Origin of the sequence: Butyricicoccus pullicaecorum DSM 23266 (assembly GCF_900167005.1) — a bacterium.
GTDB classification, from domain to species: Bacteria; Bacillota; Clostridia; order Oscillospirales; family Butyricicoccaceae; genus Butyricicoccus; species Butyricicoccus pullicaecorum.
In genome coordinates, this window is sequence record NZ_FUXW01000004.1 from 57672 (window position 1) to 115342 (window position 57671).

Below are 57671 nucleotides of genomic sequence, written 5' to 3' on the forward strand. Positions count from 1 at the left end.
CGGCAAGCGCTTCCCCGCTGATCTTGACGAGGACGCGTTTATACTTGGGAGTATCCATGTTCTTTCCTCCTGTTGAGATACAAACGATTGTGAGTTTATTTTACATGATTATGTCCGCTTTTGCAACATGCCGCACGATAGTTTTCACACTTTTGAAACAGTTGCACGTGCCGTACCCGGCACAAAGCGCAAGAAAATTTTTCTTGACACTTTCGTGCTTTAGCGTTATACTGCATTTGTCGTTCGGACATCACAAGGCCGTACGAAGGGGCACACCACCTCGGGTGTGAACTTTCGTGCGGCCTTTTTTGTGTTTTCCATGCATTTTGAGCTTCAAAGGAGGACGTTTCTATGGTGCAAATCAACGGAAAGCCGACCCCGGATGCGGCTGGGCTGACAGTCGCAGCCTATCTGGCACAGGCCGGCTACCAGCCTGCCTTTCTCGCGGTCGAGAAAGACGGTGTGATCGTGCCGCGCGCGCAGTACGATACCACGGTCTTGCAGGACGGCGATGTGGTCGAAATCGTACAGTTTGTCGGTGGCGGCTGATGACCATTACGGTAAACGGCAAGACCGTACACACGGATACCCGCTCGCTGCACGCACTCATTCCCGACCATACAGGCCGTGTGGTCATTCTCAACGGCTTTCAGACCGGTGACGATCTGCCCTTAGCCGACGGTGACTGTGTGACCGTGATCGAAAAAGGTGTTTTTCCGCCGCAAGATGTGCTGGAAGCCATGATGGCTGCCCGTCACAGTCCGGGTGTGTTCCAAAAAGTCAAGCATGCTCGCGTGGCAATTGCCGGTCTGGGCGGTCTGGGGTCGCATATTGCCTTCGCGCTGGCGCGTACCGGTGTTGGGCACCTGCACCTAGTCGATTTTGACACGGTCGAACCCAGCAACTTAAACCGTCAGTGCTACCGCATTCGCGATCTGGGCAAACCCAAAACCCAGGCGCTTGCCGCGCAGCTGGCCGACGTGAACCCTTATCTGACCATTACGACCGACTGCGTGCGTGTGACAGCCGACAATGCCGCCGCACTGTTTGCGGATGATCCCTTCGTCTGTGAGGCCTTCGACGCACCCGATGCCAAGGCCACGCTGATCGACGCAGTCCTGTCCCACTGTCCAAACAGCATCGTCGTCGCAGCCAGCGGCATGGCGGGTTATGACTCGTGCAACGACATTCGCACCCGCCGTATCACCGACCGGCTCTACCTGTGCGGAGACGGTCAAACCGCTGCCTGTCCCGGCTATGGACTGATGGCACCGCGTGTCTCGGTCTGTGCCGGTCACCAGGCAAACATGATTTTACGTCTGATTCTGGGGCTGGATATGCCCTGATCTTCCATTTTTCATCAAAAGGAGTCTTTTACCATGTATAATGCAAGCAATGATCCCTTCACCCTGGGTGGTCACACCTTTACCTCCCGTTTTATCATCGGTTCGGGCAAGATCTCTATGGACTTCACCCCGGTCGTCGTGGAAAACAGCGGTGCGCAGATCGTCACCCTCGCGCTGCGCCGTGCCAATCAGGCAGGCGGTGAGAACATCCTCGAGTACATTCCCAAGGGTGTGACCCTGCTGCCCAATACCTCGGGCGCGCGCAACGCCGACGAGGCCGTCCGCATCGCCCGTCTGGCACGCGAGATCGGCTGCGGCGACTTCATCAAGATCGAGGTCATCCGCGATTCCAAGTATCTGCTGCCCGACAACACCGAGACCATCCGCGCCACCGAACAGCTGGCCAAGGAAGGGTTTATCGTAATGCCCTACATGTATCCCGACCTGAACGTCGCCCGTGATCTGCAAAACGCTGGTGCGGCAGCCATCATGCCGCTCGCTGCCCCCATCGGCTCCAACAAGGGTCTGTGCACCAAGGAGTTTATCCAGATTCTGGTCGACGAGATTGACCTGCCCATCATCGTGGACGCTGGCATCGGCAAGCCGAGCCAAGCATGCGAGGCCATGGAAATGGGCTGCGCCGCAGTCATGGCCAATACTGCGATTGCCACCGCAGGTGATGTTGCCGGTATGGCACGCGCGTTCGGTCAGGCCATTGAGGCTGGCCGTGCGGCTTATCTGTCCGGTTTGGGTCGTGTGCTCGAGCGCGGCGGCTCGGCTTCCAGTCCGCTCACCGGCTTCCTGCGAGACTAAAGGCGGAGGGAATCGACGATGAGAAAAGTTTTTGACCACATGTCCTATCTGCCCGACATGGAGCAGATCGACTCTCCGGTGATGGACGAGGTGCTGTCGGCCGTCCGCGCCTATGACTACAACCAATACACAGCACAGGACGTGCGCGCGGCACTCAGCCAGCGCGTCATCGACCCGGCAGCTTTCGCCGTCCTGCTCTCCCCTGCCGCGCAGCCCTTCCTCGAGGAAATGGCCGCCCGCGCAACCCAGGAGACTCGCGCCCGCTTTGGCAATACTATCTGCATGTTTACCCCGCTCTACATTGCAAATTACTGTGAAAATGAGTGCGTGTACTGCGGATTCAACTGCAAAAACCGCATTCACCGCGGCAAACTGACCCTAGAAGAGATCGAACGCGAAATGCAGGCCATCGCAAACACCGGTTTAAAAGAGATTTTGCTGCTGACCGGTGAATCACGCGGCATGTCGCCGGTCGACTACATTGGCGAGGCGGTCAAGATCGCCCGCCGCTACTTCTCCACCATCGGCATCGAGATTTATCCGCTCAACTCGGACGAGTACCGCTATTTGCAGCAGTGCGGCGCGGACTTTGTATCGGTCTATCAGGAGACCTACAACCCGGATAAGTACGAGACACAGCATCTGTCCGGTCCCAAGCGCTCTTTCCCCTACCGCTTCAACGCACAGGAACGCGCTCTCATGGGCGGTATGCGCGGCGTTGGCTTCGGTGCGCTGCTCGGTCTGGATGACTTCCGAAAAGACGCACTCGCCACCGGTCTGCACGCCTACTACATCCAGCGTCGGTATCCGCACGCGGAGATCTCCTTCTCCTGCCCGCGTCTGCGTCCGATCATCAACGACGCAACAGTCAACCCGCACGATGTACACGAGACCCAGCTCTTGCAGGTGCTGCTCGCCTACCGTCTGTTCATGCCCTGCGCTGGTATCACCATTTCCACCCGCGAGCGCGCTGGATTCCGCGATCACATCATCGGCATGGCGGCAACCAAGATTTCTGCCGGTGTCAAGGTCGGCGTCGGCGGTCACGAGGAGGAAGCCAAGGGCGACGAGCAGTTCGAAATTTCTGACCCGCGGTCGGTCGACGAGGTGCGCAACATGATTCGCGGTCGCGGCTTGCAGCCGGTCTTTACCGATTATGTCTATGTTTGATCGTGTGCTCGCGGTCACGAACCGCAAACTATGTCAGGGCGATTTTCTGGCCCAGATCGAACACATTGCCGCTGCGCATCCGGCAGGTCTTGTCCTGCGCGAAAAGGATTTGGACGAAAGTGCCTATCGTGTATTGGCAGGTGATGTGCTGCGCATCTGCGACGCGCACAGTGTCCCGTGCATGCTGCACCGTTTTGACGCGGTCGCTCGTGCGTTGGGCTGTCCACGCATTCATCTGCCCCTGCCCTATCTGCGCGAACACCCACAGGCGGCACAGGGATTCGAGACGGTCGGGGTATCGGTGCACAGCACAGACGAGGCAAAAGAGGCGGTTCAGCTGGGTGCAACCTATCTGACCGCCGGTCATGTCTTTCTGACCGACTGCAAAAAAGGTGTCCCGGCACGCGGTCTGGATTTTCTGCGTGCAGTCTGCGATGCAGTGTCCGTCCCGGTCTATGCCATCGGCGGTATCACCCCGCAGAACGCGCCCGACTGCCTGGCCGCCGGTGCGTCAGGCGTTGCCGTCATGTCGGGCGTTATGAATCGACTGTCTGACTGGAACATTTGATTGCAAAAGTGCCCTTCCTTATCGTATAATAGTCCTGACCGGAATTTACCCACGCAGGACAGCGAAAGGAGGCCGACCCTTGCCCGATTCCAACATCACCAAGCGTGCGCTGGCGCAGGCGCTCAAGACACTGATGTCCCGCACGCCGTTTGCCAAGATCAGCGTCGGCGATATCTGCACGGCCTGCGGCATGAGCCGCAAGAGCTTCTATTATCATTTTAAAGACAAGTACGATCTGGTAAACTGGATTTTTTACTCAGAATTCATCAATGAAGTCCAAACCGACGATTATCAGAACGCATGGGAGTTTCTCGAGGATATCTGTGCGTATTTTTACCGGGAACGGGTCTTTTACCGCAATGCCATGAACATTTACGGTCAAAATTCCTTTCGCGAGTATTTTTCCGAGGTCATGGAGCCGTTTATCCAGAGCTTTCTGACCATGGTGCTGCACAACGAAAATGATTCCGAGTTTTCCCAGATTTTCCTGACCGATGCCTTTCTGGCTTCGCTCGTGCGCTGGCTCAGTCACTCGGACACCATGCCGCCCGAGCAGTATCTGTCCAACTTAAAGCAGCTTTTGATCGATCTGTCCCGCCGAATTCTGCTCGATTTCGATGCAGCCGCACCCGATACAGGCAATCTGTCTGCGCCAACCGAAAATCACTGATTTGGGCAAAAAAATCAGGCCACTCCAACCGGAGTGGCCTTTTTGTATGCTCAGGAAAAGATTTTTTGCTGAATCATCCGGAAATCAGCCTGCGCTGCAATCGGAATCAATCGGAATTGCTGATCCATACGCATGTGACCGATCATCTCTGCAATTTCCTCTGCCTGTCCGCAGTGCTCTTCCCGTAAGATGGCAAAATAGCCGTGTGCGTCGGTCAGTCCATCCAGCCATGCACGCGCATGGCTCACCGTCTCATCCAACGGACAGCGGCGGTATACACCGTACAGGCACTTGTGCTGCCGCAGCAAGTCCAGCGCGGTCTGTGTTTTGGGCTGTCCGTCCTCGACCGCGATGGCAAGCGTATTGCAGTCGGCCAGCGCCGGGACGACCGCAGGAGTCAGCAATCCGGGCGGTACATAAAACAGGAACGCACCGTCGCTGACCCCGATCGTCAGCACCAGCGCCTGCTGGAATCCGGCCAGGTTCTTGACGTCTCCAATCAGCATGCGCACACCCTTGCGCCGCATGGCTTTCCATTGTTCCCGCAAGGCACGCAGATCGTCTGAGCCGTCCAGCGTCAAGCGTATGGCCCACAGAAGGGGTTCTTCATTTGCGCGCAGCGTCTGCACGCCCACCGTCCAGCAATCCCAACCCAGTGCAACGCTGAACTTCTGCAAAGTCTGGCGGTCGATTTCACGCACCGCACGGGACAGCAGATCATAACACGGACTATCCGGCTTTTTGAGCATATCCTGTACCAGAGAAAAAATCATCTGACGGGTGTCGCTGTGTGACATATCACGTCCCAGATCGATCATCCGGCGCAAGCCGCGCTTGGGATCGGTTTCGATTTCCCGGATGGCACGTCCGACAACCGACAGCGCCAGCATGCGTTTGACCGACAGATTCTGCATCTCGCCCGCTCCTCTCTGTTTGTAGTCTTTTCCTTATTGTACCGCGAAACGAGGCGCGTGCAAAGGGACAAAAACCGCCTTATGTCCAGAAATTTTCAATCCTTGTTCAGGCGCACCGTGACAAGATCAATGGCACGCTCACGGTCGCCGCCGATACACAGCAGACTCATCACCCGATTGCCCCGGCGCGCGATCAGCGCGACATAGTCTCCCTCTCCCATCTGATCGCAATAGAACTGGTCGAACTGCGGATTTTCCTGCATATCCTCATCGGCGTTCAGACCGATAGTCTGGTCTGCAATCGCTTCGGTGACCGCTTCGGCGGGCATCCAGTCATACAGCTCGTAGTATTCTACCGCCAGCAGGATATCCAGTTCATCTTCTCCCTGCTCAATAGTCTCACGCTGATTATAATACCGACGGGTAAAGCCAATCGGAAAGTATACCCATTCGGATGTGTCTACTTCCTGCCCTTCAATTTCAGCCAGGTACACAATGGGAAGACCAGACTCTCGCACAAGGCGTTCGGAATTTTCATCCATCCACCAAGCCCCTGCAAACAGCAAAATGACGCACAGGCACCACGCTGTCACGCCGGCAATCCGGCGCCGGCGCGGCGCACGCCATCCCGTTCGCTCCTGTTCCAGCCGTCCGTCCGCAATCAGACGACTCAGACGTGCAATTCGCCTGCCGCGCAGAATGAGTTGAATCAGGCAGATTGCAAAGGTCAAGATCCATAATGTCGCACTCACGCGTCCCTGTGCCAGTCGAATCCAACTGCCCCAAAAGCCATAGCGATTGCATTCATAGCCCATAATGGCTAGAATCATCGCTAGCCACGCAACCATAATCACCGTATTGATGCGTAGCCAGCGTTTTTCCCGCCGCAGCATCTCCCGATAGGTGTCGGCCTCAATCTCGTGATCGGTATGAAATTCGGGTACGTCCGGGTCATCCGCACGAAACAGATACTGTCCCGGCGCCATGCAGTGCAGGTACTCCCAACCACATTCCTGATAGAAGTCTTTCTGCATATAAGTCAGGTCGTCAATCTCTTCCTGCTCACTCTGCACGTTCTCCACCCGGTAACGGGTATTTTGCGGCGCTGCCGCGTCAAACAGTCCAAAGCCGCAGCAGATTTTGCGCAGCCGCCAGCCGCGCTGGGCCATGTACTCCAGATACCCTTCCAGTGCACCGGGCCGAATGCTGTCAAAATACAGCGGCCGTATGGTTCGTTTCATCTGTCATCCCCTCTTTTCCAAGGTGTCAAAGCCCGCTCGGCGGCAGGTGTTTTATAAATAGGACGCGAGGTCTATAAACGACTGCACCAGCGGCTGCAATACAAGAATGCAATACAGAATAAAGCTGGCAAAGACAAGATACTGTGCGCGGATGCCCAGTCGATACCGGCGGCTGCTGGCCGGGGCTTTCTCTCCGCGTCCCAGCATGCGCAGATACCGGCAGGTCGACTCATAGCGCACGATTGCACCGCAAACGACAAGCACGGTCAGCACGGTGAAACCCACCACGCGCCACGCGAGATCGGGCATAGACATGGCCTCCAGGCCGAACCAGTCCAGCATCCATCCCAAAAATATGGACAATAGCGCCGCCATCAAAAAGGAGTTCCGCGCCGCTTGCTTCACATGCCGGTACATATTGGCCTCGCTCTCGGCATCGGTATGAATTTCCGGGATATCCGTATCCTCGGGTGCACGGAAAATCTGCACTTCTCGGTTGGTCTCGGTCACATACTCCCAACCACAATCGTCGTACAGTGCCAGCAGTTCCTCGTCCGGATGCCGGATGTATTCCACGCGATAGCGCATGCGCCGCGGCTCTGCCTGCTCAAAATACAGAAACCAGCCGGTCGCCTTGGTAAGACGCAAGCCGTCGGCTTCCATCTCGGTCAGGTAGGCTTCCAGGCCACGCGGCTCCCATATTTCGGTTGAAATCAGTTTTCGAATCAACATGTTCGCTCTCCCCTCTCGGTCAGCGTCCAAAGGTCTCGTAAAATAATGCTTCGGCCTTATCCGGGTGCTCTCCCCAGTATGTCATATCCACAACCACCCGTCCCTGACATGCGGTCAGAAAGAGTGTTTCAGCTCTCTGGTAACGATACAGGACATCAAATGCGTCGGTCTGGACGGGCTTGGACTCGTCCACACGAATTGATTTTGCCAGTGCCGGCGCCGTGACCGGAATCCGAGCGTCATAGTAAGATAACTCCAGTCGTGCGCCGTCCGGTGCATCACTCTCCCAGAGATACAGCACGCGACTGAGCGGTTCATGCGTATAAATATCGCCCGTGCTCTGCCCATCGGCTGCACCGTCCGGCTCAATATCCTGCAAGGTAAAATAAGGCAGGTCGTATGCATCCACCTGTGCGGCCATTTGTGTGGTTGGTACCCACACCTGATTTTCTGGCTTGTAGTGCACGATTCCCGCCAGATTGATCACCTGTGCGCCAATGACAATCAGCCAAGCTGCGCGTTCCATCCAGCTGCCCACTCGGTACATGGTGCTGCTGCGCCGTTTGGCTCTGCCCCGGCGCAGATTTTTCCAATACTGCCACGCACGGAACGACTGAAATACGCTGTACCCGGTAAGCAGTACCAGCATCACCATCTCTACCAGCATCCACCGGTATCGGGGCATAAACAGAATGCCGATGATTCGCCATAATGCTCCGAATGCGAATGCCAGCAGCAAGATATTCATCCGTGCAGTTCTAATCATGGTGCGGCGGATGCACCGATAGTGCTGGGCTTCGATCTCGCCATCGGTATGCAGTTCGGGTACGTCGGTGCTGGCCGGTGCGCGGAAGACATGAGCACTGCACTTGACCATCGTGACGTACTCCCAGCCGCAGTCGGCATACAGCGTAACCAAATCTTCGGGCAGCTCGTCTTTCCAATACGCAATGCGGTAGCGCATCTCGCGCGGCTCGCCTCTCTCGAACGTGAGCAGCCGCCAGCCTGCGTATTGCAGGCGCAAGCCTTTGCGCTCCATCTCTTCAAAATAGGTTTCCGCACCGCACGGGTCGTAAATCTCATTGGAAATGATTCGTTTGGTCAACATGATCTTCGCCCCCTTATCGGTCAGCGTCCAAAGGTCTCGTAAAATAAGGCTTCGGCCTTGTCCGGGTTGTTTCCGGTATAACTCATGTCGATGACCTTCCGTCCCAGTCGTGCCGTCATGCGCAGATAGTTTTCTTCCGCATCGCGGTACAGGGTATCAAAGCGGTCGGTTTCGGTCCGTTCCATATCATCCGACCGGATAGACGCCAACAACGCACGGTCGAGCAGCGGCAGTGACACCTCATAATAATCCAGCCTGAGCCGCTGTTCCTCATTGGCATAGGGCGTCATGGTATACCAGCTATATTGCGTACGGGTGAGCGGCTGGTGCAGGTACACACCGCTCAGCTGCTCCCAAGTCTCGCCGTCCGGTCTGCCGAGGTCTTCCAATGTGAAATAGGGCAAATCTTTTGCGTCCAGCTGTTCGCTCATCTGCGTGAGCGGGACAAAGTTTGCCGGGTCATGAACCGATTGCCAGAACAAATTTGCAAACTGTGCGCCCAATGCACCCAAATACACTACGACACCCAAAATCGCAAGCCAACATCCCATGCGGTACAAGCGGCGACTGTTGGTATGTTCGGTTTTTCCCATGTTCTTCCAGTACCGTCTTGCGTGAACGACCTGAAAAACGGTGTACACGCATGCAAGAATCAGGGCGGCCGTGGTAATGGTCAGCCACCAGCTGCCTTTTGGGTCAAAATAAGCCTCTATGCCAGCCCATATACACAGTCCGGTGATAACGGCAAGCACAACGACGGCCAGCACTAGATTGAGCCATACTGCCGTGCGCATATACCGGCGATATTGATCGCGGCGCTGTTCCCAGTCATATGGTTCGGGCAGCGGTGTGCCAGCTGGTGCGCGGAAAATATAGACGTGGCGCGGGATCTCTGCGACGTACTCCCAGCCGCAGTCCTTGTACTGCGCGATCAGTTCGTCCGGCAACTCGTCCTGCCAGTACTCCACCCGGTAACGCATATCCTGTGGTTCGGTGCGCTTGAAGTAAAACAGGAGCTTGCCTGCCGCGTCCAGATGGTATCCCTTGCGCTCCATCTCTTCCAGGTACGCTTCGGTCCCGCGCGGCTCATAAATTTCAGTGGAAATCATACGGATGGCTCTCATAACAGCTTGCCTCCTTCCCCTAAGAACGGCTGGATGTCCTGTGTCATGCGGCATAGTCGCTCATATTCTTCCTGCAATGCCTGTTTTCCCTGTTCGGTGATGGCATACACCTTTCGCGTGCCCACCTGCTCGCGCACGACGATGAGTCCGTCGTCCGACATACGGCCAAGCAGTCCGTACAGCGTTCCCGGTCCCATCTGCACTCGTCCGCCCGAAACTTCGCGGATCTCCTGCATGAGTCGATATCCGTGACCGGGATGCAGCAGGGCTAGCAGCAGATAATACATGGACTCGGTCATAGGGATCTGTGCCACATCGGCCACCTCCTAACTCTATCGAGTCTCGTTATATCGAGCCTCGATATATTTGGTATCTTCATCATACCATTTTTTTCTAACTTGTCAATCACAAATCGGTGACAACTTCTTGTAAGCGTGATAAAATGAGTGCAAAGCTTTTGACCGTCGAAAAGGGAGGCTTTGACATGAAGCGTACATCAATGGAGCAATTAGAGCAATGGCATGTGCAAGGCCAATATCAGAAGATTGTAGAGGCCATTGAAGCGATCGACCCGGCCGAGCGCGGCTATGAGCTGACCGGACAGCTTGCGCGGGCATACAACAACCTCGGACAATATGAGCGTGCGCTCACGCTGCTGCTTGCCACCAAAAACGAAGGCCAAGCCGACCCGAACTGGCATTTTCGGGTGGGGTATGCGTATTATTACAGCAACCAGCGCGCCAAAGCGGCGGCATACTTCGCGCATGTGCTGGATTTGCAGCCGGATGACGCGGATGCGCGGGAATATCTGGTGCTGTGTCAGCTGGACACCAACCAAAAGCCGATACAGACCATCGCCAACAAGACAATCGGCAAGCACAGTTTCGATCAGCATGCCAATCGCCGCCACCGGCTGCCGCCCATTCGCTACCCTGCCCCCGATCTTGCCGCGGTGCGCACGCACATCGAGCAATATTTCGGGCCGATCACCAAGGTCATTCCCAGTCCGTCCGCACGTGACCTGCACGTCGATCTCTGTCTGTGTGCGCCGACGCCCGAGCGGGATTACTGGCAGATCACGACGCTGGGCATGGGTGCCTGTCCGATGAATCTGCCGCCTGAGCAGCTTCACCGCTCGCCCGAGCGATTAGAGCTGACCATCACGCTGCCGAGGGACTGGAATGTGGACAGCATGGATGAAATTTGGTTTTGGCCGCAGCGCTGGCTCTGGATTCTGTCTCGTCTGCCGTTTCAGGATAACGGATGGTTGGGATTTGGGCACTCGCTTGCGACCGACGGCTACGAGCCGTTTGCAGCCAACACCCAGCAGTCCGGTCTTTTACTGCTCGGCCCGCAGGATGCGCCCACCGGTGCGACGGTATGCACGTTAGCCGACGGGCAGAAGGTTGGTTTTTTGCAGCTCATCCCGCTGTATCGGGAGGAAATGGAGTTCAAGCTCGCGCATGGTGTACACGCGCTGGTTGAGCGCATGGCCGACGTCGATCATGTATTTTGCCCCTATCGGCTCAACACCTGTGCGCCCGACATTGAGCGGCCGAGAAATCCGTATTTGTTAAGTTGATACAGGTAAAAAAGAAGGTCATGTCCAATCGGACATGACCTTTTGTGTTGATGTTTTGATGGATTCCCGGAGCAGATGCCGGGAATCCAGGAGAGTTGCGCGTCTGCGGACGCGCTTGAAACGCGAGTTTCGTTGATTCCGGTCTCTGACCGGAATCAAAAGGGGATTTCGCCATCTGCGGATGGCGACTCAGGGCGCTGCCCTGAGAACCCGCAGCCTTTGAAAAGGCTGGCGAAACTTTCTGTGTTTCCCTTTTCTCTTAGTGGCCGACGGTGATGACCGTACCGGTCTTCCCGTCGATGCCGTCACGTGCCTTCTCGAGCAGCGTGATCAGTGCCTTACGGCCAGGAGCGGACTCTGCGAACTTGATCGCAGCCTCAACCTTAGGCAGCATGGAGCCCGGTGCAAACTGGCCTTCCTTGCAGTACTGTCTTGCCTCGTCGGTGGTGATGTTATCCAGCCACTTCTGATCGGGCTTACCGAAGTTGATTGCGCACTTCTCGACTGCAGTCAGGATGATGAGCACATCAGCGTCAACCTGCTGTGCAATCAGGCAGCTTGCGAAGTCCTTATCGATAACTGCGCTTGCACCCTTAAGGTGATTGCCCTGACGTACAACCGGGATACCGCCGCCGCCGCCAGCGATGACGACCTGGCCTGCATTGAACAGAGCGCGGACGGTGTCGATCTCGACGATGTCACGCGGCTTGGGACTTGCAACGACGCGACGCCAGCCACGGCCTGCATCTTCCATGATCTCGTAGCCCTTCTCATCGCGCAGCGCCTCAGCCTCTTCCTTGGACATAAAGCGTCCGATCGGCTTGCTGGGATTCTGGAATGCCGGGTCTTCCGGATCGACAACGACCTGGGTGATAACGGTTGCGCACGGCTTGGGGATACCGCGGTCGAGCAGTTCCTCGCGCAGTGCGTTCTGAAGGTCATAACCGATGTAGCTCTGGCTCATCGCAACGCAGACCGACAGCGGAATGATCGGGAAATCCTGCTCAACTGCGCGGGTCAGCTCGTTGACCGCGTGGTGGATCATGCCGACCTGCGGGCCGTTGCCGTGCGAAATGATGACTTCGTGACCCTCTGCAATCAGGTCAACGATCGCTTTTGCAGTGTGCTTAACAGCTGCCATCTGCTCGGTCAGCGTGTTGCCGAGCGCATTGCCGCCAAGCGCAATGACGATTCTCTTTCCCATATAAGGCGTCTCCTTTTATGCTGCTTTCTCTGTTTTCTCTTTTTCTCAGTTTTTTCGGCGTTTTCCAGACCGAAATGGGGAACGGCGGGGTTTTCGGCCCCGCCGTCCGTGTGATTCACATGGATTCCGAATGTGAAATTAGTCCTCAGTCTTCAGCTGACGAGCCTCGCTGCGCTCATACAGCTTCTTGAGCATTGCCTGCGGATCCTTGCACTTGGACAGGAAGATCATAGCTGCAATGATGTACGGCTTGAAGGAAGCTTCCTTGTACAGCGGTACACGGTAGCGATCGAATACAGAAGCCTCTACCTCACCATGCTCGCAGGATACATCGTTGATGTCTGCCGGCAGGCAGTGCAGGTACAGAGCCTTGCCGTCCTTGGTGGTCTTCATCAGCTCTTCCGTGCAGCACCAGTCCATGTGCTCTGCGTTCTGAGCCAGCAGCTCCTTCTCGAGTGCCTTGATGCCCTCGGAGTCGCCCTCTGCGTACAGGTTGGTGCGCTTCTCCATTGCTGCGAACGGAGCCCAGGACTTCGGATATACGATATCAGCGTCCTTGAATGCCTCTGCCATGGAGTTGGTCTTGGTGAAGGTGCCGCCGGTTGCCTCAGCGTTCTTCTTTGCAACTTCCTCAACCTCAGGCATAACTTCGTAGCCTTCCGGATGAGCCAGAACAACGTCCATGCCGAAACGGGTCATCAGGCCGATAACGCCCTGCGGAACGGACAGCGGCTTGCCGTAAGAGGGAGAGTAAGCCCAGGTCATTGCAACCTTCTTGCCCTTCAGGTTCTCTACACCGCCGAAGTGGTGGATGATGTGCAGCATGTCAGCCATGCACTGGGTCGGGTGGTCGATATCGCACTGGAGGTTAACCAGGGTCGGGATCTGCTCCAGAACGCCGTCCTTATGGCCCTCGCGAACAGCCTCGGATACCTCGTGCATGTAAGCGTTGCCCTTGCCGATGTACATATCGTCGCGGATACCGATAACGTCTGCCATGAAGGAGATCATGTTTGCGGTCTCACGAACGGTCTCGCCGTGTGCGATCTGGCTCTTGCCCTCGTCCAGATCCTGTACTTCCAGACCCAGCAGGTTGCAGGCAGAAGCGAAGGAGAAACGGGTACGGGTGGAGTTGTCGCGGAACAGGCTGATGCCCAGGCCGGACTCAAAAATCTTGGTGGAGATGTTGTTCTCACGCATGTAACGCAGAGCGTCAGCGATGGTGAAGACTGCCTCGATCTCGTCGTCGGTCTTCTCCCAGGTCAGGAAGAAGTCGTTCTCGTACATTTCCTTGAAGTTGAGCGCGTTGAGCTTGTCAATATAAGCCTGCAGTTTTGCGTCCATAGTTATATTCTCCTTTTTATCTTATGTATTATAGATTTCTCTTACTTGATGTCGTTATCGGTCAGGGTTGCGCGGAACTGTGCAACTTCGCCGGTCTTGTTCTCTTCCTTGTAGAAGGACGGAACAGCAGCGTACAGAGCAGCACAGGTGACCAGATCCTGCTTCCAGGTGATCTCGTTCGGAGCATGTGCCTGGCTCTCAGCGCCCGGGCCGAAGCCTACACACGGAATGCCATAGCGGCCCTGAATTGCTACGCCGTTGGTGGAGAAGGTCCACTTGTCGGTCAGCGGGCGATGACGCAGATGCATTGCGCCCTCGGGACCGATGCGGTCTGCACCGTACAGTGCGTTGTGTGCGTCGATCAGAGCCTGTACGTGAGCAGCGCTCTCCTTGTTGATCCAAGTCGGGAAGTATGCCTCGGTCTCGTAAACCTCGCCGGTCCAAGACGGACGATCGTACATGTACATGGAAACAGTAACGTCGTCGCCGTACTGCTTTACGTGCGGCAGGTCACGGATTTCCTGCAGGCAGGAGTCCCAAGTCTCGCCAGCGGTCATACGGCGGTCGATGGAGATCGAGCAGGAGTCTGCAACTGCGCAGCGGCTCGGGGAGGTGTAGAAGATCTGAGAAGTGGTGCAGGTACCACGGCCCAGGAAACGAGCGTCTTCGTAGTGCTCGGGGTTGTACTTGGGATCGAGCATCTTAACCAGACCCTTGATCTCAACAGAGTCGTCAGCCGGGTTCTCGTTCAGTGCACGAACGTCCTGCAGAATGTCAGCCATCTTGTAGATTGCGTTGTCGCCGCGCTCCGGAGCCGAACCATGGCAGGATACGCCCTTAACGTCTACGCGGATCTCCATACGGCCGCGGTGACCACGGTAGATACCGCCGTCGGTGGGCTCGGTGGAGATAACGAACTCGATCTGCTCCTTCTTCAGGCCCTTTGCAGGCAGGAACTTGTTGACGATGTACTGCCAGCACATACCGTCGCAGTCCTCTTCCTGTACCGAACCAACGACCATGATCTTGTAGCCGTCCGGAATCAGACCCATGTCCTTCATGATCTTAACGCCGTAGGTAGCGGAAGCCATGCCGCCCTCCTGGTCGGAACCGCCGCGGCCATAGATGACTTCGTCGTCCTCGTAGCCCTTGTACGGGTCAGCCGTCCAGTTGTCGATGTTGCCGATACCAACGGTATCAATATGGGAGTCAATGGCGATGATCTTGTCGCCCTTGCCCATCCAGCCGATGACGTTGCCCAGGCCGTCGATCTCTACTTCGTCGTAGCCCAGCTTCTCCATCTCAGCCTTGATGCACATAACGACTTCCTTCTCCTCGCAGCTCTCGCTCGGATGGGAGATCATTGCGCGCAGGAATGCCGTCATATCGGCCTTATATCCTTCCGCTGCCTGCTTGATTGCCTGTAAATCCATGTTCATAAACCTCCTAAAAAATCCAATCGGTGTATCTTTTAAAACGTTTCTGTTATGACCTCTTGTTTACTTGGTTGCGTGTGCGCCGCCCCAGACGATTGCCTGGTAGTTTTCCGGATCGGTGTCGCCCTCGGTGGAGAACATCAGCACAACGCTGTTCTCGTCCAGACCGATGGCCTCACGCAGCTCCTTGTACTCGTCCGACTCCATGAGCGTTGCCAAGAGACCCATGCCGACCGCACCGGACTCGCCGGAAACGACCTGCGGATCGCCCTTGACCGGAGCGCCCAGCATACGCATGCCCTTTGCAGATACCCAGTCGGGGCAGGATACAAAGAACGAAGAGTGGTTCTTGAGGATGTCCCAGGAAATGGTATTGGGCTCGCCGCAAGCCAGACCAGCCATGATGGTCTGCAGATCGCCGTCTACAAAACGGATCTTGCCATCAGCGGCCTTTGCACCCTGATACAGGCAATCAGCAGCCTGTGCTTCCATGATAACGGTGGTCGGGGTGTTGTCCGGGAACAGGTTTGCGAAGTAACCCTGTACCGCACCAGCCAGAGAACCTACACCAGCCTGTACGAAGATGTGGGTCGGACGGTCAACGCCAGCCTTCTTGAGCTGCTCTGCCGCCTCGCTTGCCATGGTGCCGTAGCCTTCCATGATCCATGCCGGGATCTTCTCGTAGCCGTCCCAAGCGGTATCCTGTACCATAACGCCGTGCTCGGTCTTCTCAGCCATCGCATTTGCGCGGCGAACGCACTCGTCATAGTTGACTTCCTCGATGGTAACCTTCGCGCCTTCCTTTGCGATGTTGTCAAAGCGCGACTTAACGCTGCCCTTGGGCATCAGGACAACTGCCTTCTGTCCGAGCTTGTTGGCAGCCCATGCAACGCCGCGGCCGTGGTTGCCGTCGGTTGCGGTAAAGAAAGTAGCCTGACCGAACTCATCCTTGAGCTTCTGGCTGGTCAGATAATCGTAAGTCATCTCGGAAACATCACGTCCGAGCTCCTCTGCGATGTAGTTTGCCATTGCGAACGAACCGCCGAGCACCTTAAATGCGTTCAGGCCGAAGCGGTAGCTTTCGTCCTTGACGTATACACCGGAAATACCCAGATGCTTTGCCATACCCGACAGACCAGCCAGCGGCGTGACTGCGTACTGCGGGAAGCTTTCGTGGAACGCACGCGCCTTTGCAACGTTCTCCAGACTCATGACCGCGAGCTGCTTGTCGTCGGTCTTCGGCATCTCATTACGAACCCATTTGATCTGATCCATGTCTATCCAACCTTCCATAAAATCAGGCATATTGTTGTCGAATTTCCATTGCCTATCATGCTTCCATCTTATCATCTTCCGAGCAAAAGTCAATGCACTTTCCTAAAAAATTTTTTGGTTTTATAAAAAATATTTAGCTCCTTTTTTGTGCAGTTTGGCCATTTAATCAAGATACCGAACTTTTGGTGGATTTTCCTACATTTTTACAGCCCAAATCCCCCTCTTTTTACCATTTCACCGATTTGCAAAAAAATATTTTTGCGCATAAAACTTTTTATGGTATTTCCCGCCCGCTTATGCTATAATTTTTTTAATATAGACGGAACCCGAAAATCCCAACAAACGAAAGGCAGCGACATACCCATGATGCAAGAACTTTCTCTGGACGCCCTGCGCCAGATCGCGCACGGGCTTGCACTGCAGTTCGGTACAAACTGCGAGGTTGTGGTGCACTCGCTGGCCGACTGTGACATCGAGCACTCCATCGTCGCCATCGAAAACGGTCATGTCACCGGCCGTAAGCTCGGCGATGGCCCGTCCCATGTCGTACTCGACGCCCTGCAGCACGGGGATACAGTAGAAGACCATCTGGGATACCTCACCCGCACCAAGGACGGCAAGATCCTCAAAAGCTCTACCATGTACCTGCGGGACGAGGCCGGTCATCTGCGCTACATCCTGGCCATCAACCTCGATATCACCGGTCTTCTCATGTTTGAAAGCAGCTTAAAGCCGCTGCTCTCGACCGCCGAAGCCGCTGAGGAAAAGGAACCCGAACGCATCGTGCAGAGTGTCGGTGAACTGCTCGACGAACTGATCGAACAATCCACACGCCTGGTCGGTAAGCCGGTCGCTCTGATGACCAAGGAGGACAAGATCCGCGCCATTCAGTTCCTCAACAAAAATGGTGCCTTCCTCATCACAAAATCGGGCGACAAGATCTCCAAATATTACGGCATCTCCAAATATACCCTTTACAGCTATATTGATGCCGAATCTTAACCGGTACCCGACACATTCCTGGAAGGGATGGGGCCTGCCCCCTTCCCTTCCTGCCCGCGCTGCTCTGTCAGACGGGCAAAAAAATTTTGCCCTTTTTCGGTTTTCCTCTGGACAAGCCCTCTGCTTCCGAATATCATATTATTAAGAATCAAACCGCTTGTTTTTATGCTTTATTTGCCTAAAATTATATTCTTAAGGAGGATATTATGCGTCATTTGATTGACCCGCTTGACTTTACCGTAGAGGAGACGCAAGACCTGCTCTCGCTCGCAAACCGCATCGTCGCTGACCCGTCCAAGTATCAGGAGGTCTGCGCACACAAGAAGCTGGCTACCCTGTTCTATGAGCCTTCTACCCGTACCCGCCTGTCCTTCGAGGCTGCTATGCTCAACCTCGGCGGTTCGGTACTCGGTTTCTCGAGCGCGGATTCGTCCTCTGCTTCTAAGGGTGAATCGGTTGCCGACACCATTCGCGTTATTTCGAGCTATGCAGACATCGCCGCAATGCGTCATCCCAAGGAAGGCGCTCCCAGACGTGCCGCGCATTACTCCTCCATCCCGGTCATCAATGCCGGTGACGGCGGTCATCAGCACCCCACCCAGACCCTGACCGACCTGCTCACCATCTACCGCCGCAAGGGTCGTCTGTCCGACATGACCATCGGTCTGTGCGGTGACCTCAAGTTTGGCCGTACCGTTCACTCGCTCATCAAGTCCCTCTCCCGCTACCCGGGCATCCGCTTCGTCCTCATCTCCCCCGAGGAGCTGCGCGTTCCCGATTACGTCATCACCGAGGCACTCAAGCCCAACAACATTGAATATGTTGAGATGACCAGCCTGGAAGAGGCTATGCCCCAGCTCGATATCCTCTATATGACCCGCGTACAGCGTGAGCGCTTCTTCAACGAAGAGGATTACATCCGCTTGAAGGACACCTACATCCTGACCGCTGACAAGATGAAGCTGGCAAAGCCCGACATGGCTGTCCTGCATCCGCTGCCGCGCGTCAACGAGATCGCTCTGCCGGTCGACGAGGACCCGCGCGCTGCTTACTTCGAGCAGGCTGCAAATGGTGTCTATGTCCGCATGGCGCTCATCATGACCCTGCTGGGTCTGGCTGACAAGGAGGTCTAACATCTTATGCTGAATATTGATTCCATCCAGAACGGTATCGTTATCGACCATATCAAGGCAGGCACCGGCATGCAGATCTATCATCTGGCCGGCCTCGACCAGCTCGACTGCTGTGTCGCTCTCATCCGCAACGCCCGCTCGGGCAAGCACGGTCACAAGGACATCATCAAGATCGAGTCCATGATCGACCTCGACCTGGATGTCCTGGGCTATCTCGATCCCGACATCACCATCGACATCATCCGCGATGGCAAGATCGTCGAGAAGAAGAAGCTGGTCAAGCCCAAGACGCTTAAGAACGTCATCCGCTGCCGCAATCCGCGCTGCATCACCACCATCGAGGAAGAGATCGATCACATCTTCGTTCTCGGTGAAAATGGCAAGTATCGCTGCATCTACTGCGAGCAGGAACCCAACAAGCAGAATCCGTAAATAAGGAAAAAGTAAGAGCGAAGAAGGAATACGTGTCGTCTTTCGTTACTTCTTACTTATTCACTCTTCACTATTCACTGAAAAAACCGCTCCCGAGGGAGCGGTTTTTTTGCTTCAGTGGCCTTTGTGCTTTTCCCGGCGTTTTTGCTGTTTGAGTGCAAACCGCCGTTCGGCCTCGGCCTCTTTTTGCTGCCGCGAGCGTTCCAGACGTTCCCGCTTGTTCTGCTCGCGCTGCATTTGAAGCGCCTGCTGCGCTTTGGTGCCGATTCCTTGGGTGATCTCCCGCCCAGCCTGACGCTGCATCCGCTTTGGATTGCGTACATACCGGACGGTTTGCCCATCGATCGGCGGACTGAAACGCAAGGTGCGCCAATTTCTCAGGAAATAGGCATAAACCTCTCCGTCACTTGGGCTGGCGCCGAACGTCACCTTGCAGGCAGTTAACTTTCCTGCTGTCTGACGCTCAAACACGCCCACCCAAAAGGGTTCCTCAAAAAATACCGTGAGCCTTGCTGTGATGCAGTCCATCATGTTTTCCTCCTTTAATCTGCGCATCACGAAGCACGGACAACCAAAGGAGGCAGGTTACTGACAGCGGAGGTTCCGCTGTGCCCGGACTACCAACCGGACTGTGTTTTCTGCTCCGCTCCTTCAGTATATCACCCTCTCTCTTTCTTGTCTCCCCTCTTTGAGCAATCTCTGCGTTTTTGTACCAAACTCTGCTTCTTTGTGCCATTTTCCTCGTTTTCCAGCCCAGAACATTGACATCGCCTATCATTTGCGCTATCATATAGATTGTATATGTGTCCGCATATACAAAAGCATTTTTTACCTGCGCATTCCCACAAAGGAGTTGATCGTATGAGCTTGGAGCCCACGCGCAAAAGCCCATCCTCTGACGAGGATGATTCGCTGCTTGACGCAGATCTCTTAGCAATTTTTGGAGATACACCCGACGAAGACCAAGATGTATCACAGCCCGCACCTGCGGACGAGCCTGCGGAAGATACAGAAGCGCTTCCGTCGTTTGATGAAGATACCGACGAGGGCGTGCAGCCTGAGTCGCTCGACGAGTCCGACCCGCTCGATGAATTCGAGCCGTTTTCCGATCTGCCCGACGAGACGCCTCCGGCAGAGCCGCTGCAAGTCCCCGAACAGCCCGAGGCCATCCCAGTGGGCGACAGTCCCAAGGTGGAACCACCCCGCAAGCGTACAGACGAGGACAATTACCGCGTCTATCTGCTCAAAAACCTGAGCAGCGCACACACTGCCGCATGCATCGAGGAAAAACTGCGCAAGCTGACCGGTATTTCCGACGCTGTTGTCGTTTATGCTACCCAGCAGCTGCGCTTCCTCGCCGATGACCCGGACGCACGTCTCGATCAGATTCGACGCATCTGCATGTCGATCGATCCCAGCGTCGAGCTGGTACCGCTGTCGCACGCACCGCGCAACCGCCAGGAATTCCACAAACCCGGCCAGATGCGCGGACTGATTGCCGGTGTCGCCTTTCTGATTCTGGGTGCACTCGCGCAGTTCTTCCTGCCGCAGATTCCGCTGGTTCCCATGTTCATTCTCTGCCTGTCCTATGTCATTCTGGGCGGAGATATCCTGTTGTCCGCACTGGGCACGATCAAAAATGGCCGCGTGTTCGATGCCAACGTACTGCTGTCGCTCGCGACGCTGGGCGTCATCGCCATGGGCGCTTATGTCGAAGCCGCGCTGGTCATGCTGATCTACCGTCTGGGTATGTGGTTCGAGCAGCGCACGGTCGCAAAGCATCGCCGCCACATCCTCTCTGCCGTTGATATGCGCCCGGAAGTCGTTCACCGCATCGACAATCAGGGCGTCGTTCACACCATTCCGGCTGCCGAGGCACAGGTCGGTGATCTGCTGCTCATTCGTCCGGGTGACCGCATCCCGCTGGACGGCATCGTCCGCGCCGGTCAGAGCCGTCTGGACACCTCCCCCATCACGGGCAGCGCTGCCCCGATGGCGGTTGCCCCCAACACCCCGATCGTATCCGGCTGCATCAACGGTACGGGCGCACTTCAGCTTGAAGTCACGCACGCCCTGCCTGACGCACTGGTCACCCGTATTCTGGAAGCTGTGGAAACCGCTGCTGCCGACTCGTCTCAGATGGAGCGCCGTTTCCTGCGCTTCTCCCGTATCTACACCCCGATCATTGTTCTGCTCGCCGTCCTGACCGCCCTCATTCCCTCGTTTATCACCGGCGATTGGGCACGCTGGGTACATACCGGCCTGACCTTCCTGGTCGTTTCCTATCCGGGTGCACTCATTCTCAGCGTTCCGCTTGCCCTGTTCTCGGGCATTGGCGCGGGTGCTGAGCACGGCATTCTGTTCCGCGGCGGTTCAGTACTTGAGTCCCTCAAGGACATCCGCACCATCGTACTCGAACAGTACAGCACCCTCAGCCGCGGCAAGCTGGAAGTACAGTCCGTCGCTCCCGTTCCGGGCATGAACGAATCGGCACTGCTGTCCATGGCGGCAAGCTGCGAGCTGAACGCCGACCATGCATTCGCGCGCTGCATCCGTATGGCAGCACAGGAGCGCAACATGCAGGTTGTGCCGCCCAGCCGTGTACAGGAAATCCCGGGTCAGGGCATCGTCGCCATGATCTCTGGCGTGACCGTTCTGTGCGGTCACCGTTCACTGCTCGAGACTGCGCACGTCGACCTGTCCGGCTACATTCCCGCTGAGTCGGGTACCGATGTACTGGTCGCCGCAGGCGGTCGCTTTGCCGGTGTCCTGCACATCGCCGAGGCTGTAAAGCCCGGCATTAAGACGACTATGAAGCGTCTGCGCGCACTCGGTTTGACGACCGTGCTGATGACTGCGTCTTCTTCCGAACAGGCGGAAGCGCTCGCCGCACAGCTCGACATTCAGGAAGTACAGGCAGGCGTCTCTCCCGATGAGCGCGACACCGTTCTCGAAGAGACCGAACGTGCACACGGTGCGGCACTGTACGTCAGCGACAGCGCTTCGTCTGCCGCAGCGGTCACGGCTGTCATGGGTTCGAGCGCTCCCTCTGCCCTGCAGGCAGCTGATCTGGTCTTCCTGACCTCCGATCCGCAGGCCATCTGCCACGCATTCGACCTGTCTTATCTGTCCCTGCGTGCCGCACGTCAGAATATCATTCTGGCACTGGTGGTCAAGCTCATCATTCTGCTGCTTGGCTTTGCCGGTGTGGCTTGGCTGTGGCTGGCCGTTCTGCTGGACACTCTGGCAACCGTCCTGTGCCTGCAAAACGCACTGCGCGTTCTGCGTCCCAAGAACTAAAACAAAAAAACCGCCTTCACAGGCGGTTTTTTTCGTTTAAGGAAGAAGTAAGAGTGAATAAGGAATAGGTGTTGTTGTTTTTTCACCTCTTACCTATTCACTCTTCACTATTCACTAATTTCCTCTTCAGTCAGTTCACGAATCACCCGCGCCGGATTGCCGCCGACGACAACGCCCGCAGGCACGTCCTTGACCACGACGCTGCCGCCTGCAACCACCGAACATTCCCCGATCGTCACGCCAGGCATGACCTGCACGCCGCCGCCAATCCAGACATTGTTCCCGATCGTGATGGGCTTTGCATACTCTAAATAGCGGTTGCGCTGTCTGACATCGAGCGGATGACCGGCTGTGTACAGGCCGACATTAGGTGCAATGAATACGTTGTCTCCGATGGTCACCGGCGCGCCGTCCAGCACGACCAGACCATGATTGGCAAAAAAGTTCTTGCCGATATGAATATTACTGCCGTAATCACACCAGAAATCAGGCAGAATGGTAAATGCACCATCGGTGCTGCCCAGCAGCTGAACAAGCAGCTGGTTGCGCTGCGCTTCCTCGGAAATTGGCAGGTGATTGATCTGCCAGCAGATCTCCTTGGCTCTTACGCGCTCCTGTGCTAACTCCGGATCTTCTGCGTTGTACAATTCCCCGCGCAGCATGCGTTCCTTTTCGGTTTCCATATCTCGTCTTCCTCCCTCCGGATTCTGCGGCCATTATAGCACGCAGATTTATCCGGTGCAAGTTCACGAATGCAGCCGTTTTCACATCTTTCCTTTCTCTGCGCAATTTGCATAATATTTGTTTCTATTTTTCTCTCGGACGCCTGTTATTTTTTCATCGGTTATGAGGCATAAAACATGCATCTTGGTGATATGTTGGAACTTTTTGATTTTGTATTGTAAGTTCTGTACAAATAATACTACATTCTATTGGGTAAAATCAACAAGTATAATGGTGGACTTCTGAGCAATTCCTTTGTATAATGGGATCATCAAAGAACAAGGAGACGCAAAGACAATGCGTATCAAAGAGTTTTTCCAAGGTCTGACCGCGTCCAACGAGCTGTATCTGAGCAGCTTGACCATCGGACATCAGTCCCCCATGTCCCGCCGCACGGCAGGCAAGTCCCACAAGTAATCACCCTCTTCTATTGTAAAAAGGAGCTTTATTATAATGAAATTTCGTGAATTTTTTGACGGTTTAGTTGATTTACAGATGCAGCAGTATGGTCACAGCGTTCTGCGCAGCGGCCAGCAGCGAGACAATCGCAAGCATCGCTAATTACGCTATCTTCTCTTTCTACCTTTTTCCTATCATGTTTCTTGAGAGACGACCTTTTACAGGTCGTCTCTCACTTTTTTGTGACCTCGCTGTCTCCTCTCACATAAGATGACCATATCGAACGCAAGGAGGAGACACGCATGGGCGTTACATTCGCAAATAAAACCATCAATACCGACCAGATCGACTGCACCGGCACGCTGCAGGTCACGCTGGCGCTGACCGCGGAACCCGATATTCTGACCAGTCCCACTGATATCGTACTGGTGCTCGATCGCTCGGGCAGCATGACCGGACAGCCCCTGCAAAGCATGAAATCCGGTGCAAAAAAGTTCATCGAAGTCATTTCGCAATCGACCGGCGGCGCGACCGATGGTACGATCGGCTCGGGCAGCCGCATCGGCATCGTCAGCTTTGCCGCGTCCGCAACGGCAAATACCCAGCTCATCACCTCGGTCGCTGCGCTGGATGCAGCCGTGGACAGTCTGACTGCGGGCGGTTCCACCAATCACGCGGACGCATTCACCATGGCCGTCCAGCTCTTCGATACAGCCTCGCCCAATCGCAAAGTGATTGTCCTATTCACCGACGGCAACACCACAGCCGGCCCCAACCCGACGCCCATCGCGATGGCCGCAAAAGATGATGGCATCACCATTTATTGCATCGGTCTGGACGGTTCGGGCGGTCTGGACGTCACCGCACTGGAAACCTGGGCCAGCACACCGCCTGCATCCTATGTTCTGATCACGCCGGACGACAGTGAGCTGGAACAGTTCTTTGCCGACCTCGCCGCCGACATCAGCAAACCCGGTGCAACCGATATCGTAATCGACGAAGTCATCCACCCCGATTTCACCATCACCAGCCTGCTCCCACCCGATCAGGGCAGCGCGCACATGATCGATGCGCACACCATCCAGTGGACAATCCCAGAACTGGGTGTGCGTGCATCTGAAGGTGCCGTTTTGCAGTTTTTCATCCAGCATACCGCTGGGACTTCGGGCACCAAGGCGGTCAATCAGTCCATTCACTATCAGGACGCACAGCAAAACGTCGTACAGTTCCCCGACCCGGTCGTGACCGTCACCTGCGACACCACATTCGCGCCCGAGCCCTGCCCTACACCCATTGACTTCACAATTTCCAGCTGTTCGGACGCTGTTGTGATTGACGCCGGTGCACTTTCTCTGTCCTCACAGGGCTCGATCGTTCAGCTAAGCGTGACCCTGCGCGATGTCTGCCCCGGCAAACGGGTTGCACTGGCCGTTGTGCTCTCCGAAACCGTCTGCGGCAAGCAGGAACCGCGCGGACTCAAGACCTTTGTTGTCCCTGCCCATCAAAACCCAACCTGCCAGGATATCACGGTACAGTGCATCAAATTCATCCTGCCCGATGCCCTGAACGATCACACTTGTGGTCTGTGCTGTCCGCGCAATATTCAGGTACAATGCTTCGCACACTACATTGACACCGATTTTGTGTGCTGTGACAGCACTTTACCCCGCATTGCCTGTCCTTGCAGCAAAGAAAATACGCTCTGAACGCGCAGAAAGGCCGCTGCTGTGTCTCTCGACACTACAGCGGCCATTTTTTCGTATCCGACCGAATATACAGTCTTAAATTTACGGAATTTCCATTTGCCAAGCGGCACACTGTATCGGTACGATCACAGGTGATTACTTGGTCATGTCGAAAGTGCCTGCGTTTGCAGTCAGTTCAACAGCATCCTTGCTGCTGCCGTTTGCGGAGCGGTCACCCTGCGTCTCGGTTGCGTTTGCCTGAACGGTCTGAACCTTGTTGGTGCTCACATCCACAACGTCGATGTACAGGTTGGAACCGTACTCTGCCTGATACGTACCCTCACCTTCAACGTGCTGGTTGCTGAAAGACAACTCATACGGCTTCTTCTCAAAGCTCTTCCACTTGTAAACCAAGCCGTTGGTCAGCTTGTGATCGGGCGTCGGAACCAGTCCAATATCGCCTATAAGCTTCTGCAGATTTACATAGCCGCTTTCCGTACCGTTGATGTCACCGATCAGTCGAACCTTACCTGCGGTCTTTACCTTCTCCAGACGTGCACGCACTTCAACGGTCTGACCGGGCTCGAGCGTAATGGACTGAGACGGAATCTTGTACGTCACGGTCTTGCTCTCACTCTTTGTATCTGCCTTGGAGAAATTATACTGGGTGGAAATGGTCGTATTCAGGCTGCCGACAATCGGGATGTTGAAGGTTGCAGAAGCCGAAACCGAAGTGCCGATCGAGTTGGTGGTGGTTGCCGAAATCGTGTTGCTCTCAGCAAAGTCAAATGCCTGGCTGGTCAGCGTCTGCTTCTGGTCTGTGGTATTGGTCAGACGGGTATTGCCGGTGAAAATCAACTCGGTCTTTTCCTCGTGATTGCCCTCGACCGGCTCGACACGCAGATTGTCCACGCCAACGTCGGTCTTCTGCGCAATCGCATCACCGCGCAGTGCTGTATTCAGCTCTTTTTCTCGCGCAGAGACGACTTCCTTGACCTTCTGAACACGTGCGGCCTGCAGCTCGTATTCCAGTGCCGAATAATGCTTCACCTCAGCCGTCGCTGCGTAATTGTCCCAGCCAAACTTACCAAGATCATTGTAATTGCTTTCGGACAGCAGAATGGACTCATGTCCGCTCTTCTCGGTCAGCTTTACGATATAGCCATAAGGAACCTTGATCGAAGACAGGCCATCTGCACTTACCTTGGACTTGGTCAGGTCAATGGTCGTGTCGTCCTTCGCGCTCTCGCTTGCGCCGGCAAACTCCTTGCCTTCAAAGAATTCGACTTTCTTCTGCTCATCAGCGGCAAACGCAGTTGATTGCGCAGCCAACAATTCCAGAACACTCAGGCTTGCGATCAGTCTTCTTGCTGTAAATCTCATTTGTTTCTCATCCTTTCAATCGGGTGAAATTTTGACTGAATGGCTTCAGTCTGTTTGGGTTGTTGGTATATTACCCGCTTTCTCAAATTTTGTTAATCGTTTTGCACAAAATTTATAAAATATTTTTCTTTCGTTTGTTGTTAAGTTACAAATTTTACCAAAGTAGTATCCAAAATCATGTGTTTATTGTGCGTAGTATTTCTCTCTCATTTTCTGTAATTTATTAGACTAATTTAGTGCACATTTAGCAATAAATACGATTCTATTTTCCATGAAATCGTTCAAAAATCTTGCTATATCGCTTTGTTTTCCCGACCTTATATCATAAAAATGCTCTATTTTGCTCATCCTGTTCTCTTATCGTTCTGCTGCTTTCAAACGACAAAAAAAGAGGGAATCACTTTCGTGATTCCCTCTTGGAAATTCAGGTCAATTAGCCGAAGTAACGCTCCAGCAGGCCCTTGAATGCCTTGCCGTGACGAGCCTCGTCGCGAGCCATCTCATGAACGGTGTCATGGATTGCATCCAGATTCAGAGCCTTTGCACGCTTTGCCAGATCGGTCTTACCCATGGTAGCACCGTTCTCAGCCTCTACGCGCATCTCCAGGTTCTTCTTGGTGGAAGCGGTAACAACCTCGCCCAGCAGCTCTGCGAACTTTGCAGCGTGCTCAGCCTCTTCGAATGCAGCCTTCTCCCAGTACAGGCCGATCTCCGGGTAACCCTCGCGATGTGCTACGCGAGCCATTGCCAGGTACATACCAACCTCAGTGCACTCGCCCTCGAAGTTAGCACGCAGGTCCTTCTTGATGTCTTCCGGAACGTCTGCTGCAACGCCTACAACGTGCTCAGCAGCCCAGGTCATCTCGCCGGTCTGAGCGACAAACTTGTCAGCCGGAGCATGGCAGATCGGGCACTCAGCCGGTGCTGCGTCGCCTTCGTGAACATAACCGCATACGGAACATACGAACTTCATAATAATTTCCTCCTAAATGTTTTTAATGTAAAAATTGGTCTAATGTAACACGGTAAAGCTCGTCTCGGATCATGGTATTGACCGATCCAAAGACCTTACGGAAATTGCAGATACTCTTGGACTGCACTCTGGTACACTCAAACTCATTGCACAAGCAATGATTGATCGTGATCGGGCCATCAATACATTCTATGATTGCACCCATGCTGATTTCAGCAGGTTCCTTTGCCAGCTCATAGCCGCCATTGGCACCTTTATAAGATCGAACCATCTCAGCTTGGATCAGCTTTCGCAGAATCTTGAGTGCAAACCGAAGGGTAACGCCGGTCCGTTCAGAGATCTCCTTTGCGCCGAGCTTACCGCCGCATTCTGCCAGACAAAAAGCAACACGGATTGCATAGTCTGCCTCGTGCGTGATACGCATCCTCAAGCACCTCTTTCTTTTGTTTACAATGTTAGTATACATTCTTTTAGAATAAAAGTCAACTGCATTCTTCCGTCTTTTTATACAATAAACTATTATTTTATCTCGTTTGTTTTATCTATTTTTTATTTTTCCTTTTTATTGACATCACCTTCCAAGTATACTATAATATAATAGCTGCTGATGAGCAGAACAAAATGTGAAGAAATGCGAGTGTGCTGGAACTGGTAGACAGGCACGTTTGAGGGGCGTGTGCTCATAAGGCGTACGGGTTCAAGTCCCGTCACTCGCACCACATTTCCTTCAAGTTTATATTCGCAGATGTGGCGGAATGGCAGACGCGCTAGCTTCAGGTGCTAGTGCTCGCAAGGGCGTGTGGGTTCAAGTCCCACCATCTGCACCAAAAATCCCGAATGCAACCGCGCTCGGGATTTTTACTTATTCCCTATTCACTTTTCACTCTTCTCTCACCTTTCCCGCTCTCTCGGGATTTTTGGAAGGAATAAGTAATAGTGAAGAGTGAAGAAGTATCGTATGCCGCTCGTGCGGCGCTGCAAGATCAAAGATTGTTATGAGAAGGACACTCAGCGGTGTCTTTTTGTTTTGCACCGATTTATTCACTCAGAATCGATCACAATGGCGTGACAATTCGGACATCGATGCCCGCGAATGAACGGAAAATCCCGCGCAGTCTCCATAGTAAACACCGACTGCGCTTCCTTCTTGCTTGACGGCTTTATCGGAAAACGCACCGGTTCTTTCAGCCAATACATGCCGTGCGTGCTCTGAAGAACACCGTCCTCCATCTCCTGCAGACAAAACGGACAGTTCATCGTCTCGCCTCCTTTATATATATGATATGCTTTTTCACATACACGTCAAGTGAGTTTGCGTTCAAGGCACGACCTATGCTATACTGACAGCAAATACAGCGTTGCGTCCAAAACAGGAGGATAAAGAAATGAAGATACTTTTTGTGTGCCACGGCAATATCTGCCGCAGCCCAATGGCCGAGTTTGTTATGCGTGATCTGGCGGAAAAGGCCGGTCTGGGCGATCAAATTCAGGTTGCATCCGCTGCGACCAGCACCGAGGAGATCGGCAATCCGGTCTATCCCCCTGCGCGCCGCAAACTGGCTGAGCACGGCATCGGCAGTGCCGGTCACGCCGCCAGACAGATGAACCGTCAGGACTATGATCGATTCGATCTGCTGATCGGCATGGACTCTGCCAACATCCGCAACATGCGCCGCATCTGCGGCGGTGATCCCGACGATAAAATCCGCATGCTGATGGATTACACCGGTGTGTCCCGCGAGGTTGCCGATCCGTGGTACACCGGCAACTTCGACCAGACCTTTACCGATGTTCTGTCCGGCTGCAAGGCGCTGTTGGAGCAGCTCACGCAGGAAATGTAAAAGAAAAGAGACACCGATCGGTGTCTCTTTTTTCATGGTACGAGCAATCCGTAAGCCGGGTTCTGTCGTGGACGATCATCTATCTGGGACGCACGTCGCCGCACGCCTCAAGCCATCAGTCGGAGCGACCGGGTCAGTCATAGCTCCTGTCGATGTTGCTGCGGATAGAGTTTACAGACCCCCCATGTTACCATGGGGCGTGGTGAGCTCTTACCTCGCCTTTCCACCCTTACCAGAGCACAAACTCTGGCGGTATATCTCTGTTGCACTATTCCTGAAGTTGCCTTCGGCAGACGTTATCTGCTATCCTTACCCTATGCAGCCCGGACTTTCCTCATACCAGTCGAGCCGGTACGCGACCGTCAGGATTACTCGCGATTTTTATTATACGCTAAAAGTGCCTCATTCGTCAATTATAAATGTTGAAATCCTGCCCAAAAACTTGAAATATCCAGCTGGAGGGAGTAAAATAAACGAAGACCAAAGGGAGAGGTATTGGATCATGACACTGGATCAATATTTAGAAAGCATTCGAGACAAGCAAGTCGCGGTCATCGGCGCAGGTGTGAGCAATATGCCGCTCGTATCGCTGCTGCGCGAAGCAGGCATCACGGTGACCGTACACGATAAAAAGACCGCCGAGGCGCTGGGCGAGCAGTATGACAAGCTGACCGCGCTGGGTGCACAGACCATTTTGGGCGAGCACTATCTGGACGAACTGACCGAAGACATTGTCTTCCGTACCCCCGGTTTACATCCGGGTCATCCGTCGCTCGAGGCTGTCCGCGCACGCGGTGGCATCATAACGAGCGAGATGGAGCTGTTTTTCCAGGTCTGCCCGTGCAAGATCATCGGCATCACCGGTTCGGACGGCAAGACCACTACGACCACTTTGACTTACGAATTTCTGAAGCACGCCGGTCGCACCTGCCATCTGGGCGGCAACATCGGCAAGCCCCTACTGCCCGAGGTGCGCACTATGCAGCCGGACGATCTGGCTATCGTCGAGTTGTCCTCCTTCCAGCTGATGGGCATGCAGTTTAGTCCGTCTATCGCGGCCATCACCAACTTGACCCCCAATCATCTGGATTATCACAAGGATTTTGACGAGTACGTGGATGCTAAGACCAGCATTTTTACCCATCAGAAGCCGGGTGACCGTCTGGTACTCAACAGCGATGATCGCGTGACGCGCGTACTGGACATCGGCACCGGTCACAATGTTATGACGTGCAGCAAGATTGTAAAGCCGGAAAACGGCGTTTACCTGCGCGATGGCGTGATCTACATTGCCGAGAACGGTCAGGATCGCATGCTGATGGAGGCGGCTGATATCCGCATCCCGGGTGCACACAATGTTTCTAACGTGATGATGGCGGCTGCCATTGTACAGGGTCTGTGCGAGGACAGCGACATTGTCGAAGTTGCCAAGACCTTCGGCGGCGTTGAGCACCGCATTGAGTTTGTACGCGAGTTCGAAGGCGTCAAATATTATAACGATTCTATCGCGTCCAGCCCCACCCGCACCATTGCAGGCCTCAACTCTTTCGACCAGAAGCTGATTCTGATTGCAGGTGGTTACGACAAGCACATTCCGTATGATGTGCTGGGCAAGCCCATCTGTGAGCACGTCAAGACCTTGCTGCTCACCGGTGCAACTGCACCCAAGATTCGCGCCTGTGTCGAGCAGGCCGACTGCGCACAGAAGCCCGAAATCATCGATGTTCCCGACCTGGCCGCTGCGGTACGCACTGCCAATGCAGTTGCACAGCCGGGTGATGTGGTCATCATGAGCCCGGCAAGCGCATCGTTCGACTGCTTCAAGAACTTCATGGAGCGCGGTGACCGATTCAAGGAACTGGTCAACAAGCTGGTATAATCCCCCAAAAATGCAAACGGCTCGATCTCAACGATCGAGCCGTCTTTTTATGCTCACAGTATACCGTCAGACTGCGCCAAATGATCTCTGAGCATGCTCACCTTTTCATGGATACGTTCCATGACATCCAAAAATACTTCATCCGGCTGCCCGGTCGGGTCATCCAGTCCCCAGTCCTCCCGATGTTTGCAGGGCAGATTCGGGCACTGTACGTTGCATCCCATCGTGATGACCACATCAACCGGCGGAATGTCGGACAGCAGCTTGCTGTACTGGGTCTGCTCCATGTCCACGCCGTAGCGCTCCTTCATCAGCCGCACCGCATCCTGATTGATCTGCGGTTTGGTTTCGGTACCGGCAGAAAAACTGTCAAACACATCGCTTGCGAGCAGCTTTCCAAGCGCTTCCGCCATCTGACTGCGGCAGGAATTATGGACACAAACGAATGCTACCTTGGGCTTTTGATTCATTTTGCACCTCTCGCCTGCTCAATGAGCGCCTTGACCTGATCCTTACTGAGCACCTTACCGTACGACACCACCTTGCCGTCCACCACCAGCGCCGGCGTGGTCATCACACCGTATGCCGCAATCTGTGCAAAGTCGGTGACGTGCGCAATCGTCGTGTCCATGCCCAGCTCAGCAAGCGCCTCGCGCGTCGCCTGCTCCAGTTCGTTGCACTTGGCGCAGCCCGATCCCAGTACCTTGACCGCTGCATCCGCGTTCTCAGCAGCCGAAGCCGTGCAAGCTCCGCCGCAGCTGCAAGTCTGCTCTTTTTTCTTCTTTCCAAACAGTCCCATCGTCAATACCTCCATTTATACCAAAAAGATTTGCAATCCGTTGAACAGATATCCAACCAAAATGATTCCGACCACACAAATGCCGATAAACAAGCCGAGCAGCTTGGGCTTGACCGCCTTGCGCAGCAGAATGAGCGAGGGCAGAGACAGCGTCGTGACTGCCATCATAAACGACAGCACCGTACCCAACTGTGCGCCCTTGGTCAGAAGCGCCTCGGCGACCGGAATGGTTCCAAAAATATCCGCGTACATAGGCACACCGACCAGCGTTGCCAGCACAACACCCAGCGGATTGCCGCTGCCCAGAACGGTCTCAATCCAGCTTTCCGGAATCCAGTTGTGAATCACCGCACCGATGCCTACGCCAATCAGAATGTACGGAAATACCTTGCGGAAGGTGCCCTGCATCTGCTCTTTCGCGTAAATCACACGCTCACGACGGGTCAAATCGGGCGATTCCAAGTCCACACTGCTTGCAGAAAGGATAAATTGCTCAACATATCGCTCCATGTGCAGCCGCTCAATGATCGCACCGCCTATTACCGCAATCACTAGACCCACAATCACATACAGGACTGCAACTTTCGCGCCGAAAATGCTCATCAGCAGTACCAGACTGCCCAAATCAACCATCGGTGACGAAATCAGAAAGGAAAATGTGACACCGACCGGCAGACCGGCACTGGTGAACCCGATGAACAGCGGAATGGATGAACACGAACAGAACGGCGTGACCGTGCCGAGCAGCGCGGACACGACATTCGCACCTAATCCATGAAATCGTCCCAAAATGCGTTTGCTGCGCTCGGGCGGGAAGTAACTCTGGATATACGAGATGACGAAAATCAACACGCAGAGTAAAACGGTGATCTTAATGACGTCATATAGGAAGAATTGTATACTGCCGCCCATACGACCAGCGATATCCAGCCCAACGGCGGATAATCCCTTGCCGATCAGTGCATTCAGCCACTTCATCCCTAAAATCTGGTCTTGGATGAATTGCCATACGACCATAGAAAAACCTCACTTTCCGGTATCTATCTCATATCAAAAATTTTTGATGTTTTGTGCCGTAAGAAACGCCATCCTGTCGATGGCGTTTACTTGCCGCATGTCGAACAGCTCGGTGCACTGTCTGCATTCGGTGTCGTGAGCGCAAGCAGCAGCTGTACTGCACGTTCCTGCCCCTGTGCACTCAGTCGGTAGTGCGTCCACTTCCCTTCCTGTCGGCTGTCCACCAGCCCGGAATCACACAAAATCTTCATGTGATAGGATAAACCCGACTGCGTCAGCGCGAGCGGCTCTTGTAACACGCAAGCACACTTCTCTCCGCTGCGCAGCTGTTCGAGAATGGAAAGGCGCTTGGGATCGCACAAAGCTTTAAACACCTTGGCCTGCTCCTGATATACTTCCACGCAATCACCTCACATTAAAAAGTTTTGATGTATTTAGTATATGCGTGCTCGGGCCATTTGTCAACCCTATCCTATAAAAAGAAGGGAGCGTTTGACCGCTCCCCTCTCACTTTATGACCAGTTTTCATCTAGCCAGGCTTGAATTGCACGCATCGATTGCTCTTTTTTCCAGGTCACACCCGGCAAGTCAACCAGCGTCGCGCGTTCCTGTGTCGCCTCAATCTGTAAGACATAGTTCATGTATTTTGTGCTGCCAGGGTCTGCCAGCACCGTGAACGTCAGGCTTGTACCATCAAAAGCGAGGACATCCCCGATCCGCACAGGTGTATTATCCGGTAATTGAAAAATACGGATCCAGAGTTTACCATCCGTGCTGCGATACACCGTGCGCCCACCGTGAAACGTCCAGTCCGGTACATCGGACACCGGTGCAGGTGAAATCACCGCGCTATCTGGTGCGTAATCAATCGCATATTGCACACCATCTACTGTCTGGAACTGACAGGGCGGCAATGCCGATGTGCTCACCGCGTCCGGTGTTTGAACAATTCCCTTTGCGCACTCAAAGTCCTTCTTAACACTGTCCCAACTTTCTTGGGTAAAGATGCCTTGCTCGATCAAACGGTCAGCCAGCGTTCTGGTCTCACCATTCATTTGCGCGTATAGCGTGTCCATGGATAAGGCCACTGCCTGCCCGCGTGTGATCTCGCTGCCATACTCGCGCCGGTAGGCCTCAGCGGATAAGTGCGTTTTGCCCGCTGCGACATCATTGTCGGTAAAACCTGCAGCACGTCCAGTAAACCATGCGTATTGCTCAAAATGCATGGGATCATTGGGACTGTAGGTAGTTTTGGATGTGCCGTTCGTCAGTTTGTTTTCATACAGCCAGCCAATGTAAGGCTGCGCCCAGTCCGGAACATCAGTAAACGGTGTCTGGTACGTGCTTACCTTGGCTTCCGCTTCCCCGCCAAGCAGACGGACGAGCATAACTGCACCCTCAGCACGGGTCATTGTGCGGTCAAGCTCGTAACCCTGTTCGGTACCTTGAAACAGTCCAAGCTCGGCCAGAAATATCGCGTCCTGCTGCTGAATTTCAGTTGCTGCTGTTGCTGTTCCTGTAAGGATCAGTGCACTCAGAATTGCAATGCCCAGCGTTCGTTTCATGCTAACGCCTCCTATCCTACCCAAATCACAAAAGCATGAACGATGTATTTACTTTTATCGTATACCCTCTGATTCAAAAGTCAAGAAAGGCTTAAGGCTATAATAAAAAGACACCATTTGGTGTCCCTTTATAACAGTCTTTGATCTTGAAGCACCGCACAATCGGTATACTATACTTCTTCCATCTTCACTATTACCTATTCCCTCCAAAAATCCCGTGAAGACAGAAGAGATAATGAAGAGTGAAAAGCGAATAAGTAATAAGTAAAAATCCCGAACGCTGTCGCATTCGGGATTTTTGGTGCAGATGGTGGGACTTGAACCCACACGCCCTTGCGAGCACTAGCACCTGAAGCTAGCGCGTCTGCCATTCCGCCACATCTGCATATTTATTTTTTCGAATGTGGTGCGAGTGACGGGACTTGAACCCGTACGCCTTATGAGCACACGCCCCTCAAACGTGCCTGTCTACCAGTTCCAGCACACTCGCGTCATCTTTTCGAGTCGCTTTCCTCGGCGACGTGTTATATTATACGGTATATCCCCAAAATTGTCAAGCATATTTCCACAAAAATTTTATTTATTTCAAATTTTCTATTTTTTACTGTTTCTGTACATTACAATCAACCATCTGCAAGCAATTCCACCCTTTCGCTTTCTTTTGTATGCTTTTGCACAGTCTTGAAAAAATATAAAATACTGTATGAAAAAAGCACCCAAAACAAGGCTTAATAGTGATAAGGTACTATTTAGCTTTGCGAGGGGCAGAGAACGGTGTGACCGCAATGGTCACGCCGTTTTTCTGCGTCCAGGGGTAGATTTCGCAACAACAGGCTCGGAAATCACAGGAATCTCTACATCATCCACGAAGTTGAAATAGATTTTTACCTTCTGTACCCGCTTGCCGCTGGATTTGTCCGGCGCAAACACCTCAATCTTCTTGATATACTCATTGACTATCGTAGGCGTCAATTCCGGAACATCCACATACTTCTGGGTCAGGGCAACAAAGGCATCTACATCTGCACTCATGGTTTCCTGCGTTTCCAGCCATTCTTCCGTCACTTCAATTTCGAGTTTTAACCGTTCCTGTTCTGCCTCGTAATCGGCGGTCATTTTCTTATACCGCTCCTTACTCAGATCGCCCAGGACAAAATCCTCATAAAGTCGGGACAGAAGAACATCCAAGTCAGCCAGCCGCTTCTTGGCCTGTTCCACTCGTTTCCGATCTTCACAGATGTTGCGTTCCTGATCGGAACGGCGGCATTGCAGCCACTCCTCCTGAAAGCCCTCCACGTCCTGCCGGATATAGGCATTGACCGCACGGATGCGTTCCAACACCAGTTCCCGCAGTACATCTTCCCGGATATAGTGGGCAGAACAGGTGCCTCGGCCGCTTTTGTAGCTGGAGCATAAATAATGGTCTTGCTTGCCGTCAAAGCTCTTGCAGGTAGCAAAGTGCAGCTTGTTCCCGCAATCGGGACAGAACAGAAGCCCGGAGAATAATCCCTGCCGTTCCGCTTTTGTGGGACGGCGTTTGTTTTTTCGCAGCTCCTGCACCCTGTCCCACTGAGCCTGAGAAACGATTGCTTCCTGCGTATCAGGGAAGATACACATATCTTCGATTGCATTGGGAATCCGCTTTTTCAGCTTGTAGGACTTGGAATAGGTCTTGAAATTGCAGGTACAGCCGGTGTACTCCATCCGTTCCAGAATACCCACAACCGATTGACCAATCCAATGGTAAGGGCGCTCAGGCATCTTCTTCCGCTTTTTCGGGTCAGGATGGTTTTCCGACTGTTTAGCATACAGCGCCTTGGTAGTCAGCACCTTATCCTTCTCCAGTATACGGGCAATCTGTTCCGGCCCCTTGCCGCCAATAGCCAGGTCAAAGATGCGCTTGACTACTGGGGCGGCATCCTCGTCAATGATCCAATGGTCTTTATCGGCAGGGTCAGTGCGATAACCATAGGGCGGTTTTCCCAGATGCTTTCCGCTGGTGCCTTTCTGACGGAATACAACCCGGACTTTTTTGCTGGTGTCCCGTGGATACCATTCGTTGAACAAATTACGAATAGCGGCAAAGCCGTCGCTGTCGCCTCGTTCACTGTCCACACCATCGTTGACGGCGATAAAACGCACATCGTAGCTGGGGAAAATGATGTCTGTGTACTGCCCAACGGTCAGGTAATCTCGGCCAAACCTGCTGAGATCTTTGACCAGCCAGCAACCGACAAGCCCCTGCTTAACCAGTGCAAAGCCTTCTTGTACGCCGGGGCGGTCAAAATTGGTTCCCGTATATCCGTCATCCACCAGAATTTTCAGGTTGGTGTAGCCATGCTCGGCTGCGTACCGGGTTAAAAACTCTTTTTGATTCTGTATCGAATTTGATTCTCCATCCAGTGCATCCTCATTGCTGAGGCGACAGTACAGGATGGTGATTTTCTGCTGATCCAACATAGCGTCCTCCTTTACGGTTGGGTCAGCTGACAGAATCGGTGTGCATGGTGATATTGTAGCATGAATTTGAGTCTGTGTCATGAACAAAGCGCCTCCTTATCCGAGAAAATGAGCCGTTTTACCTTGTGGGTAAGCGGCTCATTTCCGTCACATACAGTTTCCAGCAGATACCAGGTATTTCCGATTTTCCGTTCCACCGTACCGGTGAACGGATTCATCCGGTTTTCCCAGCGTTTCCGGCATTCTTCCAGAAAATCAATCGGCGGTTCAAAAATCGGGTCAAAGCAGGATTCAATATCGATTTCGGCACAAGCGTTAATCAGCTTTTTCGAAGGAGCATTATCGAGCACCAGCTTATTGAGTTTTGTTGTCAGATTGGTCATAAGCAAAAATTCCTTTCTGTTAAAGTTCCATATCTTGCGACTTGCGGCGGGAAGGCTGATCGTGCTGCCTTGTTTGCCAGGTACGGGTCAAAATAGCATCAAGAAAAGCCCGCACCTTTTCGGGTGCGAGCTTGACAGCTTCCAGATAAGGCCGTACCTGTTCTTTTAGCGATTCATATCGCTGTTTCCAGACAGCGGCACTCTTTTGCGCTTGTTGCAACTTATCTTCCAAGCGGCTGTTTTCTGCCTTGGCAAGAATCCCATTGACCGCATAATCCTTGAGTGTGCTGCACTCGGATGGGGTCAGAGTGATATTGCCGGTGATCGTCTTTTTCCCCATGGAGCGGATTTCCTGTACGGTCAGGGCGGTGGTTCGCTGTTCTTTGGTCTGCTTTTGCAGGGATTGCAGTTCCTTCTGCTTTTTCTCAACGGCAGCCTGTACAGTGTCCAGCGCCTGCTCTGTCTGAGCGATTTGAGCGGTCACATCTTCCAGCCGCTGCTGCTCCTGTGCCACCTTGAACTGGGTCACAGTCAGATGTTCTTCAGTGCTGCCACGCTCTCCACGCTCCACATCGGTATATCCGGCAGCTTTCATATAGTTGAAGAAATCGTCTTGCAGGACACTGTACGATGTTCGCAGGACTTTCTTGCCCTTGGCGGTCAGAAGCGGATTGCCCTGTTCATCCAGAGCAACTTTTGACTCCCACTTTTTGCTGCGGCTGACCTGCATGATCGTTTCCTTGACTGTACCCACAAGAGATTTATCCTTGCACCGCTTCGACCAGAGAATCTGTTTTTCCACCACCGGGACATAGACCACATGAAGGTGGTAGTGGTATACATCCTGCCCCAGAGCTTCCGACATGGCCCGGTTGCGCTCATCGGCGTGCATAACAGCAGAGAGGATATACTGCTCACCACCCACGATTTCCACGGCGGCTTTGTATGCGTCAGTGTAGAACTGCTTAGCATATTCGTAGCCGCCGTGGTTGTGGAAATAAGCGGAGTTCACATCAAAAATCAGTTCCCCATATTTCACCGCATCGGCTTTCAGACCACGAGTGGAGATGACACCATCGGCAATCATCTGATCGAACATAGCAGCATAGCTGTCGGTGGGAGCCTTGAAGTGGATATTCCGGTAGGTCTGGGAGGTATCAATATCCTGGTTGGAGTAGCTGTCCTTTTCCCGTTCGTTATGCTCCTGCACCTTCGCCACATCATCGAGGGTGGGCAAGTCCTGGTTACGGGCAAAGGTGCGGTCGATTCCATCGTTTCTTGCCATAAAAATCAGCTCCTTTCCATTGTGCGGCAGACGGCTGGGGGACGGGGATGCACTTCCTGCGGGAAGTGTAATAACCCACTATGACACTTTCATCCCGAAGGGCTGCAAAGTGCCGTGGGCTCTCCGAGGGGGAATGCGGCATCTGCGGATACCTTGCCGCCTTTAGAGGCTTGTGTGTGGCACCCAAATCCTCAAAAGGCGGTGTGACCGACAGTCTCTCCGCACTCTTGATTGCTTCAATTCTGCCGCTCACAGGCAGAGCAGATTTTGCAAATCCACTCTGCCATCCATCTCCAAATCTGTGGATTTTTCGATGGAGACGGGAGGTACGGCGGGTAAGAATGGCGGGCATCATTTCTCTCTCCGCTTCTGCCATACAAGGTCATAGCCGAGAGCATCAGCAAGCTGAACCGCCTCCACATACCGCAGAGACTCCCGCTGGAGCTTGTTGGACAGGTTGGAAACGCTGTCGCTCCAGCCGTAATCCTCGGAAAGCCGGTCAACGACCTCCTGCATCGTGCAGCCGGAACGCACGATGTACGACTTGATTTCATTTCTCAAATTGGATTTCATAGAAAACACCTCATTCTTTCGTAAAGCTGGTTTGCTGTGGAGCATATTCGCTGCACTGCTCAGCAAACACAGATAAGATTCAAAAAATCACTCAGGATTGTGTCCATGAAGAACTGTCCGCAACAGTACCCTATCGACTTTGCGATTAGGTGGGCTTGCAAGTAAAGCCGTAAAAACAACCACCTTTCCGCATACCACCATCACCGTTCTGTAAATCACTGAATGATGATTTGTGTTCTGTTTACGGTAGTGTTTTTCACTGTTTGCACAACCATTCATATGAAGTGCGGATTTTAGAGCGCCATCTGAGCCGAACAATAAAAAATGAACTTTGATTTTTTGCGTTCGTGTGTTCCTCTGTTCCAAAAGCTGCACCCAATCCGGAACGCATGAACGCACGAACAGGAGGTTTTGAAGTTTTATTACAATTCCATAGGCGAGAGCAGGACATAAATACCCATATATCCCCGGCACCGCTTTCCGCCGCCGATGTGCAGATTGCTGACCGGCTCCAAATGGTAGCGTTCAGCATTTTGGCTAAGCTGGTTTGCGAAGCTCTTTGGGGACAGTGGGTTTTCTGCGTTGTCCTCACACCACCGCTTATACGCTGCATACAGATTTTTGGTGCTGGCTTCATAATCGGCCTTGAATGCCACATAACCCTCAGAATCGAGAAAGTCCAGAATGTTATTAGCATCCCGAACAGCGGAAGTGATATTGTCCTTGGCTCTCTGGCTGATGGTAAAGTGATAGCGATTGGCGATCAGCCGCCGCAGCCCCTCCAGCATCCAGAGGAAGATTCCCTCTTTTTCGGCAATCAGTTTTTCAGCAAGAAACGGGTCATCGAACCGATCCGCAGGCTTGTCTTTGGTGGTCAGAATGATTTGGCGGCGAAAGAAACCGTCGCTGCGGTCGTGAAGTGCAGTCAATGCCCCGTTGCCGAAGCAGAGAAAACGCACATACAGCTGCCCCTGATAGCTCTGTTCTTTCTTCCGTTCCAAATCCATCCGCAGTTCCGCTGTTACGATGGATTTTACGTAGTTGGTTTTGGTCAAGGCGTTCATGTCCAGATCATCGTCCACCATGAGCAGCTTGCCCTCCAAGTCGGCTCTGGCGAAACGGTTGTTTTCTATCTTTTGGATGGAAGTGGTGTTCATGTTTAGCCCGAAAATGGCGTTCATCACCACACCGATCCGGCTTTTGCCCTCGCCGCCCTTGCCAATCAGCATGAGCATTTTCTGACCTTTGGTGGACGGAATCAGGCAGTAGCCCAGATACTCCTGCAAGGCGGGAATGTCCTCCGGTTCCAACAATTCCGAAAGGAAGCGCAGCCAGTGTTCCGGTGCAGGAGCATCTGCCCGATAAGGCACCGACAGGCGGTTGTTGCAGTACTCTTTTTCCTCTGTGAATGTACCGTCCAGAAAATAAGTGCCATTAGCCACATGGATGCGGTCACATTGCAGGGGCAACGGGTCTGTGTATGCCGCCAGCTTCAACGCTTTGATTATCTGCTCCACCGTCTGTGCAACCTTGGCATGAAGCCAGGGCGAGATTTCCTCATAAATTGTCCGCTTCAATTTGCTCTCATCCGGCAACGGTCCATCCACCGTATAAAAGCGGTCGTTGATGCAGCGCATGGGATGCCGGGACAGAAAATCCCGGCAGTATTCCGGCTCGACAATTTTCCCTTTATCATCGATCCAAACAGGGTTATTCATGGTATCGCTCCTCTCTCGGTCGGGTCTGTAATTTGCGGATGTATCCGTCTGCCGTTAGTTCGCTCACGACTTCGCTTCGTTCATAGGAATCGCCTTGCAGCAGGATATCCAACTGATACTCTGCCCAGGGCAGCCGGTGGCAGGCTTCCACAAACCGCTCGTCCAACACATCTTCCGGCGCTTGTGGTGCATACCGTTTTTCCCAATCCAGGAGCAACCGCCGATACTGGTTCAAAACAGAAAAGCACAGCTGCTCGTTCTCACGAAGCTGCTGTGCTTTGGTGTTGTGTTTCTTTTTCCGGCGAATGGCTTCCGGCAAGGGCTTGTCCGGCGCAAGGTGAAAGTCCGACGCCAGTTTTCGGGCCGCATCATACAGCCGAATGTCAAACAGTTTGGCGGTCAAATCGATCACATCCCCGTGTTCCCCGCAGGCGAAACAGTGGTAGTGGTCATCCGATACATACAAGCTCGGGCGACGGTCATTATGGAACGGACACAGTGCCATGCCATAGTGGTTGACGTCAATTCCATACGCCTGCGCTGCTTCCTGTGTGTTGATACTGGCTTTCACCACTTCAAACAGATTCATACCGATTCCCTCCATTTCCTTTTTGATGGGGCAGTTTTCTCACCCCTCTGTATAGGTTATGGGGAAAATCGAAAAAAACAGGCGAATGGCATGACAAGGCATTTTCAAAAAACATGACAAGAATTTAATTGTGTGCTATTATAAAAATAAAAAAACATGACAGGAGGGAGAAGATGGATCAGATCATCAACCATGCGGTTTTGTCGCTGGATTTCTGGCAGGACACCGTGAACTATGAGGGGTGTACCATGCCCACAGGAACCATTGGTTGCGAGGTGCTGAACATCCCGGACAGTACCATTGAAAAACTGGATACTCCCTGCAATGTGCTGAACCAGCTGCTTCAGGGGATGAACACCGGTTCCGTGGATATGGAGCTGCTGCCGCAGGTGCAGCAGGCCGCTGGCGAGATCATCTCCTTTTTGCAGGCGACACCACCGTTCTCCCGCCTGAATCGGAGCTATTTTGAGCAAAAACTTGCAGCCATCTTTTCCGAAGAATATATGGAGGACGCAAAAGCCTATTTGCAGCTTACGCAGCAGGAGCAGCTGATTTGTGCATTGACTGGTCAGCATAGCAAGGCAACCATGCTCGTCCGAATAGCGCAGGTGCTGGGGCATTTGAGCTATTCTCTGGGGCAATACAAGGAGGCTCTGACGAAATATGCAGAGCGCTTGAATGAGCCAGACTATGACCGTACTCCGGACGGTTATGCTGCAATGTTCGGACAGTTCTTCAAAGGTGAGCCAACTCTGTCGCTGGATAACCCAGCCTGGATGACCCTGACCAATGCTTCGGTGCAGTATGTAGCCGCCGTTCGGCCCGGAAAGACGGAGCCACAGCTGGTCAAACGGATGCACTATGTCTCCTTTGTGGGGATGTTCCGTTCTGACTTATTTGAGGGGCTTTGTGTGGGCCATGCACCTAAGAAATGCCCCATCTGCGGTAGATGGTTTCTTACCATTGATGCACGGCATACCAAATACTGCGGTGGTCTGGCCCCCGGCGACCAGCGGGGACGGACTTGCCGGCAAATCGGCAATCTGAGAGGCCGGGAACAACGTGAGCTTGCGGACGATCACCCTATCAAGGCCATTTATACCCGCCGGATGAACTCCATTTTGCAAAGCACCCGCCGGGGAAAGTTGGATGAAGAGACGGCAGCAGCTATGAAAAAGCTGGCAAAGGATAAGATGCTCCGTGCGCTTTCGGATCATCGCTATGCCAGCACTGTCTATGAGCAGGAAATGACTCAGCAGGCACTTTTGAAAGCAGTACAAAAGAAATAGCGGCGAAACATCAGAAAGGCGGTGAGGAAAAATGGATACAGTGTGGACATGGGAGCTGTCCGGCTACTGTGCCAAATACGGCTTTCTGACCGAACCCAAGGGCTTGACCATGCGGGAAGCGGAACGCATCTTTCAGCTTGACCCGGAACCGCCTGTTCGGGAAAACATGAATGATTATATTCTGGAGGCTGTACGGAGCCGTAAGTTGCGCTGGTTTTCCTTTTTCCTGCACTGTTATGAAAACCGGCTCAATGGTCGTATTCACCGTTTCCTGCTGCGGGAGGGGCTGGATCGCTATGACCCGGAACGATTTTTGGACTACAAAATGGGCTGTGTACTTGCCATGCTGGATTGTCTCAGGGGATACAATCCAGCACAAGGGGCGGATTTTCTGACCTATGCCCATCATTTTATCGGGAATGCCCTTTTGACCTGCCGGATGCAGGAGGAGGCCGGTTCCTTCGAAAATGTGGATGAGTACAAAGCTGTGCGTGGGATTGCTTGGCTCTATAATCAATCCGGTCAGTCTGAACAGGCGGCAATCCAGAAATATGCCCAGAAAAACGGTTGTACCGAGGAAACCGCAGCAAAGTTTTTGGCATTGGCCAAGCAAAATCGCAGCCGTGTTCCGTTTTATCAGACCATTCAGGATGAGGACAGCGAAGAAACCGGCGAGGATGTCAGCCGGGATGACCATTGGGACTATACGGAGATTCTATGGAACGGCATCCAGGCTGAAGCTGTCCGAGAAGCGTTTGAAAAGCTGAATTACCGGGAGCAGACACTTTTGGAAAAGAGAAACGCCATCTGTATGACCTGTGGTAGGGTCAGTCCCATCAGCACCCGACTGACCTTTGAAGAATTGGCGGTCCTCTTTGAGGGCAGCACAGCCAGTGGTGCAGAACGGGCCTACCGCAAAGCTGTGGAACACTTGGCCTGTCTGCTGACAGAAGCCGGAGTGCTTCACATAATTCGCCTAAAACGCAAATCCCAGACCAAACGCAAAAAGAAAATCGCCGCCGCTGTCTACCTGTATCAGGTGGACAACGACGGCGAATGGGGTGAGATTTCGTTTGATTTTGAGGCTGGAACAGCGGAGATCATCCGGTTGGCAGAGTGGGATTCGACGGTAAGTAAGAAATTTGCAAAACAGGTAATCTATCATCTGCAAACTTCTCCAAATCATAATCTGCCCAAGGATGGGGTAATGATATTTGAAATATGATTCCCATATTTTAAGGCTGAATATCTTTCACCTTATTTGTCGTCGTGCAGTTCTTTATACAGACGATCCGCCAAAGCTCTCATCACAGCCTGATACTTATCTGCATCCAAGAAGAGCTGCTCATATGCTGCGGTGTTCTCCATATAAGCTTCCTGTGCGGTTGTATCAAAAATCCCCGGAAAAAGACTTCTCTCATATACTTGGCGATCCTCGGTCTTTGCGGCTTTTTTGGCTTTAGAATCCTTGCGCATTTTTTGATACAGCGTATCAACCATTACACGGTCTGCATCTGTGAATTCACCATAGAATTCCTCATTGATGCGCTGGATAATCTCGTCCAATGGACTGGTACGATCTTTTTGACCACCAGCCCGTTTTGGCTGAGTCGGTTTCCAAGATCCAGGCTTGCTTTCAAGTTCGATTGCACCTTCGTATGTCTTTTCCAGACGATAATATTCCAGCTTGACTCTATTATCAAGATCAAATGGCTGTACGGGATCGGAGGGAAGCAACTTGGCCAAGTAAGAGCAGAAAACGTACTCTTTGTGCAGTTCTTTATCGAACATACGGGTAATCTGAGAAATGTAGTTATACCACTTAACGAGCGCACGGACTTCTCTACGAAACTGATAGCGTTGCTCCTGATTGAGTTCGTTGTACTTATCAGCCACAGGCTTTAGCGCATTGGATATCTTTCCCTGAGTCAGATTTGCCTTGCGCACATCCGGGTCAAAATAAATACTGGAAACTTCTTCAATATCCTCATCTGTATAGATGCCAAAACCACGAAGCGTTTTCTGTGTTGTGTAAATCAAATCGAAGTTGATTTCTTCATCCAGACTGGTTTCCTGATAGAACTGCTGGAAAGCTTCACGGATGCGTTCAATCGGATTTACAAAATCGAGAATATAGGTGTCCTCTTTGCCAGGGTAGATACGGTTGACACGGCTTAAAGTCTGAACAGCCTTCACATCACGAAGTTCTTTATCAACAATCATCGTGTGGAGAAGCGGCTCATCAAAGCCTGTCTGATATTTTTCTGCAACAATGAGAATATTGCCTTCTTCGTGGAATACGGCCTTTGTCTGACTTTCCTTCACCCGATTGCCGTTACGATCTACATTCATACCGCTTTCGGTGTATTCAGTACCTGTCGGGTCATCTGGGTCTTTCAGGCTCCCGCTAAAAGCAATCATGATTTCTACATCATCGTAATTGTTGCTTTCAAGATAACGCTTAATTTCGTGATAGTAACGGACTGCCGCCAGCCTGGACGCAGTAACTACCATCATCTTTCCACGGCCACCGATCTTCTTTTTTGTGACCTCACGGAAAGTCTCTACAATAATAGCTGCTTTCTGCTGAAGGTTGTGCGGATGTAATTCCTCATAGCGTCGAATCGTTCTAACAGCTTTGGAGGTAGGGACTTCCGGATTGTCCTGGACATTCTTTGCGATTTGATAACACATTTTGTATGTGGTGTAGTTTGCTAAAACATCCAGGATAAATCCTTCTTCGATAGCCTGTCGCATCGAATAGATGTGGAAGGGGTGGAAAGAACCATCCGGTTGAGGTTCGCCGAAAATTTCCAGGGTTTTGCCTTTGGGCGTTGCAGTAAAGGCAAAGAAACTCATGTTGCTGTGTTTACCCTGGCTGAGCATTTCTTGTACAAGAATATCGTTGGACTCGACTTCTTCGATAGCCTTTTCTTCCAGTTCGGCATATTCTGCAAGAGCATCGCTCACATCGGCAAGAGCGGCCTTGAGTTTTAATGCGCTCTGTCCAGTCTGGCTGCTGTGTGCTTCATCTACAATAACCGCATAATGCTTACCAACAGCGGACTCGACCTCATTGTAAATTACAGGGAACTTCTGTAAGGTGGTGACAATGATACGCTTTCCATCGTTAATAGCGTCACGCAGAGCGCCAGAGTTTTTCTTCTCGTCAATCGTAACTACACTCCCCAAAGTGTGGTCAAAGCTGGAAACGGTGGCCTGCAACTGTTGATCGAGAATACGGCGGTCTGTAATAATGATTACGCTGTTAAAAATTGCATCGTTGTTTTCGTTGTGGAGGCTGGCCATACGGTAAGCCGTCCAAGCGATAGAATTAGACTTGCCGGAACCGGCACTGTGTTGGATGAGATAGTTATGTCCAGCGCCATTAGTTCTAACATGATTGACCAGTTGACGCACGACATCCAACTGGTGATACCGTGGGAAAATGACTTTGCTGCTGACGGTTTTCTTTGTGGAACCGTCCGGCAAAGTCTCTTTTTTTTCTGTTCTTTCGTAGTTAATGAACTTTTGCAGAATATCCAACAAGCTATCCTTCTGGAGGACTTTCTCCCAGAAGTAAGAAGTTACATAGCTGCCATCGGTGCTCTTTGGATTACCTGCACCGCCATCCTTGCCTGCACCGGCACTGCCTTGATTGAAAGGAAGGAACGTTGTCTCCGGGCCTTTCAGCTGGGTAGTCATATATACATTGTAGAGATCGCAGGCAAAGTATGCGAGAACACGCTTATTAAATCCGAATGCCGGTTCATTAGGGTTGCGGTCATATTGCCACTGACGCATAGCGTCATCCACCGACTGCCCGGTGAGCTGATTTTTCAGTTCAATCGCCACAACAGGGATGCCGTTGACAGCCAGCATCATATCGACTGTATTTGTGTTGCGTTTAGAATAGTGCCACTGGCGGATACACTGGCAGACATTCTTTTGGTAGTTGGTGATGGACACCTCGTTCAGCTCAGACTCTGGCTTAAAATAGCACACCCGAAAATTGATGCCACGATGCTTGAAGCCGTGACGCAGGACAGAAATCAGACCATCCTGCGTGACGGCATTTTCAAATGCCTTATAAAACTGCCGAATAGGGTTGATCGTACACATCCGCTCGAAGCGTTTCCATGCCATGGGCTGGGTGCTTTTTACGAAATCGGACAGAGTGACGATGTCCAGAAACATATCTTTGCTTTCATCGCTACAATAACCGGCATCCGTTGCCTTTGTCCATCCACCATCCTCAGAAACAAGGTAGGTCTCTATGAATTCTTCAAAGCGTTTTTCTGTTTCGTTCATGGTCACACCACCTTTCTTTTTCCTGTTACAGTTTCAAAAATTAATGATTTTTTATAACTTTCAAGTTCAAAAATCAAGGATTGTTTGTTTTCTATGATGGAATCGATCGAATGGCATATATCATTAAGATATGTGGAAATTTCAATTTGTTCTTCTATTGGGGGAAAAACTGTTTTTATATTTTGAATTGTATTAACAGATAAGCCCGGTTGAGCAGCACTATTCGAAGCATATCGGTTAAGGTTCATGCCATTCAGCAAATAATACAAAAATGAAAGTTCTACTCCTTCTACATTTTTTGTTACCACTGCGTGTTCTGTTGCCCAAAAACATCCCTTTATTTTATGAACGTTACCGCATAATGCACCTTGCCTACCTACAAGAAGATACTCTCCTTCGTAATTATACTTGGAATAATACCCTCGAATACCGTTTCCTCCGTATACTGGGTATTCTCCAGCTTCATCAATCTGATCAGACACAAGATTTTTCCCGGCTTGCATAGAACATAAATACTTAAGCGAGAGAATCCCCCAATGAGCAGGCATCTGGCCAATCCAATCAATATGGCTATCCTTCATTTCTGCTAAAGGATTTAGTCCCTTGGTGACTGCTTCAAAAACGATAGAAGCTCTCCACTTTTTGTATTCTGCAACACTGAGCTTTGCCTCCTCAATAAGAGTATCTATTTGAGCACATTGTTCATCGAGGAACTGCACAATGGTGTCTTTTTCATCTTGGCGTGGAAGAACTATGCGTAATTCCTTTACTTCTGCATAATTCAATCCCTGCCGTACACCGGAACCCATGCCATAAAATCCTTTTTTCAGGTCAAAGGCATGGAGCAGGTAGAACAAGTATTTTGAATTGCTTGTGTCGATTGGACGCAAGGTTGTATAGGCGGAGGTAATAATACCACGCTCTGTGGCCAAACCTACCCGAAGGCTTGTATGGTCATTCTGTAAATCTGTTAAACGAAGGACTATATCCCCATCTTCGATAATGTTATAGCCGTCAAAAGACGCAGGAAGAAGTCCATCCGGCGAATCAATATCTTTACGTTTGATTTTGCCGTAACTCAAAGACAACAGATTCTTTTCCTGAAGATTGCCGTTTTTTTCCTTGACCTGGGTCACAAGTTGATACAAGGTGTGGACACGCCAGTGAGAGGGAACACTGCCTATCCATTCAATACCACTATCTTTTGTTTTTTCATAGGTAGTAATTTCACTCATTTTGCTCACCACCATTTCCGAACAATGCCTGCAATTTCTCCATCAGTACCTTTTCACGGGCCGCAATACGTTTTGCAATATCAGCTGCCGGTTCCAGTTCCTCATATTCATAGAAGGTACGAGTGAATGGAATCTCATACCCAACCTTGGTCTTGCTTTTGTCAATCCAAGCCCCCGGACGATAAGGGAGAACTTCCCGTGCAAAATAAGCATCCACATCTTCATCAAGTGGAACACTTTCAGTGTCACGCTTGGAGGTATCGGCTACTGGCTTTCCTTTTTTCACAATCGGGTTGCCATCGTCATCCAAAGCAGGACTTTCCACTGTAATTTTATTGTAGCCAAGCGATATGGCATCAAGCACTTTGCTTTTGCAAGTCAGCACTGTTTTTTTATCTTCTAAGGTCTTTGTAAAAATTGCACTTCTATATTCGCTGTATGCCTGTGTGATCAAATTGCGGCAAGATTCCGTAATATCTACACGCTTATTACCGATAGGACGTCTGCGGGCCTCACAGCACTTGCTGGCATCAATCAACAAAATGCGTTCTCTATGTGTTTCGGGTTTATTTTTGGATACTATCCAGACATAGGTTGCAATTCCGGTGTTATAAAAGCTGTCATTGGGGAGCTGAACAATGGCATCCAACCAGTCATTCTCAATAATATAGCGACGGATTTCACTGGGGCCACTTCCTGCATCTCCTGTGAAGAGAGAGGAACCATTTTGAATAATAGCCATTCTGCCGGTGTCCTTCAATTTAGCAATGCCATTCAGCAAGAACAGCATCTGCCCATCGGATTTTTGAGGTAAGCCAACGCCAAACCGACCGGCATCGCCCAGTTTATGTTCTTTCTCCACATCAGCTGCTTCACGCTTCCAATCAATACCAAATGGAGGATTAGAGATGATGTAGTCGAAGGTGTAGCCCTTGAATTTATCCGCATTCAAGGTGTCGCCGAACTGCATGTTTTCAGGATCGCCACCACGGATCAGCATGTCCGCTTTGGCGATACCAAAAGTAAAAGGGTTGATTTCTTGGCCATAACAGATGATTTCAGCCTCTTTGTCAAGGGCGTGAACACGCTCTTCCATACAGGTAAGCATCTGACTGGTGCCCATCGCCATATCGTATACAGTCTTGGCAGGGGCATCCTCGCCGGAAAAATCCGCATTCATGGTAAGCAAGTCACACATCAAATAAATAATGTCACGGCTGGTGAAGTGCGCACCTGCTTCTTCATCATAACTCTCAGAAAAACGCTGAACAAGGTTTTCGAAGACATAGCCCATATCAATCGCAGAAATTTTCTCCGGATTCATATCTGCATTGTCAGCAGTAAAGTCGCTGATAACTTGATATAGAACTCCCGCATCCGCCATACGCTCGATTTGCGTAAAGAAGCCCATATTCGCCAGAATATCGATAACATTATCGGAAAATCCGTTAATGTAATTCTCAAAATTGATCTTAATGTTCGCTGGATCGGCTTTCAGTCGCTCAAAGGTGTACTGGCTGGTATTGTAAAAACGATAGCCAGATGCGGTACGCAGAAAACCATCTTTGACGGCTAACTGTTTCACCTTTTCATAAGTGGCCAGCACTTTCTCTCTGGTCGGGAGTAAGCAGTCATGAAAACGCTTAATCACGACCATGGGCAAAATAACCAGACCATATTCATGAGGCTTATATGCTCCAAATAGACTGTTCGCCACATTCCATATCAGATTTGCTTTTTCTTGAATGTTTGTACCGACTATTTTGATCTTTTCATTGGTATCCATAATCTCGTTCCTCCCTAATATTGGCTGAGATCTCATTGATTTTCTCGGTTAAACGACTTGACTTAATGCCGTATCGCCACAGTTCTCCGTTTTCTTCCATGGTGTCGTGAGTTATAGAGAAGATGCAGCGACCACGCATTACATCGAAAATGCAGTGCGGCATATCCTTGATAGCGTCACAGATGCCTTGCACCGCAAACTGATAATTGTTGGGTGGCTTCTCGCCCAGTGTCAAAAATCCGCTTAATTGCTCGCCAAAGATATCAATAATATCACCAACTGCCAAAAACTCATCTACCTCTGTCGGAATCTGGTCTGCCCATGTTCGGAGATCTTCCATCGACCACTTGGTTTCCATAAGCTCCAACAATCTCTGATGGTGATTGTAAGCCCGTTGTAACCTCGGCCTACTCTTCATCCCTTCCTTGATTCTGGGAACGACAGTTCTATCATCCAGGTCTTTGTGGAGTACCGTCAATCGCCGGTCTTTATGAACCACCGGAAATCGCTTTCCGTCGGAATGGATAATATCAAGCATAGCGTTTCTGGCATATCGCTTAATCGCCTCATCAGTCACCACAATTGAAGCCATTGGAAAGTACTGATTCACAGCACTAAATAAGCTATCGACTGGGTCTACATATATGGTTTCAACTTGGTTAGCATCCAATGTTTTCAGAAATGCACCACAGGTTTCCTCGGATGAATCTCGCAAAATATCCAGGCAATAAACCTCATCATCCCAAATTCCTAAAACAGCGGGATAGAACTCCCCAAAAAACAGCACCTCGACAATGCTAATGATATGTGGTGTCCTGACCGGCGGCAACAATGACTCCCTACATTGGATTCTGCGTCGCATTACTTCACCCACTGAAGCAGTAGAAGCTGGAACACCGTAATGCTGGCATACTTTTTTATATGAGAATTGAAAGGTTCCATCTGCCAAGGCATCTGATAGCCGATTTGTGAATTTGCATCCCTTTTCTCCAAATTCTGTAGGCTCAGGGAAAACGCTTTGCCCGCAATTATCACAGCGCATATAACGCTGATGAAAAAGTAGGCTGATTATTTGAAATGTCTTGTGGTCCTCGTCAAGCCACAATAAATCCTTGAGTTTTCGATCCACAATTTTAGAGCAGCGTGTTCTCGAGGAACGACAAGCAGGGCAGAGCAATTTTTCATCCTCAAAGTATCTACGATGTACAACTTCTAAACCAACATCATCCCTGTTTGTTTTTAATACCACAAGTTCGGGTATGCCCAGCCATTCGGTTTCGGCTTTGGAGATGTTTTCTTTTGTGTATAGCTTTTTTCCCAAGGCACACTCCTCCCATCTTATTTCATTATACAATATTTGCCACCAAAAATCAAATGATTTTAATTATTATCTTATATTTTTTTAATTTTGCCACCAAACAACGAATATCTTAATTTTTCATATAGCAGAAATAGCTGTATAATGGAACCATCAGAAAAAGAGAAATTCACCGGCCCAACGGAAGCCGTGGACAGGTGAATTTCCGAAGCTTTTAAGGAGGTGGTGTCTTATGCACAAATAAAAAGAGCGGCAATCTGCTGGCACAGATTAACCGCTCATTTGCAATATGTACGCTATCAAAATATCATGTATCGCTTGTTTGGTCAAGCAGAAAGGAAAATTATATGTATCATTATTACTACGTTAACAACAATCAGACGTTAAATCCTGGCCTTCATCATGAAGTCCATACAAAAGAGCATGCTGAACAGCTTGGCATCCGTAGCGCACAGTATGTGGGCTACTTTGAAAGCGAGGTTGAGGCAGTAGCTCATGCGAAGAAAATCTATCTCGATGCGGACGGTTGCGCAATCTGCTGTCCTAAGGCACACAGGGGGTAATCGTATGGCTCGTTCTTCTCATCATGTCGTTCACAATCCCAATGGTGGCTGGGATGTAAAACGTGGCGGAGCTCAACGCTCCAGTGGCCACTATCCCACCAAGGAACAGGCAGTAAACGCTGGAAGACAAATCAGCCGAAACCAAGGCACTGAGTTTGTCATTCATGGGCTGGACGGTCGTATTCAGTCTGAGGATAGCCATGGAGGGGACCCTCATCCGCCGAAAGGCTGATTTCGATAAAACACTGGTCTCCAAAGGCTCCACGAAGTCTATAAGGAGAAAAGTGGGTAAAATGCTTGCCGACCACAAGGCTAAGTTAAGACAAAGGGGCTGTTGCAAAACGAAAGTGGAGCAACAGCCCCGTTTTCTGTGGAAAAGTGGTTCTGTGCAGTATTTTGGAGAACAAATTGTAAAAAAGTTTGTCACCAAAAGGAAAAAATGGTACAGCAAAGCTGGGCTTCTCGGGTGAGGAGAGGTCCAGTTTTTTGCATTTTCCGGTTGTGGAAAAATCTATTCTTTTTTCAGGGGAAAAAGATGACTTTTCAGCCGTCCCTGTTGCAGTTTGGCCCAGTACTTTTTCAGGTCAAAGGCCAGGCAGAGCAGGAACAGTTCCAGTGAGATATTGGTCTTGCCCCGCATGAGGAACCGTTTGAACCGGCGGTTGCTTTTCAGTACGCCAAAGGCCCCCTCCACCTGGATGGAGCGGTTCATCCGAAGAAGTGTTCCCCGCGGGGTGCTCAGCTGCCGGAGAGCCTGGTCCCGGAACTGGGCAAACTCCCGGCAGACCTTTACCTCTTTGCAGAAAGCCGGATCCCGGGAGGTGGTGCACTGCTCCCGCAAAGGACAACCGCCGCACCCCTCGCAGCGGTAATAGTCCATGGTGGTGACCATGCCCTTTTCTTTTCGGGAGCAGCTTCGGCGCAGTGTCAGCTTTCTTCCTGCGGCACAGAGGAAACAATCTTCCCGTTCCAGATACTGCATATTCTCCAGCCGCCAGATCTGCTGCGAGTACTTTTTGGTCTTTCGTACTTCGTAGTTGGCAGGCTTTATATAGCATCCCTGGTCCTTGCGGTCCAGGTACAGATAATTGCCCACGCTTTCGTAGCCGGCATCCGCTACAATGTCCCGGTAGCTTCTGCCCTGCATCCGCTGGATATGCTCCAGAAATGGGATCAGAGTGCCGCTGTCTGTGCAGTGGGAGAAGGCCGCCACCCCGGTAATGTATTCGCTGTTTACCGCCAGCTGCACATTGTAGGCGGGCTTCAGTTGTCCGTTGCCCATATGGTCCTCCTTCATCCGCATGAAGGTGGCGTCTTTGTCGGTTTTGGACAAGCTGTTGCGCCGGCAGCCCATCTCAAACAGCTGGGCCTCATAGCGGTCCCACCTCTCCAGCAGCTGCTCCAGCTCCTCATACTGCCGCTGCCAGGACGGTTTCCGTCTCCCTGTACCCCGGACCATTTCCCCTCCTTCCGGCACAAGGCTTTGGGCAAGACGCCGCAGCTTGCCGGCGGTCAGGTTTCCGTTCCCTCCGTATTGCCGGAACAGCTCTTTTGCCTTCTCCTTTACCTTGGCCAGCTGCTTTTCCACACTCTTTCGCCACACAAAGGTATACCGGTTGGCCATGCTCTCTATCTTGGTCCCGTCGATGAATACTTCTTCGTACTGGATCTCTTCCTCTTTCGCCAGCCTTCTCACATACTGGTAGAACAATCCCTCAATGGCGTCCCGGGCCTTCCCGCTGCGGAACCGGGCAATAGAGCAGTGATCCGGCGCTCGCTCTCCCTGCAAAAGCCAGATGAAATCGATGTTCTTCCGGCAGGCTTCCTCCAGCTTTCGCGTGGAGTAGATCCCGCACATATACCCGTACACCAATAGCTTGAACATGATCCGTGGTTCTGCTGCCGATTTTCTCCCGATGGGTGAATACGCTTTGTACAGTTCCCTGTAATCCAGTTCCTCAAGCTGGGCGTTGGCTACAAATACGGGTTCATCTTCCGCTATCTCAATATTTTGCGCAATGGGCAGTGCTAACTGTTGATACTGCCATGCCTTTCTGTTATACTTTTCTTGTTGTATTTGTTTCATGACAGTTTCAGATTACAACAAAAAATGAGATAGGCAACCCCTTCCGGGGAAGTCTATCTCATTTTTTTATTGAGTCTGTTTTGCAACAGCCCCTTTGCACGTCAAGATTTATAGAGTTATCAATCAGAATCTAACTGCGGGATCTCCGTTACGGTTCGCAAGTATTTTTCTGGATCACCATTCAAAATCAATTCCGCATAAGACAGCGGATCGTTGTAGATGAGCCAGTCCAGTTCAGATCGCTGGAAACGGCTATTCGCAACTTCGTCCTCTACAGCGGTGCAATTAATGGAAATCATGCTGTCGTCAGAATATCTTAGTTCAACGCAGCCTGTGTCCATATTAAATTCACAGGAAAGTAATGTTTTCATAATGCTATCCTCCAATATAGGCTCTGTTAACAAGAAAAACTCCCGACTAATTCCTGTTAGGAATCAGACGGGAGTTTCGTATGCACCCGAAAACCGTCAGCTAACAGTTGATAAGTGATTTAGTTCCTTATCACTGTTAAGCCAAGCGTTTTGGGTGCTTTTGTTGTACAAACCAGAGTTCTGATAAGCGATAATTTAGCGCTTGGAGAACATGCAGATCACGAAGTTCATGGAGAAAATCAGGGTTTGTATATTGTTTGTAGATTTCTAGTAGGAGTAAATAAAACGCCTTAGACAAATGTCTAAGGCGTTTTATGCTTATCCAGCTATAATTTTTTTAATTCGTTGAATATTCTCCTCTGTCGTATCTTCTGCATTTAGAAAGAAGATCTTCTCTTTCGGAAAATATTCTGGCAGTTTTTCATAACAGGAAAGCGTACGCTGCAAGAAGTCACGTTCTTCAAACACATCACGTGCCTGTCCACGTCGTGCAATCCTTTGGCATAAAACTTCTGGATCTTGCGGCATTAAAATAAAGATAAAATCAGGGATCAAACATGTCCGATTTTTCTCAATCAAATAGTCCGCATCCACACCCTGAAGTTGCTGGTATGCCAGCGCAGAATATTTGTATCGGTCACATACGACAACTTCTCCTTGCGTAATTGCGGGCATAATAAGCGTCCGGATATGCTCCTTCCGATCTTCTACAAAAAGATCTGCAAAGGCATAGATATCAAGAATTTCCCCTGACCGCATCATTTGACGCAGTTGTCTTCCCGGCTCACTATCATACGTCGGCTCGCACGTGTAAATTGCTGCTGTTCCTTCGCTATTCCATTGATCTACCAAGGATTTTGCGAGAGTCGTTTTTCCGCTGCCATCCGGTCCGTCAATCGCTATGAACATAGTAGAGTCTCCTTATAGAATATCTTCTCCCGAAAACCATCCAGATAAAATCGGATCATGGTATTTTCCAACATTCTTATAAATATATAAGCCGTTAGAAAACAAAATTCCTACAAAAATTATTTGTGGAATCCACCAATAATTTATGTCAAAATACAGCCAACCATCTACCCAACTCATAAAGGGGGCTGCAAAGGTATTATACAACCAACCTTTGATCACCTGACTTTGATTCAGACAAAACATTACAATAATCCAAAAAACTGAAGTTCGGGTATTCCATTTTCTCCAATTAATATATTTACGCTCATACACACTTTTAGGCGGGCGTATTAACATATTTAGAGAGATCAAAATAATAAACAGCATCCACTGAGTATCTCTATTCAGCAACTGCTGCAATGGGAAAAATTGCGTAGCAGACTCCAGCCTTGACCCGTCAATTCCAAATGCCAAGGCGAATGAAATAAAAATACCTAACACATACTGTCGATTTCCTCTATTATGCTCATCCGTCGTGTCAATGATAATATTCAATTCATCCAATTCATTAAACTTATCTGGACTAAAGAAAATATTTTTGGATGCAATCCTATATTTTTGACGGTAGCCAATCATCTCATCTTCTGTCCATCGACGGAAATTGACCGTAGTTTTATTAGCAACTGGATTGATCGCATTATCATAGCGCGTCGAAGGAAGATGCCGTGACATCTCTGGTTTAATGGGACAGGAGCATTTATCATGCTTTTTGCAACTTGGTTGCACAAAATCTCTTCGATCCCAAGTAGCTTCAACACTAGAGGATTCATAGTTAATAAATGATTTTACCGGTGGTGAAAAATACCATGTAAAATCTGGAGCCATGTAGGTTATTTTCTTGCTTGCATCTTTTTTCAAGTTAAAAATCAGACTCTGATCTGTCAAGCGGTCCTTAAACCGAATGGTAGTCTTAACCCAACTAAGCAGTTCAATTCCTGGACACAATGAGATGTCTTGTGGTACAAAAATGCGGTAGAACGCCTTTTCACTTCCCTCATCTGGATGATGTCTATTGCGCGATTCTTTAGAATTCCTAAACGGACGATGATAATCTTCCGGCGAAAATCCCCCAGGAATTGCCAGCGCCTTCATTCCGCCACTTTGTTCCTTTCTAACATCTTCTATCCACAGCATGCGTTTTTGTGAAAGGCCAGCCATCACAAACAAGTTTTCTTCAACGTCGCCTAGACAGTTTTGAAGTTTATCAGGATCTTCATATATTTTTCTTAGCGCTTGTTGATCATTATATAGGACTTCACTCTGCTGGCCCCAAACCTTCTTTATACAATCAACTTGAGACAAAAAACTTCTGTCATCTATACTCGAAGTATTTTCACCTACATCCGTCACATCTTCGCTTACAATGGACAAAACTTCATTGTCATCATTTCCGTTGACAACAAAGTCAAATCGCATGCAGAATTCCTTCTTCTTATCCAACCGACTAATAAATTGATCTGCATTAAGCGATTTTGGTTCATCACTACCGCCTAAAACCACAGCGGTATAAATATCCAGCGACTTTCTGTCATTCCCGACAAAAGTCATCTGAAAAAATTTACGCAACATGACAGTCTTTACCGATTCAGACGTCACATTTCGCATAGCAAACGTAATTGTCAATTCCCCATCATCTCTTTTTCTTTTATTCTACAGACACAGAAAGCATCTTTTCCAATAAAGCAATTGCCTTCTTATGTCTTCCTCTAAGAATCCCGATTGCAGGAACTTTCACATTTCTCAATTCTAATTCGCTCTGCAGAAATTGATAAAAAATACCTGCACGCTTTAAGGTCCCTTTATTCGAATATATCCGGCTGACCGCGCAGGATGGAGAATTTTCAACCCCTAACATACACAAAAATTCATATCCACCCGCCTGCATATCAGCAATTTGCTCTGCCGATTGTTTGGCTAATTGTGCACAGTGCTCTGTATATCCTTCTAAAGCCTCATATCGTAAAACACCACGTTTTTCTCGCTGCAACCCATGCACAAAACCACAAAACGTAGATTCTGAACATGGTAATGGTATGATATCAACCTCAAACCGCATGATACAGTCTAAAAACTCATATCCCCAGTGAGGACCAGG

56 protein-coding genes, 4 tRNA genes and 1 other RNA gene (2 of these 61 cut by a window edge) are annotated in these 57671 nt (G+C 51.3%); 21 read left to right on the forward strand and 40 right to left on the reverse strand.

All coding sequences use genetic code 11. The features are described from left to right. On the reverse strand, positions 1–58 hold the 5' end (the start) of the coding sequence (gene pyrH / locus B5D52_RS09315; protein ID WP_016147105.1) for a UMP kinase. 665 nt of this gene lie to the left of the window's left edge; only the first 58 of its 723 coding nucleotides appear in the window; the start codon lies at positions 56–58; its stop codon lies beyond the left edge, outside the window. Positions 59–351: 293 nt separating this feature from the next. On the opposite strand from pyrH, the gene thiS reads away from it, so the two are divergent. From thiS to B5D52_RS09345, 6 genes are all read left to right on the forward strand, one after another. Beyond that, positions 352–549: a sulfur carrier protein ThiS gene (gene thiS, locus B5D52_RS09320; RefSeq protein WP_016147106.1), complete on the forward strand. Its 198-nt coding sequence runs from the start codon at positions 352–354 to the stop codon at positions 547–549. Then, positions 549–1346, forward strand: a complete 798-nt coding sequence (gene thiF / locus B5D52_RS09325; RefSeq protein WP_016147107.1) for a sulfur carrier protein ThiS adenylyltransferase ThiF — start codon at positions 549–551, stop codon at positions 1344–1346. The genes thiS and thiF overlap by 1 nt, the downstream gene beginning before the upstream one ends. A 33-nt stretch (positions 1347–1379) precedes the next feature. Then, a complete protein-coding gene (locus tag B5D52_RS09330; RefSeq protein WP_016147108.1) occupies positions 1380–2159 on the forward strand; it encodes a thiazole synthase in 780 nt (259 codons plus the stop codon). A gap of 18 nt (positions 2160–2177) precedes the next feature. Beyond that, entirely contained in the window at positions 2178–3329 is a 1152-nt protein-coding gene (gene thiH, locus B5D52_RS09335; RefSeq protein ID WP_016147109.1) for a 2-iminoacetate synthase ThiH, read from the forward strand. Beyond that, positions 3316–3897, forward strand: coding sequence for a thiamine phosphate synthase (locus B5D52_RS09340; RefSeq protein WP_016147110.1), 582 nt, complete (start codon positions 3316–3318; stop codon positions 3895–3897). The genes thiH and B5D52_RS09340 overlap by 14 nt, the downstream gene beginning before the upstream one ends. 79 nt (positions 3898–3976) lie before the next feature. Continuing rightward, entirely contained in the window at positions 3977–4567 is a 591-nt protein-coding gene (locus tag B5D52_RS09345) for a TetR/AcrR family transcriptional regulator C-terminal domain-containing protein (protein WP_016147111.1), read from the forward strand. Positions 4568–4617: 50 nt separating this feature from the next. Here the strand turns inward: B5D52_RS09345 and B5D52_RS09350 are convergent, their stop codons facing one another. The 6 genes from B5D52_RS09350 to B5D52_RS09375 all read right to left on the reverse strand — a co-directional run bounded on the left by B5D52_RS09350 (position 4618) and on the right by B5D52_RS09375 (position 10000). After that, complete coding sequence (locus tag B5D52_RS09350) at positions 4618–5481, reverse strand: hypothetical protein (RefSeq protein WP_016147112.1); 864 nt, start codon at positions 5479–5481, stop codon at positions 4618–4620. A 95-nt stretch (positions 5482–5576) separates the two neighbouring features. Further along, the gene (locus B5D52_RS09355; RefSeq protein WP_016147113.1) at positions 5577–6722 is read right to left on the reverse strand and encodes a DUF2812 domain-containing protein; all 1146 of its coding nucleotides are present in this window, start codon (positions 6720–6722) and stop codon (positions 5577–5579) included. 51 nt (positions 6723–6773) lie between these two features. Then, positions 6774–7454, reverse strand: coding sequence for a DUF2812 domain-containing protein (locus B5D52_RS09360; RefSeq protein WP_016147114.1), 681 nt, complete (start codon positions 7452–7454; stop codon positions 6774–6776). 19 nt (positions 7455–7473) lie between these two features. Next, a complete protein-coding gene (locus tag B5D52_RS09365; protein ID WP_016147115.1) occupies positions 7474–8562 on the reverse strand; it encodes a DUF2812 domain-containing protein in 1089 nt (362 codons plus the stop codon). Between the two features lie 20 nt (positions 8563–8582). Continuing rightward, positions 8583–9686 carry a DUF2812 domain-containing protein gene (locus B5D52_RS09370; RefSeq protein ID WP_016147116.1) on the reverse strand — a complete coding sequence of 368 codons (1104 nt, stop codon included), beginning with the start codon at positions 9684–9686 and terminating at the stop codon, positions 8583–8585. Beyond that, positions 9683–10000: a PadR family transcriptional regulator gene (locus B5D52_RS09375; protein WP_016147117.1), complete on the reverse strand. Its 318-nt coding sequence runs from the start codon at positions 9998–10000 to the stop codon at positions 9683–9685. Before B5D52_RS09375 ends, B5D52_RS09370 begins: the two co-directional genes overlap by 4 nt. A gap of 170 nt (positions 10001–10170) precedes the next feature. On the opposite strand from B5D52_RS09375, the gene B5D52_RS09380 reads away from it, so the two are divergent. Continuing rightward, positions 10171–11268 carry a suppressor of fused domain protein gene (locus B5D52_RS09380; protein ID WP_016147118.1) on the forward strand — a complete coding sequence of 366 codons (1098 nt, stop codon included), beginning with the start codon at positions 10171–10173 and terminating at the stop codon, positions 11266–11268. Between the two features lie 259 nt (positions 11269–11527). On the opposite strand, the gene arcC is transcribed toward B5D52_RS09380, so the two are convergent. From arcC to dpaL, 4 genes are all read right to left on the reverse strand, one after another. Then, positions 11528–12472 carry a carbamate kinase gene (gene arcC, locus B5D52_RS09385; protein ID WP_016147119.1) on the reverse strand — a complete coding sequence of 315 codons (945 nt, stop codon included), beginning with the start codon at positions 12470–12472 and terminating at the stop codon, positions 11528–11530. Positions 12473–12610: 138 nt separating this feature from the next. Next, on the reverse strand, positions 12611–13816 hold the full coding sequence (ygeW, locus tag B5D52_RS09390) for a knotted carbamoyltransferase YgeW (RefSeq protein ID WP_016147120.1): 1206 nt from the start codon (positions 13814–13816) through the stop codon (positions 12611–12613). Between the two features lie 41 nt (positions 13817–13857). After that, positions 13858–15249, reverse strand: a complete 1392-nt coding sequence (locus B5D52_RS09395; RefSeq protein WP_016147121.1) for a YgeY family selenium metabolism-linked hydrolase — start codon at positions 15247–15249, stop codon at positions 13858–13860. A gap of 66 nt (positions 15250–15315) precedes the next feature. Next, positions 15316–16527 (reverse strand): diaminopropionate ammonia-lyase, encoded by a 1212-nt coding sequence (gene dpaL / locus B5D52_RS09400; RefSeq protein WP_016147122.1) that lies wholly within the window; start codon positions 16525–16527, stop codon positions 15316–15318. 363 nt (positions 16528–16890) lie between these two features. Here dpaL and B5D52_RS09405 point away from each other — a divergent pair, with 363 nt between their 5' ends. The 3 genes from B5D52_RS09405 (at position 16891) to B5D52_RS09415 (ending at position 19094) form a co-directional block, all read left to right on the forward strand. Then, positions 16891–17529, forward strand: a complete 639-nt coding sequence (locus B5D52_RS09405; protein WP_016147123.1) for a helix-turn-helix transcriptional regulator — start codon at positions 16891–16893, stop codon at positions 17527–17529. 206 nt (positions 17530–17735) lie between these two features. Continuing rightward, positions 17736–18662 carry an aspartate carbamoyltransferase gene (pyrB, locus tag B5D52_RS09410; RefSeq protein WP_016147124.1) on the forward strand — a complete coding sequence of 309 codons (927 nt, stop codon included), beginning with the start codon at positions 17736–17738 and terminating at the stop codon, positions 18660–18662. A 6-nt stretch (positions 18663–18668) separates the two neighbouring features. Continuing rightward, positions 18669–19094 (forward strand): aspartate carbamoyltransferase regulatory subunit, encoded by a 426-nt coding sequence (locus B5D52_RS09415; protein WP_016147125.1) that lies wholly within the window; start codon positions 18669–18671, stop codon positions 19092–19094. Between the two features lie 114 nt (positions 19095–19208). Here the strand turns inward: B5D52_RS09415 and B5D52_RS09420 are convergent, their stop codons facing one another. Next, positions 19209–19622 (reverse strand): YjdF family protein, encoded by a 414-nt coding sequence (locus tag B5D52_RS09420; protein ID WP_040332499.1) that lies wholly within the window; start codon positions 19620–19622, stop codon positions 19209–19211. A gap of 333 nt (positions 19623–19955) precedes the next feature. On the opposite strand from B5D52_RS09420, the gene B5D52_RS09425 reads away from it, so the two are divergent. Then, positions 19956–22394 carry a heavy metal translocating P-type ATPase gene (locus tag B5D52_RS09425; RefSeq protein ID WP_016147127.1) on the forward strand — a complete coding sequence of 813 codons (2439 nt, stop codon included), beginning with the start codon at positions 19956–19958 and terminating at the stop codon, positions 22392–22394. 107 nt (positions 22395–22501) lie between these two features. Here B5D52_RS09425 and B5D52_RS09430 read toward each other — a convergent pair whose 3' ends face one another. Beyond that, positions 22502–23077, reverse strand: coding sequence for a sugar O-acetyltransferase (locus B5D52_RS09430; protein ID WP_016147128.1), 576 nt, complete (start codon positions 23075–23077; stop codon positions 22502–22504). Between the two features lie 741 nt (positions 23078–23818). Between B5D52_RS09430 and B5D52_RS09435 the strand changes: the two genes are divergently transcribed. Further along, positions 23819–25222, forward strand: a complete 1404-nt coding sequence (locus tag B5D52_RS09435; protein ID WP_016147131.1) for a vWA domain-containing protein — start codon at positions 23819–23821, stop codon at positions 25220–25222. Positions 25223–25357: 135 nt separating this feature from the next. On the opposite strand, the gene B5D52_RS09440 is transcribed toward B5D52_RS09435, so the two are convergent. The 3 genes from B5D52_RS09440 to B5D52_RS09450 form a co-directional block, all read right to left on the reverse strand. Beyond that, the gene (locus tag B5D52_RS09440; protein WP_016147132.1) at positions 25358–26584 is read right to left on the reverse strand and encodes an ETX/MTX2 family pore-forming toxin; all 1227 of its coding nucleotides are present in this window, start codon (positions 26582–26584) and stop codon (positions 25358–25360) included. A 433-nt stretch (positions 26585–27017) separates the two neighbouring features. Next, positions 27018–27560: an NADH peroxidase gene (locus B5D52_RS09445; RefSeq protein WP_073993879.1), complete on the reverse strand. Its 543-nt coding sequence runs from the start codon at positions 27558–27560 to the stop codon at positions 27018–27020. 19 nt (positions 27561–27579) lie between these two features. Continuing rightward, positions 27580–27981, reverse strand: coding sequence for an RrF2 family transcriptional regulator (locus B5D52_RS09450; protein WP_016147134.1), 402 nt, complete (start codon positions 27979–27981; stop codon positions 27580–27582). 209 nt (positions 27982–28190) lie between these two features. Here B5D52_RS09450 and B5D52_RS09455 point away from each other — a divergent pair. Together B5D52_RS09455 and B5D52_RS09460 are read left to right on the forward strand one after the other, a co-directional pair. Then, positions 28191–28276 (forward strand) — tRNA-Leu (locus tag B5D52_RS09455). A gap of 22 nt (positions 28277–28298) precedes the next feature. After that, a tRNA-Leu gene (locus B5D52_RS09460) sits at positions 28299–28384 on the forward strand. Positions 28385–28598: 214 nt separating this feature from the next. Here the strand turns inward: B5D52_RS09460 and B5D52_RS09465 are convergent. After that, positions 28599–28814: a PF20097 family protein gene (locus B5D52_RS09465; RefSeq protein ID WP_016147135.1), complete on the reverse strand. Its 216-nt coding sequence runs from the start codon at positions 28812–28814 to the stop codon at positions 28599–28601. A 128-nt stretch (positions 28815–28942) separates the two neighbouring features. Here B5D52_RS09465 and B5D52_RS09470 point away from each other — a divergent pair, with 128 nt between their 5' ends. Next, positions 28943–29398 (forward strand): low molecular weight protein-tyrosine-phosphatase, encoded by a 456-nt coding sequence (locus tag B5D52_RS09470; protein WP_016147136.1) that lies wholly within the window; start codon positions 28943–28945, stop codon positions 29396–29398. Between the two features lie 36 nt (positions 29399–29434). Here B5D52_RS09470 and rnpB read toward each other — a convergent pair. Then, positions 29435–29773: RNase P RNA component class A (gene rnpB / locus B5D52_RS09475), an RNA gene on the reverse strand. Positions 29774–29900: 127 nt separating this feature from the next. On the opposite strand from rnpB, the gene murD reads away from it, so the two are divergent. Then, positions 29901–31277 carry a UDP-N-acetylmuramoyl-L-alanine--D-glutamate ligase gene (gene murD, locus B5D52_RS09480; protein ID WP_016147137.1) on the forward strand — a complete coding sequence of 459 codons (1377 nt, stop codon included), beginning with the start codon at positions 29901–29903 and terminating at the stop codon, positions 31275–31277. A 53-nt stretch (positions 31278–31330) separates the two neighbouring features. Here the strand turns inward: murD and B5D52_RS09485 are convergent, their stop codons facing one another. The 13 genes from B5D52_RS09485 to B5D52_RS09545 form a co-directional block, all read right to left on the reverse strand. Continuing rightward, positions 31331–31747 carry an arsenate reductase ArsC gene (locus B5D52_RS09485; RefSeq protein ID WP_016147138.1) on the reverse strand — a complete coding sequence of 139 codons (417 nt, stop codon included), beginning with the start codon at positions 31745–31747 and terminating at the stop codon, positions 31331–31333. Beyond that, positions 31744–32076, reverse strand: a complete 333-nt coding sequence (locus B5D52_RS09490; protein WP_016147139.1) for a thioredoxin family protein — start codon at positions 32074–32076, stop codon at positions 31744–31746. The genes B5D52_RS09485 and B5D52_RS09490 overlap by 4 nt, the downstream gene beginning before the upstream one ends. 15 nt (positions 32077–32091) lie before the next feature. Further along, complete coding sequence (locus B5D52_RS09495) at positions 32092–33093, reverse strand: permease (protein WP_016147140.1); 1002 nt, start codon at positions 33091–33093, stop codon at positions 32092–32094. An 86-nt stretch (positions 33094–33179) separates the two neighbouring features. Then, positions 33180–33494, reverse strand: coding sequence for an ArsR/SmtB family transcription factor (locus B5D52_RS09500; protein ID WP_016147141.1), 315 nt, complete (start codon positions 33492–33494; stop codon positions 33180–33182). 111 nt (positions 33495–33605) lie between these two features. Next, positions 33606–34658, reverse strand: a complete 1053-nt coding sequence (locus B5D52_RS09505; RefSeq protein ID WP_016147142.1) for an S-layer homology domain-containing protein — start codon at positions 34656–34658, stop codon at positions 33606–33608. A gap of 299 nt (positions 34659–34957) precedes the next feature. Further along, positions 34958–35043 (reverse strand) — tRNA-Leu (locus B5D52_RS09510). A 19-nt stretch (positions 35044–35062) separates the two neighbouring features. Next, positions 35063–35148, reverse strand: a tRNA-Leu gene (locus B5D52_RS09515). A 299-nt stretch (positions 35149–35447) separates the two neighbouring features. After that, a complete protein-coding gene (locus B5D52_RS09520) occupies positions 35448–37199 on the reverse strand; it encodes a recombinase family protein (protein ID WP_016147143.1) in 1752 nt (583 codons plus the stop codon). Beyond that, a complete protein-coding gene (locus tag B5D52_RS09525) occupies positions 37196–37501 on the reverse strand; it encodes a hypothetical protein (protein WP_016147144.1) in 306 nt (101 codons plus the stop codon). Before B5D52_RS09525 ends, B5D52_RS09520 begins: the two co-directional genes overlap by 4 nt. 19 nt (positions 37502–37520) lie before the next feature. Beyond that, positions 37521–38786 (reverse strand): plasmid recombination protein, encoded by a 1266-nt coding sequence (locus tag B5D52_RS09530; RefSeq protein WP_016147145.1) that lies wholly within the window; start codon positions 38784–38786, stop codon positions 37521–37523. Between the two features lie 351 nt (positions 38787–39137). Beyond that, entirely contained in the window at positions 39138–39359 is a 222-nt protein-coding gene (locus B5D52_RS09535; RefSeq protein WP_016147146.1) for an LLM class flavin-dependent oxidoreductase, read from the reverse strand. Between the two features lie 422 nt (positions 39360–39781). Next, on the reverse strand, positions 39782–41077 hold the full coding sequence (locus B5D52_RS09540) for a DNA primase family protein (RefSeq protein WP_016147147.1): 1296 nt from the start codon (positions 41075–41077) through the stop codon (positions 39782–39784). Beyond that, a complete protein-coding gene (locus B5D52_RS09545; RefSeq protein ID WP_016147148.1) occupies positions 41070–41666 on the reverse strand; it encodes a CHC2 zinc finger domain-containing protein in 597 nt (198 codons plus the stop codon). The genes B5D52_RS09540 and B5D52_RS09545 overlap by 8 nt, the downstream gene beginning before the upstream one ends. Before the next feature lie 173 nt (positions 41667–41839). Here B5D52_RS09545 and B5D52_RS09550 point away from each other — a divergent pair, with 173 nt between their 5' ends. Beyond that, positions 41840–42955 (forward strand): DUF6076 domain-containing protein, encoded by a 1116-nt coding sequence (locus tag B5D52_RS09550; RefSeq protein WP_016147149.1) that lies wholly within the window; start codon positions 41840–41842, stop codon positions 42953–42955. Positions 42956–42986: 31 nt separating this feature from the next. After that, positions 42987–44180, forward strand: a complete 1194-nt coding sequence (locus B5D52_RS09555; protein ID WP_016147150.1) for a sigma-70 family RNA polymerase sigma factor — start codon at positions 42987–42989, stop codon at positions 44178–44180. A gap of 32 nt (positions 44181–44212) precedes the next feature. Here B5D52_RS09555 and B5D52_RS09560 read toward each other — a convergent pair whose 3' ends face one another. The 4 genes from B5D52_RS09560 to B5D52_RS09575 are packed head-to-tail and all read right to left on the reverse strand — an operon-like array spanning position 44213 to position 51608. Then, the gene (locus B5D52_RS09560; RefSeq protein ID WP_016147151.1) at positions 44213–47266 is read right to left on the reverse strand and encodes a type I restriction endonuclease subunit R; all 3054 of its coding nucleotides are present in this window, start codon (positions 47264–47266) and stop codon (positions 44213–44215) included. Between the two features lie 2 nt (positions 47267–47268). Further along, entirely contained in the window at positions 47269–48501 is a 1233-nt protein-coding gene (locus tag B5D52_RS09565) for a restriction endonuclease subunit S (RefSeq protein WP_016147152.1), read from the reverse strand. After that, positions 48494–50287, reverse strand: coding sequence for a type I restriction-modification system subunit M (locus B5D52_RS09570; protein WP_016147153.1), 1794 nt, complete (start codon positions 50285–50287; stop codon positions 48494–48496). The genes B5D52_RS09565 and B5D52_RS09570 overlap by 8 nt, the downstream gene beginning before the upstream one ends. Continuing rightward, a complete protein-coding gene (locus tag B5D52_RS09575; protein ID WP_016147154.1) occupies positions 50274–51608 on the reverse strand; it encodes a transposase in 1335 nt (444 codons plus the stop codon). The genes B5D52_RS09570 and B5D52_RS09575 overlap by 14 nt, the downstream gene beginning before the upstream one ends. A gap of 344 nt (positions 51609–51952) precedes the next feature. On the opposite strand from B5D52_RS09575, the gene B5D52_RS09580 reads away from it, so the two are divergent. The 3 genes from B5D52_RS09580 to B5D52_RS16360 are packed head-to-tail and all read left to right on the forward strand — an operon-like array spanning position 51953 to position 52638. Then, positions 51953–52168 carry a hypothetical protein gene (locus B5D52_RS09580; RefSeq protein ID WP_013379459.1) on the forward strand — a complete coding sequence of 72 codons (216 nt, stop codon included), beginning with the start codon at positions 51953–51955 and terminating at the stop codon, positions 52166–52168. A gap of 4 nt (positions 52169–52172) precedes the next feature. After that, positions 52173–52400 (forward strand): DUF2188 domain-containing protein, encoded by a 228-nt coding sequence (locus B5D52_RS09585; RefSeq protein WP_073993860.1) that lies wholly within the window; start codon positions 52173–52175, stop codon positions 52398–52400. After that, a complete protein-coding gene (locus tag B5D52_RS16360) occupies positions 52333–52638 on the forward strand; it encodes a hypothetical protein (RefSeq protein WP_178139612.1) in 306 nt (101 codons plus the stop codon). The genes B5D52_RS09585 and B5D52_RS16360 overlap by 68 nt, the downstream gene beginning before the upstream one ends. Before the next feature lie 41 nt (positions 52639–52679). Here the strand turns inward: B5D52_RS16360 and B5D52_RS09590 are convergent, their stop codons facing one another. The 5 genes from B5D52_RS09590 to B5D52_RS15930 all read right to left on the reverse strand — a co-directional run. After that, entirely contained in the window at positions 52680–54254 is a 1575-nt protein-coding gene (locus tag B5D52_RS09590) for an IS1182 family transposase (RefSeq protein ID WP_016147156.1), read from the reverse strand. Between the two features lie 119 nt (positions 54255–54373). After that, positions 54374–54625, reverse strand: a complete 252-nt coding sequence (locus B5D52_RS09595) for a DUF6061 family protein (RefSeq protein WP_013379462.1) — start codon at positions 54623–54625, stop codon at positions 54374–54376. A gap of 318 nt (positions 54626–54943) precedes the next feature. Then, complete coding sequence (tmk, locus tag B5D52_RS09600; protein WP_016147157.1) at positions 54944–55534, reverse strand: dTMP kinase; 591 nt, start codon at positions 55532–55534, stop codon at positions 54944–54946. 12 nt (positions 55535–55546) lie between these two features. Beyond that, positions 55547–57145 (reverse strand): hypothetical protein, encoded by a 1599-nt coding sequence (locus B5D52_RS09605; protein WP_147535089.1) that lies wholly within the window; start codon positions 57143–57145, stop codon positions 55547–55549. A 76-nt stretch (positions 57146–57221) separates the two neighbouring features. Beyond that, on the reverse strand, positions 57222–57671 hold the 3' portion of the coding sequence (locus B5D52_RS15930; RefSeq protein ID WP_016147159.1) for a hypothetical protein. It continues 90 nt past the right edge of the window; 450 of the gene's 540 nt are visible here — the last part of the coding sequence; the start codon falls outside the window, past its right edge; the stop codon is at positions 57222–57224.

Coding starts and splice junctions, on each gene's coding strand:
- thiS (WP_016147106.1), top strand. CDS start 352: ATGGTGCAAATCAACGGAAAGCCGACCCCGGATGCGGCTGGGCTGACA.
- thiF (WP_016147107.1), top strand. CDS start 549: ATGACCATTACGGTAAACGGCAAGACCGTACACACGGATACCCGCTCG.
- B5D52_RS09330 (WP_016147108.1), top strand. CDS start 1,380: ATGTATAATGCAAGCAATGATCCCTTCACCCTGGGTGGTCACACCTTT.
- thiH (WP_016147109.1), top strand. CDS start 2,178: ATGAGAAAAGTTTTTGACCACATGTCCTATCTGCCCGACATGGAGCAG.
- B5D52_RS09340 (WP_016147110.1), top strand. CDS start 3,316: ATGTCTATGTTTGATCGTGTGCTCGCGGTCACGAACCGCAAACTATGT.
- B5D52_RS09350 (WP_016147112.1), bottom strand. CDS start 5,481: ATGCAGAATCTGTCGGTCAAACGCATGCTGGCGCTGTCGGTTGTCGGA.
- B5D52_RS09355 (WP_016147113.1), bottom strand. CDS start 6,722: ATGAAACGAACCATACGGCCGCTGTATTTTGACAGCATTCGGCCCGGT.
- B5D52_RS09360 (WP_016147114.1), bottom strand. CDS start 7,454: ATGTTGATTCGAAAACTGATTTCAACCGAAATATGGGAGCCGCGTGGC.
- B5D52_RS09365 (WP_016147115.1), bottom strand. CDS start 8,562: ATGTTGACCAAACGAATCATTTCCAATGAGATTTACGACCCGTGCGGT.
- B5D52_RS09370 (WP_016147116.1), bottom strand. CDS start 9,686: ATGAGAGCCATCCGTATGATTTCCACTGAAATTTATGAGCCGCGCGGG.
- B5D52_RS09380 (WP_016147118.1), top strand. CDS start 10,171: ATGAAGCGTACATCAATGGAGCAATTAGAGCAATGGCATGTGCAAGGC.
- arcC (WP_016147119.1), bottom strand. CDS start 12,472: ATGGGAAAGAGAATCGTCATTGCGCTTGGCGGCAATGCGCTCGGCAAC.
- ygeW (WP_016147120.1), bottom strand. CDS start 13,816: ATGGACGCAAAACTGCAGGCTTATATTGACAAGCTCAACGCGCTCAAC.
- B5D52_RS09395 (WP_016147121.1), bottom strand. CDS start 15,249: ATGGATTTACAGGCAATCAAGCAGGCAGCGGAAGGATATAAGGCCGAT.
- dpaL (WP_016147122.1), bottom strand. CDS start 16,527: ATGGATCAGATCAAATGGGTTCGTAATGAGATGCCGAAGACCGACGAC.
- B5D52_RS09405 (WP_016147123.1), top strand. CDS start 16,891: ATGATGCAAGAACTTTCTCTGGACGCCCTGCGCCAGATCGCGCACGGG.
- pyrB (WP_016147124.1), top strand. CDS start 17,736: ATGCGTCATTTGATTGACCCGCTTGACTTTACCGTAGAGGAGACGCAA.
- B5D52_RS09415 (WP_016147125.1), top strand. CDS start 18,669: ATGCTGAATATTGATTCCATCCAGAACGGTATCGTTATCGACCATATC.
- B5D52_RS09420 (WP_040332499.1), bottom strand. CDS start 19,622: ATGGACTGCATCACAGCAAGGCTCACGGTATTTTTTGAGGAACCCTTT.
- B5D52_RS09425 (WP_016147127.1), top strand. CDS start 19,956: ATGAGCTTGGAGCCCACGCGCAAAAGCCCATCCTCTGACGAGGATGAT.
- B5D52_RS09430 (WP_016147128.1), bottom strand. CDS start 23,077: ATGGAAACCGAAAAGGAACGCATGCTGCGCGGGGAATTGTACAACGCA.
- B5D52_RS09435 (WP_016147131.1), top strand. CDS start 23,819: ATGGGCGTTACATTCGCAAATAAAACCATCAATACCGACCAGATCGAC.
- B5D52_RS09440 (WP_016147132.1), bottom strand. CDS start 26,584: ATGAGATTTACAGCAAGAAGACTGATCGCAAGCCTGAGTGTTCTGGAA.
- B5D52_RS09450 (WP_016147134.1), bottom strand. CDS start 27,981: ATGCGTATCACGCACGAGGCAGACTATGCAATCCGTGTTGCTTTTTGT.
- B5D52_RS09465 (WP_016147135.1), bottom strand. CDS start 28,814: ATGAACTGTCCGTTTTGTCTGCAGGAGATGGAGGACGGTGTTCTTCAG.
- B5D52_RS09470 (WP_016147136.1), top strand. CDS start 28,943: ATGAAGATACTTTTTGTGTGCCACGGCAATATCTGCCGCAGCCCAATG.
- murD (WP_016147137.1), top strand. CDS start 29,901: ATGACACTGGATCAATATTTAGAAAGCATTCGAGACAAGCAAGTCGCG.
- B5D52_RS09485 (WP_016147138.1), bottom strand. CDS start 31,747: ATGAATCAAAAGCCCAAGGTAGCATTCGTTTGTGTCCATAATTCCTGC.
- B5D52_RS09490 (WP_016147139.1), bottom strand. CDS start 32,076: ATGGGACTGTTTGGAAAGAAGAAAAAAGAGCAGACTTGCAGCTGCGGC.
- B5D52_RS09495 (WP_016147140.1), bottom strand. CDS start 33,093: ATGGTCGTATGGCAATTCATCCAAGACCAGATTTTAGGGATGAAGTGG.
- B5D52_RS09505 (WP_016147142.1), bottom strand. CDS start 34,658: ATGAAACGAACGCTGGGCATTGCAATTCTGAGTGCACTGATCCTTACA.
- B5D52_RS09520 (WP_016147143.1), bottom strand. CDS start 37,199: ATGACACAGACTCAAATTCATGCTACAATATCACCATGCACACCGATT.
- B5D52_RS09525 (WP_016147144.1), bottom strand. CDS start 37,501: ATGACCAATCTGACAACAAAACTCAATAAGCTGGTGCTCGATAATGCT.
- B5D52_RS09530 (WP_016147145.1), bottom strand. CDS start 38,786: ATGGCAAGAAACGATGGAATCGACCGCACCTTTGCCCGTAACCAGGAC.
- B5D52_RS09535 (WP_016147146.1), bottom strand. CDS start 39,359: ATGAAATCCAATTTGAGAAATGAAATCAAGTCGTACATCGTGCGTTCC.
- B5D52_RS09540 (WP_016147147.1), bottom strand. CDS start 41,077: ATGAATAACCCTGTTTGGATCGATGATAAAGGGAAAATTGTCGAGCCG.
- B5D52_RS09545 (WP_016147148.1), bottom strand. CDS start 41,666: ATGAATCTGTTTGAAGTGGTGAAAGCCAGTATCAACACACAGGAAGCA.
- B5D52_RS09550 (WP_016147149.1), top strand. CDS start 41,840: ATGGATCAGATCATCAACCATGCGGTTTTGTCGCTGGATTTCTGGCAG.
- B5D52_RS09555 (WP_016147150.1), top strand. CDS start 42,987: ATGGATACAGTGTGGACATGGGAGCTGTCCGGCTACTGTGCCAAATAC.
- B5D52_RS09560 (WP_016147151.1), bottom strand. CDS start 47,266: ATGAACGAAACAGAAAAACGCTTTGAAGAATTCATAGAGACCTACCTT.
- B5D52_RS09565 (WP_016147152.1), bottom strand. CDS start 48,501: ATGAGTGAAATTACTACCTATGAAAAAACAAAAGATAGTGGTATTGAA.
- B5D52_RS09570 (WP_016147153.1), bottom strand. CDS start 50,287: ATGGATACCAATGAAAAGATCAAAATAGTCGGTACAAACATTCAAGAA.
- B5D52_RS09580 (WP_013379459.1), top strand. CDS start 51,953: ATGTATCATTATTACTACGTTAACAACAATCAGACGTTAAATCCTGGC.
- B5D52_RS09585 (WP_073993860.1), top strand. CDS start 52,173: ATGGCTCGTTCTTCTCATCATGTCGTTCACAATCCCAATGGTGGCTGG.
- B5D52_RS16360 (WP_178139612.1), top strand. CDS start 52,333: ATGGGCTGGACGGTCGTATTCAGTCTGAGGATAGCCATGGAGGGGACC.
- B5D52_RS09590 (WP_016147156.1), bottom strand. CDS start 54,254: ATGAAACAAATACAACAAGAAAAGTATAACAGAAAGGCATGGCAGTAT.
- B5D52_RS09595 (WP_013379462.1), bottom strand. CDS start 54,625: ATGAAAACATTACTTTCCTGTGAATTTAATATGGACACAGGCTGCGTT.
- tmk (WP_016147157.1), bottom strand. CDS start 55,534: ATGTTCATAGCGATTGACGGACCGGATGGCAGCGGAAAAACGACTCTC.
- B5D52_RS09605 (WP_147535089.1), bottom strand. CDS start 57,145: ATGTTGCGTAAATTTTTTCAGATGACTTTTGTCGGGAATGACAGAAAG.